General features: G+C 61.2%; 39 protein-coding genes (2 of these 39 cut by a window edge). 16 read left to right on the top strand and 23 right to left on the bottom strand.

The features are described from left to right. Positions 1-673, bottom strand: partial view of a transcriptional regulator gene (locus MUU55_RS25710; RefSeq protein WP_244763632.1) — the 5' portion only. The gene continues 116 nt to the left of window position 1, outside the view; 673 of the gene's 789 nt are visible here — the first part of the coding sequence; it begins with the start codon at positions 671-673; the stop codon falls past the left edge of the window. 119 nt (positions 674-792) lie between these two features. On the opposite strand from MUU55_RS25710, the gene MUU55_RS25705 reads away from it, so the two are divergent. Both MUU55_RS25705 and MUU55_RS25700 read left to right on the top strand, forming a co-directional pair. Further along, complete coding sequence (locus tag MUU55_RS25705) at positions 793-2,391, top strand: ABC transporter substrate-binding protein (RefSeq protein WP_244763631.1); 1,599 nt, start codon at positions 793-795, stop codon at positions 2,389-2,391. Between the two features lie 75 nt (positions 2,392-2,466). Continuing rightward, a complete protein-coding gene (locus MUU55_RS25700; protein WP_244763630.1) occupies positions 2,467-4,470 on the top strand; it encodes a CocE/NonD family hydrolase in 2,004 nt (667 codons plus the stop codon). Between the two features lie 215 nt (positions 4,471-4,685). Here the strand turns inward: MUU55_RS25700 and MUU55_RS25695 are convergent, their stop codons facing one another. Then, entirely contained in the window at positions 4,686-5,375 is a 690-nt protein-coding gene (locus MUU55_RS25695; protein ID WP_244763629.1) for a FadR/GntR family transcriptional regulator, read from the bottom strand. 182 nt (positions 5,376-5,557) lie between these two features. Between MUU55_RS25695 and MUU55_RS25690 the strand changes: the two genes are divergently transcribed. From MUU55_RS25690 to hydA, 5 genes are all read left to right on the top strand, one after another. Beyond that, the gene (locus MUU55_RS25690; protein ID WP_244763628.1) at positions 5,558-6,358 is read left to right on the top strand and encodes an ABC transporter substrate-binding protein; all 801 of its coding nucleotides are present in this window, start codon (positions 5,558-5,560) and stop codon (positions 6,356-6,358) included. A gap of 68 nt (positions 6,359-6,426) precedes the next feature. Continuing rightward, on the top strand, positions 6,427-7,101 hold the full coding sequence (locus tag MUU55_RS25685; RefSeq protein ID WP_244763627.1) for an amino acid ABC transporter permease: 675 nt from the start codon (positions 6,427-6,429) through the stop codon (positions 7,099-7,101). Beyond that, positions 7,098-7,835 (top strand): amino acid ABC transporter ATP-binding protein, encoded by a 738-nt coding sequence (locus tag MUU55_RS25680; RefSeq protein WP_280519123.1) that lies wholly within the window; start codon positions 7,098-7,100, stop codon positions 7,833-7,835. Before MUU55_RS25685 ends, MUU55_RS25680 begins: the two co-directional genes overlap by 4 nt. 26 nt (positions 7,836-7,861) lie before the next feature. Continuing rightward, positions 7,862-9,142: a cysteine desulfurase-like protein gene (locus tag MUU55_RS25675; protein WP_244763626.1), complete on the top strand. Its 1,281-nt coding sequence runs from the start codon at positions 7,862-7,864 to the stop codon at positions 9,140-9,142. An 18-nt stretch (positions 9,143-9,160) separates the two neighbouring features. After that, complete coding sequence (hydA, locus tag MUU55_RS25670; RefSeq protein ID WP_244763625.1) at positions 9,161-10,561, top strand: dihydropyrimidinase; 1,401 nt, start codon at positions 9,161-9,163, stop codon at positions 10,559-10,561. A gap of 666 nt (positions 10,562-11,227) precedes the next feature. On the opposite strand, the gene MUU55_RS25660 is transcribed toward hydA, so the two are convergent. Continuing rightward, positions 11,228-14,353 (bottom strand): efflux RND transporter permease subunit, encoded by a 3,126-nt coding sequence (locus MUU55_RS25660; RefSeq protein ID WP_244763624.1) that lies wholly within the window; start codon positions 14,351-14,353, stop codon positions 11,228-11,230. A gap of 4 nt (positions 14,354-14,357) precedes the next feature. Next, positions 14,358-15,449 carry an efflux RND transporter periplasmic adaptor subunit gene (locus MUU55_RS25655; protein ID WP_280519122.1) on the bottom strand — a complete coding sequence of 364 codons (1,092 nt, stop codon included), beginning with the start codon at positions 15,447-15,449 and terminating at the stop codon, positions 14,358-14,360. A 393-nt stretch (positions 15,450-15,842) separates the two neighbouring features. On the opposite strand from MUU55_RS25655, the gene MUU55_RS25650 reads away from it, so the two are divergent. Beyond that, entirely contained in the window at positions 15,843-16,517 is a 675-nt protein-coding gene (locus tag MUU55_RS25650) for a response regulator (protein ID WP_244763623.1), read from the top strand. Further along, entirely contained in the window at positions 16,514-17,875 is a 1,362-nt protein-coding gene (locus MUU55_RS25645) for a sensor histidine kinase (RefSeq protein ID WP_244763622.1), read from the top strand. Before MUU55_RS25650 ends, MUU55_RS25645 begins: the two co-directional genes overlap by 4 nt. Positions 17,876-18,037: 162 nt before the next feature. On the opposite strand, the gene MUU55_RS25640 is transcribed toward MUU55_RS25645, so the two are convergent. Next, positions 18,038-18,244, bottom strand: a complete 207-nt coding sequence (locus MUU55_RS25640; RefSeq protein ID WP_244763621.1) for a hypothetical protein — start codon at positions 18,242-18,244, stop codon at positions 18,038-18,040. 64 nt (positions 18,245-18,308) lie between these two features. Further along, complete coding sequence (locus MUU55_RS25635) at positions 18,309-19,385, bottom strand: helix-turn-helix transcriptional regulator (RefSeq protein ID WP_244763620.1); 1,077 nt, start codon at positions 19,383-19,385, stop codon at positions 18,309-18,311. A 132-nt stretch (positions 19,386-19,517) separates the two neighbouring features. On the opposite strand from MUU55_RS25635, the gene MUU55_RS25630 reads away from it, so the two are divergent. Then, complete coding sequence (locus tag MUU55_RS25630) at positions 19,518-23,555, top strand: Ig-like domain-containing protein (protein WP_244763619.1); 4,038 nt, start codon at positions 19,518-19,520, stop codon at positions 23,553-23,555. A 277-nt stretch (positions 23,556-23,832) separates the two neighbouring features. Here the strand turns inward: MUU55_RS25630 and MUU55_RS25625 are convergent, their stop codons facing one another. The 9 genes from MUU55_RS25625 to MUU55_RS25585 form a co-directional block, all read right to left on the bottom strand. After that, on the bottom strand, positions 23,833-24,153 hold the full coding sequence (locus MUU55_RS25625; protein ID WP_244763618.1) for a 2Fe-2S iron-sulfur cluster-binding protein: 321 nt from the start codon (positions 24,151-24,153) through the stop codon (positions 23,833-23,835). 75 nt (positions 24,154-24,228) lie between these two features. Next, positions 24,229-25,464 carry an NAD(P)/FAD-dependent oxidoreductase gene (locus tag MUU55_RS25620; RefSeq protein ID WP_244763617.1) on the bottom strand — a complete coding sequence of 412 codons (1,236 nt, stop codon included), beginning with the start codon at positions 25,462-25,464 and terminating at the stop codon, positions 24,229-24,231. Between the two features lie 17 nt (positions 25,465-25,481). Continuing rightward, positions 25,482-26,417 (bottom strand): 3-hydroxyacyl-CoA dehydrogenase NAD-binding domain-containing protein, encoded by a 936-nt coding sequence (locus tag MUU55_RS25615; protein WP_244763616.1) that lies wholly within the window; start codon positions 26,415-26,417, stop codon positions 25,482-25,484. After that, positions 26,417-27,172, bottom strand: a complete 756-nt coding sequence (locus MUU55_RS25610; RefSeq protein WP_244763615.1) for an SDR family NAD(P)-dependent oxidoreductase — start codon at positions 27,170-27,172, stop codon at positions 26,417-26,419. The genes MUU55_RS25615 and MUU55_RS25610 overlap by 1 nt, the downstream gene beginning before the upstream one ends. Before the next feature lie 9 nt (positions 27,173-27,181). Beyond that, positions 27,182-28,603, bottom strand: a complete 1,422-nt coding sequence (locus tag MUU55_RS25605) for an aminobutyraldehyde dehydrogenase (protein ID WP_244763614.1) — start codon at positions 28,601-28,603, stop codon at positions 27,182-27,184. Then, entirely contained in the window at positions 28,603-29,535 is a 933-nt protein-coding gene (kce, locus tag MUU55_RS25600; RefSeq protein WP_244763613.1) for a 3,5-dioxohexanoate:acetyl-CoA acetone transferase, read from the bottom strand. The genes MUU55_RS25605 and kce overlap by 1 nt, the downstream gene beginning before the upstream one ends. 1 nt (position 29,536) lies before the next feature. Then, positions 29,537-30,337, bottom strand: coding sequence for an SDR family NAD(P)-dependent oxidoreductase (locus MUU55_RS25595; RefSeq protein WP_244763612.1), 801 nt, complete (start codon positions 30,335-30,337; stop codon positions 29,537-29,539). A 21-nt stretch (positions 30,338-30,358) separates the two neighbouring features. Beyond that, positions 30,359-31,498 carry an aromatic ring-hydroxylating oxygenase subunit alpha gene (locus tag MUU55_RS25590; RefSeq protein WP_244763611.1) on the bottom strand — a complete coding sequence of 380 codons (1,140 nt, stop codon included), beginning with the start codon at positions 31,496-31,498 and terminating at the stop codon, positions 30,359-30,361. A gap of 119 nt (positions 31,499-31,617) precedes the next feature. After that, positions 31,618-32,628: a GlxA family transcriptional regulator gene (locus tag MUU55_RS25585; protein WP_244763610.1), complete on the bottom strand. Its 1,011-nt coding sequence runs from the start codon at positions 32,626-32,628 to the stop codon at positions 31,618-31,620. Between the two features lie 105 nt (positions 32,629-32,733). Between MUU55_RS25585 and MUU55_RS25580 the strand changes: the two genes are divergently transcribed. The 6 genes from MUU55_RS25580 to MUU55_RS25555 all read left to right on the top strand — a co-directional run bounded on the left by MUU55_RS25580 (position 32,734) and on the right by MUU55_RS25555 (position 40,645). Beyond that, on the top strand, positions 32,734-33,696 hold the full coding sequence (locus tag MUU55_RS25580) for an ABC transporter substrate-binding protein (protein ID WP_244763609.1): 963 nt from the start codon (positions 32,734-32,736) through the stop codon (positions 33,694-33,696). A gap of 11 nt (positions 33,697-33,707) precedes the next feature. After that, a complete protein-coding gene (locus MUU55_RS25575) occupies positions 33,708-34,766 on the top strand; it encodes a quaternary amine ABC transporter ATP-binding protein (RefSeq protein WP_244763608.1) in 1,059 nt (352 codons plus the stop codon). Between the two features lie 182 nt (positions 34,767-34,948). Further along, positions 34,949-36,865 carry an ABC transporter permease gene (locus tag MUU55_RS25570; protein WP_244763607.1) on the top strand — a complete coding sequence of 639 codons (1,917 nt, stop codon included), beginning with the start codon at positions 34,949-34,951 and terminating at the stop codon, positions 36,863-36,865. A gap of 42 nt (positions 36,866-36,907) precedes the next feature. Continuing rightward, a complete protein-coding gene (locus MUU55_RS25565) occupies positions 36,908-37,969 on the top strand; it encodes a GlxA family transcriptional regulator (protein WP_244763606.1) in 1,062 nt (353 codons plus the stop codon). A 250-nt stretch (positions 37,970-38,219) separates the two neighbouring features. Next, on the top strand, positions 38,220-39,806 hold the full coding sequence (locus MUU55_RS25560; RefSeq protein ID WP_244763605.1) for an ABC transporter substrate-binding protein: 1,587 nt from the start codon (positions 38,220-38,222) through the stop codon (positions 39,804-39,806). A 68-nt stretch (positions 39,807-39,874) separates the two neighbouring features. Beyond that, a complete protein-coding gene (locus tag MUU55_RS25555) occupies positions 39,875-40,645 on the top strand; it encodes an SDR family oxidoreductase (RefSeq protein ID WP_244763604.1) in 771 nt (256 codons plus the stop codon). 271 nt (positions 40,646-40,916) lie between these two features. On the opposite strand, the gene MUU55_RS25550 is transcribed toward MUU55_RS25555, so the two are convergent. The 8 genes in view from MUU55_RS25550 to MUU55_RS25515 are tightly spaced (at most 34 nt apart) and all read right to left on the bottom strand, a layout consistent with a single transcriptional unit that may run on beyond the window. Further along, positions 40,917-43,403 (bottom strand): hypothetical protein, encoded by a 2,487-nt coding sequence (locus MUU55_RS25550; RefSeq protein ID WP_244763603.1) that lies wholly within the window; start codon positions 43,401-43,403, stop codon positions 40,917-40,919. Between the two features lie 12 nt (positions 43,404-43,415). Beyond that, a complete protein-coding gene (locus MUU55_RS25545) occupies positions 43,416-45,182 on the bottom strand; it encodes a hypothetical protein (RefSeq protein ID WP_244763602.1) in 1,767 nt (588 codons plus the stop codon). Then, positions 45,170-46,084: a hypothetical protein gene (locus MUU55_RS25540; RefSeq protein WP_244763601.1), complete on the bottom strand. Its 915-nt coding sequence runs from the start codon at positions 46,082-46,084 to the stop codon at positions 45,170-45,172. Before MUU55_RS25540 ends, MUU55_RS25545 begins: the two co-directional genes overlap by 13 nt. Further along, positions 46,081-48,357 (bottom strand): hypothetical protein, encoded by a 2,277-nt coding sequence (locus MUU55_RS25535; protein ID WP_244763600.1) that lies wholly within the window; start codon positions 48,355-48,357, stop codon positions 46,081-46,083. Before MUU55_RS25535 ends, MUU55_RS25540 begins: the two co-directional genes overlap by 4 nt. Before the next feature lie 9 nt (positions 48,358-48,366). Then, positions 48,367-51,060, bottom strand: coding sequence for a hypothetical protein (locus tag MUU55_RS25530; protein WP_244763599.1), 2,694 nt, complete (start codon positions 51,058-51,060; stop codon positions 48,367-48,369). Positions 51,061-51,093: 33 nt separating this feature from the next. Next, on the bottom strand, positions 51,094-53,682 hold the full coding sequence (locus MUU55_RS25525; RefSeq protein WP_244763598.1) for a hypothetical protein: 2,589 nt from the start codon (positions 53,680-53,682) through the stop codon (positions 51,094-51,096). Between the two features lie 34 nt (positions 53,683-53,716). Then, positions 53,717-55,519: a hypothetical protein gene (locus tag MUU55_RS25520; protein WP_244763597.1), complete on the bottom strand. Its 1,803-nt coding sequence runs from the start codon at positions 55,517-55,519 to the stop codon at positions 53,717-53,719. 7 nt (positions 55,520-55,526) lie between these two features. After that, positions 55,527-57,671, bottom strand: partial view of a hypothetical protein gene (locus tag MUU55_RS25515; RefSeq protein WP_244763596.1) — the 3' portion only. Its footprint extends 279 nt past the window's final position; only the last 2,145 of its 2,424 coding nucleotides appear in the window; its start codon lies off the right edge, out of view; the stop codon is at positions 55,527-55,529.

The raw sequence follows: 57,671 nt of genomic DNA, 5'->3' as shown, positions 1-57,671 counted from the left end.
CCCGCAGATTGGGTTTGGAACCGAGGTGGCGCCAGATCATGCGTGAGGCATAGGGCAGGTTTCCCTGTCTCCATGCGACGCCGAGAGTAACGCCGCGCAGGTAGACGCGTTGATGGGCCGCCTCGAAGGGGATGAGGATGGTCTGCGACAGCATCGGGTTCACTCCGAGGCTGCGCTCGGTAATGAAGATGCGGTTGCGCCAGAAGGCGGCAAGGCCGGTATATTTCGAATCCTGGCGAATCTCACTGTCGCTGTCACGAATGCGCTCCATGGACTTCACGCGCATTTCGCCATGGTCCTCGTAGATTCGGCTCAACGAGCAGATCACAAGATCCGGCCAGGAGGGAGAGCGATGATAGGTCTGGAAATAGCCGGCGTGCCTGCGAAGCGCCTCGATATCACCCGGAAACCCCTCGAGCAGACCGGCCCGCACGGCGACTGGTGGTTCCAGCTTCTGCAGACGCTGGCGGAAAATCGCAGGCGGCAACGAGAAATCGCCGGCCGCCAAGCCGAAATAGCCGGCGATGCGGGCGAGATTGTACGCGGACGGCTGGGTGTCACCATTAATATAGCGGTTGAATTGCTGGCGGTTGATCGCGACTTGGCGGCAGATATGCGAAATCGAGCGTTGCGTGGCGCAGGCCGACTTCAGGTTTTCCAGAAAATTCTCCACGCACCCATCCAATCATCACAGCTTAAACTCGCTTAAAATAGCATCAACCTGCGAAATTGCGCAACGATCGCGCAACGCTAGGCTCAGGTCCGACAACACCATAAATGGGGACCACGAAAATGTCAGACCTCGGCAAGACTCCCAGTGCAACCATGCCTGCTGGTTCGCTCAACCGCCGCGAATTCCTAGGCACCGCCGCTGCCTTTGGCGCCGTGATGACGCTGAGCCCAGGCGGCATCCTGATGCCGAAGTCCGCCCTCGCGGCCGATGAACCGAAACGCGGTGGCAACCTCAAGCTCGGCATGAACGGCGGCGCGACCAGCGATACGCTCGATCCCGCGGGTTACAGCGCCTCCGTCCTCTTCGTTGTCGGGCGTCTGTGGGGCGACACACTGGTCGAGTCCGATCCAAAGACCGGCGCTGCCCTCCCCTCCCTCGCAACCAGCTGGGAGCCGTCGGCGGATGCCTCCGTCTGGACCCTTAAGCTTCGCGACGATGTCTCCTTCCATGATGGGACCAAGATGACGGTGGCCGATGTCGTCGCCACGCTGAAGCGCCATGCGGATGCCAATTCGAAATCTGGCGCGCTCGGCCTTCTTTCCTCCATCAAGACCATCGAGGAAAAGGCCGGCGATCTGGTATTGACGCTGACGGAAGGCAATGCCGACCTGCCGCTGCTTTTGACCGACTACCACCTGATCATCCAGCCCAAGGGTGGAGTGGAAAATCCCAACGCAGCAATCGGCACCGGGCCTTATGTACTCAAGAGTTTTGAAGCTGGCGTGCGCGCGACCTTCGAAAAGAACGCCGCCGACTGGCGTTCGGATCGCGGTTTCGTCGACAGTGTCGAAATCATCGTGATGAATGACACGACGGCCCGCATTGCCGCCCTTTCCTCCGGGCAGGTGCACTTCATCAACACCATCGACCCCAAGACCGTGCCGCTGCTGGAGCGCGCGCCAACGGTGGAGATCGTTCGCAACGCGGGCAAGGGCTTCTATGCCTTCCTGATGCATTGCGACACAGCACCATTCGACAACAACGACCTCAGGCTCGCCTTGAAATATGCCATCGACCGGCAGGCGATCCTCGACAAGGTGCTCGGCGGATACGGCACAATCGGCAACGATTATCCGGTGAACGGCAACTATGCGCTGGCGCCCGAGGATATCGAGCAGCGCGTTTACGATCCAGACAAGGCCGCGTTCCACTTCAAGAAATCCGGCCATGAGGGTTCCGTCCTGCTGCGCACCTCTAGCGCTGCCTTCCCCGGCGCCGTCGATGCTGGTGTGCTCTTCCAGGAAAGCGCCAAGAAGGCAGGCATCGACATCGAGGTGCGACGTGAGCCGGAAGACGGCTACTGGACGAATGTCTGGAACGCCCAGCCCTTCTGCGCCACCTATTGGGGCGGCCGTCCGACGCAGGATTCGCGTTACTCGACCTCCTACCTCTCGACAGCGGAATGGAACGACACCCGCTTCAAGCGCGAGGATTTCGACAAGCTGGTACTGCAGGCACGCTCCGAGCTTGATGACACCAAGCGCAAGGCTCTCTACCGTACCATGGCACTGATGGTGCGCGATGAGGGCGGCCTGATCCTGCCGGTCTTCAATGACTATGTCATGGCGCAAAGCAAGAGCGTGAAAGGCTATATCAACGATATCGGCAACGACATGTCGAATGGCTATATCGGCAGCCGCGTCTGGCTCGACGCGTAAGCTCAGCACCCCAATTCCCTATAGGACGTCGGAGCGTTTGCGCGGCAAACGCTCCCGAACGGAGTATCCAGAACCATGTCTGGCAAACGCCCCTTCACCATCATCGAGAACGAATGGATCACGCTTGCCGACGGCACGCGTCTCGCCGCCCGCATCTGGATGCCGGAGAATGCCGAAAACGATCCGGTGCCAGCCGTTTTCGAATTCCTGCCCTACCGCAAGCATGACGGAACCTGCCTGCGCGACGATTCCACCTATCCGGAATTCGCGGCCGCCGGCATTGCCGGCGTGCGTGTCGACATCAGGGGCTCAGGCGAATCCGACGGCATCATCGACGGCGAATATACCCCGCTGGAACTGGCCAACGCCTGCGAACTCATCGCCTGGATCGCTGCCCAGTCCTGGTCAAACGGTTCTGTCGGCATGATGGGGATTTCCTGGGGCGGCTTCAACTGCCTGCAGGTCGCAGCCCTGAGGCCGCCCGCATTAAAAGCCGTCATTTCCATCGCCTCGACCGTCGACCGTTACAATGACGACATCCACTACAAGAACGGCACGCATCTTTCCGCCCAGCTTTCCTGGGCCGCGACTATGCTGGCCTATCAGTCGCGCTCGCCGGACCCGGCACTTGTCGGCGACCGCTGGCGCGAGATGTGGCTCGAACGGCTGGAAAACGAGCCCTATTTCATGGAAGAGTGGCTGACGCATCAGCGCCGCGACGCCTTCTGGAAACACGGCTCCATCAGTGAGAATTTCAGCGACGTAGAGATTCCGGCCATCGTCATCGCCGGTTGGGCGGATGGCTACCGCAACACCCCTCTGAAGGCGGTTGAAGGCCTCGGCGACAAGGCCAAGGCCTTGATCGGCCCCTGGGTGCATAAATATCCGCATTTCGCCTGGCCGAAGCCGCGCGCCGATTTCCTCGGCGAAGCGATCCGCTGGTGGAACCGTTGGCTGCGCGGCGAGGAGAACGGCATCGAAACCATGCCGCAGGTGCGCGCCTATATCATGGACGATATCCGCCCTGCCCCCCGCCGCGATTTCGATAACGGCTTCTGGATCGGAAAACAGCACTGGAGCGAGCCGGAGGCAGCGAATTTCTACGTCGATCAGTTCGGCACGCTAAACCCCGGAAACCCGATCCCCGGCGCCCACAGGCATGACCGCTATATCCGCTCGCCCCTCGACACGGGCACGGCTTCAGGGGAATTCTTCACCCTCAAGCCTGACGCGGAAATGGCGCTCGACCAACGCGGCGATGATGCCGGCTCGATGGTCTTGGAAACCGCGGCGCTGGAAGAGGATGTCGATATCCTCGGCCGCCCGGTGCTGGCGGTTGAGGTCGCCTGCGATGGGGACTGGGCCAATCTCTGCGCCCGCCTCGTCGATGTGCATCCGGATGGCACCGCAACGCGTGTGTCCTTCGGCGTATTGAATCTTGCCCACCGCGATGGATATGAAGATCCGAAAGTCCTTCCCCGGAATGAGAAGACCAGGATCCGCGTCAAACTCGATGCTTGCGGCTATCGCTTCAGGAAAGGCCACCGCATCCGCCTGTCAATCTCGACCGCCTATTGGCCGATGATCTTGCCCGCGCCGACGGATCCCGGTGTAACGCTCGATCTCGCCTCGCTCGGCCTTGCGCTTCCAAAACTCGGCGCACATGAGAAGATCACGGTCAAGGAGCCTGACAATCCCAACCCGCTGCCGAAATACCTCGAGCATACACCCGGCACCACGCGGCGCTGGGTGACAAAGGATATGACAGCCAACCGCACGGACTATCACATCCATGAGGACACCGGCCTTTCAGAGCGACCTGGTACGGGTCTTTCCACTCGCCAATTGCGCGAGGAAGAATGGTCGATCAGCCCGGACGATCCACTCTCTATGAGCGGCCAGTCCACCTGGACCTGTGACATGCAGCGCGATGGTTGGTTCCTGCGCACCGTCTCCAACGCGCGCCTGACCTGCACCGCACAGGAATGGGTGACGACCGCCGAGCTCGTCGCATACGAAGGTGAGACCGAAATCTTCCGCAAGACGTTCGAAAAGCGCGTTCCCCGTGACTTTATGTAGAGGCCGTTCGGGCATCGCTTGATAGGCGATTACCCGGCGCATGGCGCCACGTAGACGCTCAAGGCTGGGCACTGAAAGCAGATCTTTGCCCAGTCGTGACGTGGGGCTTGATCGTGTGGCCAGCCGTTGTGCCAATTGAGCGCCATGAATGGAACCTTTCTTCGCGGAGCGAGGCCGGTCCTTCGAGGCCCATGCGGGCTTGTTCGTCTGAACCGTTATGGCTCCAGTCCCGCGCACCGCGCGGTGTTGCGAATGTGTGTTTCCATTTCGATCCGGGCGGCGGCCGGGTCGTTGGAGCGCAGGGCTGCGATGATGCGACGATGTTCGGCGATCGAAGCGCGCATGCGCGCAGGATCGGTAATGGGTATCGGCTGTCGCTGCGTCGCCGTCACTTGCTCGCGCACGGAATCATAGAGCGCGCGCAGCATGGCGTTGCTACAGGCGGACGCGATGATCGCGTGGAATTCCAGGTCCGCCTCGACGTTGGCCAGGAGGTCCTGCTGGGCCCAACCGTCTTCCATCTGCCGTGTCAGCCTTTCCATCTCGTCCAGTTGATTGGCCATCAGTCGCCCTGCCGCGAGACTGGCCATCTGCCCTTCCAGCATGATCCGGGTCTGGAACACGTCGAAGACCGAGTAGCTGTCGGAGTATCGCCAGGGCCCCATATGGGTGGAGGCAGACGATGGGCCGCCAGCAACGAAGGTCCCCCGCCCTGCCTCGGTCTTCAGCAAGCCCAGTGTCTCAAGCGTCAGCAAAGCCTCCCGCAAGGAGGCGCGGCTGATTCCGAATTTCTGCGAGAATTCGCGCTGCGAGGGGATTTTTTCCCCGGGCTTGAGGCTGCCACTCTGAATCATGCTCTGAATTTCGCGGGCGACGGATTGAGGGACCAGGATCTTGTTCAGCATTGCGTTCTTCCATCTGCCCTTGCGATAGGGCCCGTGCGGTGCGAGGGCCGGTCTCGCGACAAGTCTATTTTATCGACACCATCTCTTGCAATTGCCAAACAGGCATGCTTCCTTGGTCTTACTGGTCTGACCAGTTAGACCAAGGGTAATCGTTTCATCGCCAAAAAATCAAGGGGAACCTCATGAACGCGTTTACACTCATCACCACGACAGCGTTGTCCGTTTTGCTCACGACTGCCGCACTCACGTCCTCGGCCACTGCTGCCGACCTCACGGTCGGCGCGAATATCGGCAACGTTCCCTGGGAGTTCCAGAATGCGTCTGGCGAGACCGTCGGCTTCGAAATCGATCTGCTCAACGAGGTCGGCAAGCGACTGGGCAAATCGGTCGAATTCGTCAACGTTCCGTTCAACGGCCTCTTCTCCGCCGTCCAATCGGGCCGTATCAACATGGCGGTGTCGTCCATCACCATCACCGACAAGCGGCTGGAATCGGTGACCTTCGCGCAGCCCTACTACGACAGCGACCAATCCTTGACGGTGACCGCAGCCAGCGGGATTACCGGGCTTTCGGGCATGGAAGGCAAGGTCGTTGGCGTCGACACTGGCTCGACGGGCGACATGTGGGCCACCAACAACGGTGCGCAATACAAGTTCGGTGAAATCCGCAAGTTCGAAGGCCTGTCACCCGCAATGCTCGACCTCGTTGCCGGTCGCGTCGATGGCTACATCAGCGATATCCCGGCCCTGCTCTACTACGTCAAGGATAAGCCGGACCTCAAGGTCGTTGAACGTATCCCTACCGGTGAGAAGTATTCGGTCATGTTCAACAAGGGCGACCCGCTGGCCAACGAGGTCAACGAAGTGATCTCGACGCTGAAGAAGGAAGGTTTCGTCGCCAAGCTGCATGAGACCTGGTTCGGCGCCAAGGCCGAGGACACCACCTCGACGGTCATGGTCATGGACATGCCGGTCGCCAAGTAAGTCATGCCTCCTCGTGACGGCGGCACGCTGGTGTCGCCGTCAACTCCACAGCGACGGCCGGTGGTTCCATGAATCTAGTCAACACCTTCTTCAATATTCCCATCCTGATCGACACATTCCCGCTTCTGTTGTCGGGATTGCTCGTCACACTGGAGATTGGCGTCACCAGCATTATTGCCGGTCTCGCGGGCGGATTGTTCCTCGCTCTGGTCAGGCTTTATGGACCGGGTCCGGTGCCATTCCTCTCCAAGATCTACATCGACATCTTCCGCTCGATCCCGCTGCTGGTGCTGTTGATCATCGTCTACTACGCCCTGCCCTTCGTCGGCATCCGCTTCTCGCCCTTCGTCTCTGCGGTCGTTGCGCTCACACTTGTTTCAGCCGCTTACACCGCGGAAATTTTCCGCGCAGGTATTGAAGCCATCCCCCACGGGCAATTCGAAGCCTCGCAGGCGCTGGGTCTCTCAGGCCGCCACATGATGGTCGACGTGATCCTGCCCCAAGCGATCAAGATCGTCATTCCGCCATTGACCAACAATTGCATCAACGTCCTGAAGGATACGGCCCTGGCCTCCGTCGTCGCCATGCCCGACCTCCTTAAGCAAGCAACCCAGGCGCAGGCGCTGGCTGCCAACCCCACACCATTGATTGGCGCGGCGCTGATCTATGTCGCCTTACTCTGGCCGCTGGTTGCCATCGTCGCGCGGCTGGAAAAACGTTTTGGCAAGGACAAACGCCCATGACCCCCCTGATCAAGATCAGCAATCTGAAAAAGGCTTATGGCGCCTTCACGGTCCTGCATGGCATCGATCTCGATATTGCGGAGGGCGAAGTTGTCTGCGTCATTGGGCCCTCCGGCTCTGGAAAGTCGACGTTGATACGCTGCATCAACCGACTGGAGGCTTTTTCCGACGAGAGCAGTATCGTCGTGGACGGTGTTACCGTCGGTCCCGGCAAGGCGCTGGCGAAGGTGCGTGCCGAAGTCGGCATGGTGTTTCAGTCGTTCAATCTGTTTCCCCATCTGACCGTGCTGAAGAACGTCATGCTGGCACCAATGCGGGTGCGCGGTGCAAAGCCAGCGGAAGCGGAACGCAAGGCCAGAGACCTGCTGACCCGGGTCGGCATCGCGGCGCAGGCCGAAAAATATCCGGGCAAGCTTTCCGGCGGCCAACAACAGCGCGTCGCTATCGCCCGCGCATTGGCGATGGAACCCAAGGTGATGCTTTTTGATGAGCCCACCTCCGCACTCGATCCGGAAATGGTCGGCGAGGTGCTGGATGTGATGAAAACGCTTGCCGGCACCGGCGTGACCATGGTCGTCGTCACACACGAAATGGGCTTTGCCCGTCAGGTGGCCGACCGCGTCATCTTCATGGACGGCGGTCGCATCGTCGAGCAGGGCACGCCCGCCGAAATCTTCGACAATCCCAGGGAAGATCGCACGCGCAGCTTCCTGCGCTCGGTTCTCGAACACTGAAAACAATATTGGGTCTGGAGGACCACATGCCGAACCAAAATACATCCGCAAAAGGCGCGCTGGACCTCGATTTCGTCCGCAGCCAGTTTCCCGGCCTGTCCCATGGCTGGACCTTTTTCGACAATGCCGGCGGATCGCAAATCCTGAAACGGGCCGTCGAGCGGATCAATACCTTCCTCTATGACAAGAATGTCCAGATCGGCGGGAGCTACGAGGTTTCGCAGGCGGCCGCAAAGGCACTCTACGAGGCCCGCACGGCGGCCATGCATCTCGTAAACGCATCAAGGCCGGAAGAAATCGTTTTCGGCAACTCGACAACGGCGCTCTTGCAGAATCTTGCCCGCGCCATGACGAGCCAACTCGCTCCTGGCGACGAGATCATCATCACGATCGCCGACCACGAATCCAATATCGGTCCGTGGGACAGGCTGCGTGATGCCGGCATCACCATCAAGACGTGGCCCCTTAACAAGGATACCTACACGTTAGACCTGGTCGATCTCGAACCTCTTATGTCGGCGCGCACAAAGCTCGTCTGCGTCACCCATGTCTCCAATATCCTCGGTTCGATCAATCCGGTGCGTGAGATTGCCGATTTCATTCATGCGCGGGGCTCCCGCATCTGCGTCGATGCTGTCGCTTACGCGCCGCATCGCGCGGTTGACGTCCAGGCCTTCGATGTCGACTACTACGTCTTCAGCCTCTACAAGACCTATGGTCCTCACTATGCGCTGATGTACGGCAAGTATGATCATCTGCTGGAGCTGGATACGCTCTATCACTATTTCTATGGCAAGGACAAAGTGCCGGGCAAACTGGAACCCGGCAATCCGAACTATGAGCTTGCCTATGCCACCTGCGGCATCGTCGATTATCTTACCGAAGTCGGCGAAATGGCTGGCGAAACCGGTTCTACGCGCGAGAAGATCGTTGCGGCTTATGGTGCGATCACGGCGCAGGAAAACGCGCTTGTCGACCGACTGCTGACCTATCTGCGTGGCCGCAACGACTGCCGTATCATCGGCCATAGCGCCAATCGGGACGGCACCCGTATTCCGACGATCAGCTTTGTCTTCGACGGCCGGGATTCTGCGGAAATCTGCAAGGCGATGGACGCCCATCGGATCGCGATCCGGTTCGGCGACTTCCACTCGCGGCGATTGGCGGAGTATCTCGATCTCACGGAAAACAATGGCATGGTCCGGGTCTCGATGGTCCACTACAACACGATCGAGGAAATCGACCGGATGACAAAGGCGTTGGATACGATCCTTGCATCACCCGCCAACTCCGCGACCGCCGCCTGAGAACCGGAAGAGCCCGCCATGTCCTTCGACACGATCATCCGGAACGGCACCATCGTCACCGCCAGCGATGCTTTCCGATGCGATGTCGGTATTCGCAATGGCCGTATCATCGCAATGGCCGAAAACCTTGATGATGCGGACGAGATCATCGATGCCAGCGGCCTCTATGTGATGCCGGGCGGTATCGACAGCCATGTGCATCTGGCGCAACCATCCGGCGACGGAATCGTCATGGCCGACGATTTTGCCAGCGGCACGCTCTCCGCGGCCTTTGGCGGCAATACGACGGTCATGCCGTTCTGCCTGCAGGAAAAAGGATCGACGCTGCGAGAGGCGCTCAAGGCGTATCACGCCAAGGCGGAGGGGGAGTGTTATGTCGATGTGAGCTTCCACATCATCGTAACCGACCCGACGAGCCATGTGCTCGGGCAGGAACTGCCGGCCCTCGTGGCGGATGGATACACGTCGATCAAGGTTTTCATGACCTATGAAAACCTACGTCTGCGCGACGATGAAATCCTGGCGACGCTGGATAGCGCCAGGACATCCGGCGCACTGGTCATGGTCCATTGCGAAAACGAGGACGCGATCCGCTTCCTGATCGGCCGTCATGAAGCGAATGGCGAGCTTGCTGCGAAACATCATGCGACAAGCCGCCCGGTGGCCGCGGAACGGGAGGCCACGCACCGCGCTCTTTCCCTGGCGGAGATCGTTGATACGCCGATCGTCATTGTCCATGTCTCGAACCGGGAGGCAATGGAGGAAATCCAGCGAGCGAGGGCACGCGGCAGCAAGGTGGCGGGCGAAACCTGCCCGCAATACCTTATGCTCACAGCCGATGACCTCGATGCCACTGAGTTAGAGGGCGCGAAATTCGTCTGCTCTCCACCTCCACGCGACGCGGAAAGCCAGATTGCCTGCTGGGAGGGGCTGCAGAACGGTACGTTCGACCTGTTCTCGTCCGACCATTGCCCCTTTCGCTACGACGATGACGCGGGCAAACTCAACGAAAAGGGCAAACGAAACTTCCGCTGGATACCGAACGGTATTCCCGGCGTCGAAACGCGGTTGCCGATCCTGTTTTCGGAAGGCGTCGGCAAGGGGCGCATCGATCTCAACCGGTTCGTCGCCTTGTCCTCCACCAATCACGCCAAGCTGTATGGCCTTTATCCACGCAAGGGTACGATCGCCATCGGTTCTGATGCCGATATCGCACTGTGGGACCCGACGAAGTCGGTCGTAATAACGAACGATATCCTTCACCACGGTGCTGACTACACACCATATGAAGGTCTTGCGATTACCGGCTGGCCGGTGCGAGTGATGGTACGCGGAAAGACGGTAATCGACGGAGAAGAACTCATCGCCGAGAAGGGTTTGGGCACCTATTTGGCACGGGCACGTTCACCGTTGGTCTAGTCAGCGAATGTTGGTCGATCCCCTTATACGCTCCTCGCTATTGGAAGGAGCACTTTTCGTCGCAAATCAGCGCAATGTCGTTCTCGCCAGTGGCACGGAAACAGGCAACTGCCACCTAGCCATTGATTGGGATTGCGCATGCACTCATCTGCAACAGGCCGCGGCTTCTTCAACGTCATCGATCTGGTTAATCGGCTGGAAGCGGAAACGCGCCGCGGCCAACGGGGGTAGGACGGCGGATTCACTATGTAAAATGCTACCGATGCAAGGTTCACGGAATTGGACCAGGCTCACTATGTCGGCATGATACGGTTGCTGAGTCCATCAACGCGTTCTACGCCAAGAGTGCGGACAAGTGAGTGGAAAGCCGGAAGCTTTGTGTCTCCCCGTTGGAAAGGAATTGTTTGAGAAAGGCATCGAACCCCTGCGCAAACGCCAGGTCGCGAATTTCGCGATCGTGACGGTAAAGGCACCGATCACGGCAGCCCTCTCCGTCTTGGAGCAGACCGTGAGCTTCAGGATTGCCGCGGCGGCAAGAACGATTTTCACAACAGGGTTCATGTGTCGTTCGATACGCGGCTCGTATTCGCGAGCCGCGCCAAAGGTTTGCAGCGGCAAGGTTGCGACAACATTGTCCGTTTCGAACGAGCAGCCGAGATTTGACGGTCATGAAGACGCATCCGTCGCCCGGCTTTCGGGCCCCGCCGGAAAGAGCGAGGATACCCGTCTCCCGAATGCATCGAGATACGTCAGAACCACCGGCACGAACACGAGCGTCAGCAGCGTCGAGGAGATCAGCCCGCCGATCACAGCATGGGCCATCGGCGCTCGCGATTCCCCGCCTTCACCCACGCCAATCGCCATGGGCAGCATGCCGAAGATCATGGCAAGCGTCGTCATGACGATGGGTCGCAGACGGACTGCGCCGGCATTGGCGAGACTCTCGTGGAGGGATTTACCAGCACGTCGCTCCTGGTTGGAGTAATCGACGAGGAGGATGGCGTTCTTCGTGACCAGCCCCATCAGCATGATGAAGCCGATGATCGAAAACATGTTCAGCGTGGATCCCGTCACGAAGAGACCGATCAGCACCCCGATCAGCGAGAGCGGCAACGTCATCATGATCGCGACGGGTTGTATGAAGGAACCGAACTGCGAGGCGAGAATGATGTAGATGAAGATGACGGCGAGTGCCAAGGCCTGGATGGCATAGCCGAGGCTTTCGGCAAGGTTCTGCGCGTCACCGCCGTAGGATATGCGGTAGCCGGGCGGGATGTCCATCATCGCGATTGCCGCATCCAGATCCTGGCGCACATCCCCGAGGGGGCGGCCTTCCACATTGCTGGAGATCCGGATTTCCCGGGACAGGTCCTTGCGGGTGATCGCAACCGGCGCTGTACTTTCGATGACATCCGCGACCTGATCGAGTAGCACCGTGATCGGCTTGCCGTTCTCATCCGTGCGGCTGGTGGAAATCGTCAGGTTGCGCAATTGCGCCGCGTCCTGCCGGCCCGTGGCCGGCAGTCGCACCATGACGTCGTAGGTTTCACCGTCTGGCGCATTCCAAACCGACACGGCATCGCCAGCGACCAGCGGCCGCAATGTATCGCCGATCATCGCAATGGAGACGCCCAGATCGCTTGCCGCCTCGCGTCGAACCTTGACCGCCAGTGTCGGTCTTTCGTTTTCGATCGAGGATTCCACCTCTGTTGCGCCCGGGACTTTCGACAGCGCCGCAGTGATCCCGGCCGAAATCTTGCGCAACTGGTCGTCGCCATCGCCGACAATGGAGAGTTGCAGCGGCTTGGCCGTCGCTCCACCTTCCGACTGGCTGACCGACACCTTCAGCCCCGCGACCGCCGCGAGCCGCTGGCGGACAGGCTCAAGCGCGGCGGAGGTCGTGATGTCACGACGGTCGTTCGGTACAAGCTGCACGGCGATGACGGCCTGGTTGAAACCACGCGCGCCGCTGGCGTTGATCGTCGAGTAGATCGTGTCGACATAGTCGAATTCGCGAAGAGCCCTCTCGACCTGGCCAACCTTGGCCGCCATATATTCCAGCGATGCGCCCTCGTTCGCCTCGAGAGAAACCGACACTTCGCCCTCATCGGCAGCGGGCAAGAATTCAGCGCCGATCTTCGGCACCAGCATCAGACTTGCAATGAAGACGGCAACGACAACTCCAATTGTCGTCTTGCGGTGGTCGAAGGTCCAGTGGATCAGCAACCGATACCTGTCCGCAAGCCTTTCGAACCAGAGGTCGAAGCGGCGGATGAGCCTCCCGAGCGGCCCACGCTGCGCATTCTTCTCCGAATGGGGATCATACCAGACGCTTGATAGCATCGGATCGAGAGTGAACGAGACGAAAAGCGAGATGAGAACCGCGACCGCCACCGTGACGCCGAACTGCAGGAAAAAGCGGCCTATCAACCCGCCCATGAACGCGACCGGCAAGAAGACCGCGACGATGCAGAGCGTTGTCGCGAGCACCGCCAGCCCGATCTCGTTCGTGCCATCCAGCGCTGCCCTGACGTGATCCTTGCCCATGTGGAGATGTCGCGTGATATTTTCCCGCACAACGATCGCATCATCGATCAGGATACCGATCGAGAGCGAGAGAGCCATCAAGGTCATCGTGTTAAGCGTGAAACCGAGTGCATAAATGACGGCGAATGTGCCGATGACCGAGATCGGCAAGGTCAGTCCGGTGATCACAGTCGAGCGCCAGGAGTTCAGGAACAGGAAAACGATGACGACCGTCAGGACACCACCTTCTATCAGCGTCCTCTGAACTTCGGATACCTGCGTGGAGATCGCACGGGCATTGTCACGGGTTACCTTGAGCTCGATGCCCTCGGGCGCGAGCTCGGCGTTGAGGGCCGCGATCTCCTTCTGCAGGTCGCCAGCGACCGCGACAGTATTCGCTCCTTGAACCTTGACGATATCCATGCCAAGCGAGGGAGCGCCTTGATAGGTGGCACGACTCGTGACCTCCGCTCCTGTGTCCAGCACTGTCGCGACATCTGAGAGGTAGACAGGGTAACCGCCGCTCTGGGCAACGATGATGCTGTTGAAACCTGCAACGTCTTCGATCCGCCCTTCGACCGTCACGATCCGCTGGTTGATCCCGGAAATCAGCGTGCCGGCGGCCCTGTCCTGATTTTCGCGCCGTATGGCGTCTATGACCGAAGCTACGCCGACGCCATAGGCTTCCAGCCTGTCTGGATCGACAACGATGAGCATCTGCCGTTTGCTGCCCCCGACAAGCGTGATCTGGCCAACGCCGGAGATTACGCTCAAGCGGCTGGTGATGACACGGTCGGCGAGCGTCGTGATTTCGGAGAGCGAACGCGTGGACGAGGAGACCGCCAGGGACAGGATCGGCGCATCCTCCGGATTGAAGCGTGTCACCTGGGGTGTGTCCACCCCATCGGGAAAGCCGGCTTCGAGCCGTGCGACCCGATCACGAACCTCCTGTGCGGCGGCCTGCGAATCCACGTCGAGTTCGAATTGCACGACGACGACCGCGCGGCCCTCATAGGATTCGGAGGTGATCGTGTCGATGCCGCCGATCGTGTTGAGCGCGGACTCGATCGGCCGCGCGATCTCGCTTTCGATCGTCTCGGGCGATGCACCGGTGTATCCAGCGGTGACCACGACGATGGGAAGGTCTGTCTCGGGGAACTGATCCACACCAAGCCGACTGAAGGAGAAGATGCCGACGACCAGAACGGTCACCATCATCATGGTGGCAAAGACGGGATGGCCGACGCTGACGCGGGTAAGAAACATGGTGTTACTTCCCCTCGACTGTTACGGGCGTATCGGCCACGAGCTGAGGCAGGGGCGCGGAGACGACGATATCTCCCGTCGACAGCCCTTTCACTTCCACCAGGGCCTGATCGCTCCATGTCGTCCCGAGTGTCACCTTCTGGCGGCGCAGAAAACCGCCCTCGACTTTCAGGACGAAGGGACCGATGCTGTCATGCCGGATAGCCACTGTCGGCAGTGCCATCACATTTTCCTGCTGGTCGATCCTGAGCACGCCCGTGGTGAACATGCCGCCTTTGAGGAGAAGATCGTCATTGCGAATGGCGATAAAGACCCGGACGGCGCGTGAACCGGCCACGGCCGTCGGCGCGATACGGGCCACCTCTCCGGTGAAAGTGCGATCCGCAAACCCCTCAACCAGGAGATCGACCGGCTGCCCGATCCGCACACGGGGAATGCGGCTTGTAGGAACGCCGGCATCAACCTCCATTTCCTGGAGATCAACCACGGTCAGGAGCTCGCCGTTGACCGGTACCGTCTGTCCCTGCTCGGCGCTGCGCGCAGCGACAATACCGTCAAATTCGGCATGAACCTCTGCATCCTTGAGCGCCCGCTCGGCATCGGCGACCGTCGCCTGCTTCGCCCTGAGCTGTGCGCGCAAGTCGAGGACTTTCGCATTCGCCTCGAGCCGAGTGGCTTCGGAGGCAGCGCCTGTGTCGCGAAGGCTCGAATTGCGCTTCAGCACGTTCTCGGCAAGCTCGAGCTGAGCCTCGATCGCCTCGACCTCGGCGCTGCGCGCCGTAAGGGCGGTGACGAGGCCCGCCGTGTCAATCCGCACCAGCAGATCGCCCGTCTTTACGACATCACCGACGCGAACGGGCAGATCGATGATCGTACCGGCGACCCGTGCTGTCAGGCTTGTGCGCCGAACCGGGGTAAGCGAGCCCGAGATGCGCACATCACTGCCCAGATTGCGTGGGGCGACGGTGGTGACGTCGACGCGCGCAAGCTCGACCCTCTCGCCAGCCGTCGATGGCGTCTGAGCTGCAACATAATCTGCCACGCCAAGTGCCGGGATGATCAAGGCGGCGAGAATGAGAGCGCGGGTCGTTTTCATGCAGGGCTCCAATTAAACGGCACAGGCGCCGGATGCCGGATGCGGAACTGGAGAAACCCGCATCAAAGCAGAAGGCGCCCACATGGCGCGCAGCTTATCGCGCCGGCAAGGTCAGGTCTTCAATTTAACAGCGTCCGTCATGTCCGCTGATAACGCGCACCACGACCCCGCTATGACCCGAACCGCAAGGTGGTGTCGCCACATTGCGACAACATTGCAAGACGGCGCCATCACCGCTGATTTTTACATCACGCAACAGGCGCGATGGAAATGTCGCTTAAGGCCTTGTCTTTATAGTCGAGCCCTTGCTCCCAAGTCCCGGTTGCGACAGGCTTGTACACGCTGTCTGGCAGGTGAGCGCTTGCCTTGGAGATATGAGACGAAAGGCCCGACATGCGTTTGCTTCTGGTGGAGGACGAGCCAGAAATGGCTGCGGCGATCATCCGCGTTCTCACGAAACACGGAAATATTGTCGACCATGTGCCGAGCATCGAACAAGCCCGCGAGGCACTGAAAGCAGGCGTGCATGAAACGATGCTGCTCGATCGGCAACTCCCTGATGGCGATGGCATGACATTGCTCTCGGAGATGCGCCGGAACGGCAACACGACGCCAGTTATCCTGCTGACCGCGCACGACACGTCGAAAGATCGCGTCCAGGGCCTGGACGAGGGAGCAGACGATTATATCGGCAAACCCTTCGTTGCGGACGAGCTTCTGGCGCGGATCCGGGCGGCGGGCAGACGGGCTTCGAACTACGCCGCATCAGTCGTGTCCGAAGGGAACCTTTCCATGGACACGACGACGCTTCAGGTTACCGTTGCGGATGAAACGCTCGAACTGCCGAGACGCGAGGCCCTGACGCTGCAGATCCTGCTCCGGCGGGCGGGAAGAACGGTCATGCGGTCGACGCTTGAAGAGGCCGTTTACGGTTTTGACGACGAAATCCAGTCCAACGCCCTCGACAGCCATATTTCGCGGCTGAGAAAACGCTTGGCAGATTCGGGAGCCGCGGCAACGATCCACACTGTCAGAGGTGTCGGCTATATCCTCAAGGGTGCCGAATGAAATTCCCGTTCGAGCGGCGTTCGCTGAAATGGCGGCTGGTCTCCCGGTTTGCACTGGCACTCGCAGCGATGATGGTCGTCTTTTACGTCGGGCTTATTGCGTTGATCGTAGCGGAAACGTCCGATGCCACACCCGTCGATGATACGATCAAGTTCGAGATCGCCGCTTCGGTCGTGCCCGATGGCGACAGACTTCGCATCGTGCCCACCGAGGTTGTTCAAAAGGCCGTGCGCGAATACCCCAATTTCTGGCTGGTCGTAAGGGACGAGAGGGGCAAGGAGGCAAGACTTGGCCAACCTCCTGCGGGACTTGCATCGGTGCTTGCCAACCTTGATGCCGTCAGCGCCCTGGATGTCCGCGTCGCGCAGGATGCACCCATGACAGCTATGCTGTTTATGCTCGATACGAAAGCGGGGCTGGTCAAGGCGGTCTATGGGGGGAAATCCGCCCCCGGGTCTGTACTGCAATATCTGGTCCGCACGCTTCACGTCATCTACCTGCCAACGACCCTGATCCCCCTCTTGCTTGCGGTGATCATCATTCCTCTGGTCGTGAACAGTTCGCTCAAGGGTATGAAACGCATCACGGCGCTCGCTAGCCAGATCGACGTGAACAAGCCGGGCGTAAGGCTGCCTACCGATGATGTGGTCGAAGAGATCGTGCCGCTTGTCACTACCATCAACGCGGCGCTCGCCCGTGTGGACAGCGATGTCTTGACGAGAGAGCGTTTCCTCGCTGATGCAGCCCACGAACTTCGCACGCCAATCGCCATCCTCCAGACGAGGATCGAGGGCTATGACGACACGGAACAGAACCGACGCCTTTTGGTTGACGTTTCCCGGATCGGGGCTGTCGCGGAGCAACTCCTGGATATCCAGCGCTTTGCGGCAATGCCCGCTCCTGTTGACGTGGATTTGGCCGACCTCTGCCGTCAGATCGTCGCCGATCTCGCACCTTTGGCAATAAATTCCGGGTACGAGTTGGCATTCGAAAGCGAACAAACATCCGTGATTGTCGTTGCGGACCGGCAATCCCTGGAGAGGGCCGTCTCGAACCTCGTGCGCAACGCCATCCAGCACGCTGGCAATCGCGGGCAGATCCTCGTCCGTCTCCTGCCAGAAGGCACAATTGAAGTGTCCGACGAAGGAGACGGCATCGCCCTAGAGGAACGCGAGAGAATTTTCGAACCGTTTTACCGTAGTAAGCCGAAGTCTACGGGAGCTGGGCTCGGGCTCAGTCTCGTTCGCCAGATTGCGTATCTCCATGGCGGGGACGTCGTGGTGATGCCGACAGAAGAGGGGACGTTATTCCGGTTAACGCTCGGTTCTATCACTCGACACGATGAAGACGCTGGATGATATCCGAAACGCGTCGCGATTGATTTCAATTGACGGGTTTTAGGGACTAGCACGCTGTGACCGTGCCGAGCACCTCTCCGCGGGCAATGCGTATCAGCGTGCTGCCGCGCGACTGGGAGTCGGCAGGAGAGAGATCGTCTCCAGCGCCGGACACGATTCTGTCTATATGTAGCGCGCCACGCCGACAGCGATGATCTTCATTCCCTGCAAGGACGGCCCTAGCAACCCCGCTGAGAGCACGTGAAAAGACAATTGCCCCTGGGAGCCGAGATCTGCTTGAAGGCGCAATCTCTCGCTTATGCCGATGGATAGCGAACGGCCCGGATAGCTCTTGAGCGAGGTCGAACCTATGACCGGCAGTTGTTCCACGTCGATCTCTTCCGAGCTCTCAGAGACGTCAGAGACTTAGAAATCCTCGTCCTTCAAACACAGCTTAGCCGTCGGTTAGGCGAAGACCACTCATAAAACGCACCAGTTCGATGCGGCTCCTGAGCCCCGTCTTTTGTAAGATAGACTTCACGTGGCTTTTTTCAGTCTCGCCAGAAATCTTGAGAGCGGCCTGCAACGCCGATTTACTGAAACCCGAGAGGATCGCTTCGCACACGCGGCTTTCAGCCGGCGACAGGTCAAAAAGAGCGCGGAGCAGCGAGGCTTTCACAACCTCACCCGTTCCCATCTGTGTGACGATTACCAACACCGTCATCGGCCCTAGCAAATCTCTCGCCTGGCCACGGGTCGGAACGATATGAACGATCAGGGGCTTTTCGTCTTCCAACACCGCTGGAATAGGGATGGACATGGTGCCGATTTCAGCCTGGTCCCAGGCCAGCCTGAAAAGAGCCTCACGCAAGAGATTGTCGGCGTCAGGATGGGTGATGCAAAGCCGTTCGCGCGGGCCAATCGAAATCTGAGTTTCAAACAAACAGAAACGATGGTTGGCAGCGATGACATTGCCACCATACCCGACAATTGCAGCAGGAACATTCGCAAGATCGAGACTCTCAACTGCCCCGACAGCTTGTTGATGGCGTAGCTTGGCCGCGAGCAGTGCCGCCCTCGATATATGGGGGCGCAATCCTTCCAGGGTCGCCATGATGCGGTCATCGATCGGACCACGCTTCCAGAGTTGCTCAATTGAAAAAAGCAGCATCTCGCCGCCAGGCATGGGCGTCGCCATCGCCGCGCTCCACCCTAGGCCCGCTGGGCGCTTCAGATCTCTAACGATGGAGAGTTCTTCTATTTCATCAGGAGAGAAGAGATCTATGTCGCGGATAAAGCCAGTTCTACCCAGCTGTAGCAACCTCTCCAGAGGCTTGTTCTTATCGTGCCAGCCTCCATCGATGTAGGTTTGCATCTTGTCGGTAAAGCCGTTCGAGCATGTCCAGCGCGGCATGGCATCATCAACCGTGACAAGTGTGCAAGCTTCCACTCCGATCGTTGTACAAAGCCGCGTCAAGGCAGAAGGCCAGTATTCCGGAAGCATAGCGGCTTCATAGATGTCAGCAATCATCGTATCCTGAATCCAGTTGGGTCAACGGGATTTACCATCTAATCCCCCAACAGGGGGAAGACGGGCATTATGATGTTGATCTATGCCAAAAGATAGATCGACAATTCGTCCCTTTCCCCAGGAAATAGTAAGATGGCACTGGTCAACACCCATACGGCGGGCTCTCAGTCTGGAGCGCTCGTCCATACCCTGCCCGCTGGCGGCTGGGTCACGATGTGGACCTCTGAGGGGCAGGATGGTTCGGGCTCTGGTGTGTTTCAGCAGGTATTTAGCGCCTTAGGCGAGAAGGTAGGTCTTGAAACCCGGGTGAACCAGGTCACCGCAGGCAACCAGGTCCTTTTCGGACATGTCGCGACGCCTGAAGGTGGCTGGCAGACCCTGTGGCTCAATGATATCGATCTCGACGGCGTATACGGACTATGTTTTCAGTCCTTCAATGCAAGCGGTGAACCCATTGGAGACGCAAAAACGATTGATGCTTCTCTTCCTTCGTCTGCCGAACTCACACCCCTTGCCAATGGTGGCTGGATAATTTCCTGGCAGCAGTGGGGGCCTCACGGTTATGCATTGAATTCGGTGGCCTATGCCCCTGATGGCACCGTCCTTGTTGGCGAAGACATACTCGCACAGGATGCCTCTGCGTTCGAAATTACCGGGCTAAAAAATGGAGGCTGGATCACAACCTGGTCTGCCCCTGGGACGTCCGGAACCGACATTTTTTATCAGGTGTTTAAAGGCGATGGCACGGCGCAGAGTGCGCCCGCGCGGGTGAACACCACCGTGCAAAATGATCAGACGCGACCGGAAGTAACCGCGACCTCTGACGGCGGGTGGGTGGTCACCTGGATAAATGTCGACAGGCCGACCTACAATGATGGATGGGGCAACAGTTACCAACCCGTATATTCGGTACGTCACCAAGCCTACCACGCCAATGGCACAAAGAATGGTGGGGAAGTTGTATTGGCTGCAACACATGACCCCCTTTTCTCGGATGGTGGTCGTGGGTTTTTCGAAACCGTAGATGTCATCGCCGGAAAAAAGGGCAGCTGGATTACAACATGGAAGATCTCAGAGACGCTAACATACTGGGCAGGTCAATCCACGTTTGACTACAACTACAGTGCCATCGTTGTACGTCTCACCTCGGCCGATGGCGTGGACAAGGGTTTGCAGGTGGTTGCAAGCGGTTCCACCGCCCCTTGGAGCGAGGGCGGCTATTCCAGTGTGGAATCCGTCGACACAATCATGTTGGCAGGAGGCGGATGGGTCGTCGGCTTCATCGCCAGCGATAAAGATGGAGGACGGTATTTCCACCAGTGTGTCTACGACATCCGGGGCAATTTCGTGGAAGATCAAAGCGTATGGGGATGGATGGAGTTTGGAAGCGATATTAAAATGACGGCATCGCCAAATGGCGGCTGGACGACGACCTACAATATTCGAGATTTCGACACTTCGCCCGCGCGACCGACAGACATCTATCAGCAAACCTTTTATCCCACGCTCACCAACATTTACCCTGACGCGGTCAACGATAACCTCACGATCGCTGAAACTGACATCACCTATCTCGACGTTCTCGCAAACGACACGGACGATGACGGAGATGCCCTGATCGTCACGCAGGCCCAGATCTTGAGCGGAGACGGCCGCGTCACTATCGACGACACCGGCAGGCTTTTTTATCACGACGACACCCGTGGCCTTTTTGACGACGAAACCCGCACCGTGCAGATCCGATATACCGTCGAAGACGGCAAGGGTGGATATGCTGACGCCGTTGTAACCCTGACGATCGAAGGCCTGACCGAGCCGATTGAGGGTGACGACAATGACAATGTACTCATTGGCACCAGTCATGGTGAGCACATCAGTGGCAAAGGTGGAAATGACAAGGTTTACGGCAATGGCGGCGATGATTTCATCCACGGCGGTGCCGGCGCTGATGAGATTCACGGTGGCGACGGCAACGACATTCTTAGGGGTGGTGACGGCAAACTTAGGGGTGGTGACGGCAAAGACGTGCTTTATGGCGATGCCGGCGATGACGACATCGATGCAACGGAGGGAGACGTCGCGTATGGAGGAGCCGGCAACGACCTGATCCGCGTCTATGGAACCGGCGCTCGAGTATTCGGCAATGCGGGCGATGATCGCCTCGTTTCTCTTGGTGGTACGGGGGTTCTGGACGGTGGTGAAGGCACGGACATCTACTATGCGAATCAGCGGCACCCCTCGCTTGAAGGCTTAAATTTCGCAAACATAGAAATCCTTGAGGCCGATCCGGATGTTTACGGTACGATCTCCCAATTCGAGTCCTTCAGCACAATTCGGGGCTGGGGACGGCAGCCCGCGCTGCATATCGTCAATGCCGGCGTCATCGATCTTGCTGACGAACTGGATCTGAACAGAGCAATCGTCTACGCCTCGGCATTCGGAAATTCCATCAAAACCGGCAAACGTGATGACACGCTCGTCGGGGGAGCCGGAAATGATACCCTTGATGGCAACGGCGGTAGCAACATCCTGACGGGGGGGCTTGGCAAGGACACCTTCGTGTTCAGGCCGGATACCAATTATGCCATCTCGATCGTCACCGACTTTTCGGCCGGCGACAAAATCGCGCTCGACGGGCTACCCGCTGTCCGTTCCCTTGCCGATATCGCATTGCTCGTCACCGACGATGGCAAGAAAGACATCGAAGATGCAGTGCTAAACTTCACGAAAGACGGTCGCTCCGTCAGCGTAAAGCTACAAGGCGTCGATTGGCGCACACTAACCGTAAACGACTTCACACGCATTAACACGGCGCCGGATTTTTCTGCGCCGCGCCAAATTGATTTTATTGAAAACGCCAGCGTGACGTCGCCCCTTCTCAGCTTTGCCGCACGGGACGCTCAAGGAGACGTGATCACCTACTCGGTGGGCGGCGACGACGCTTTATTCTTCAGCGTGAATAGCCTCGGCCAACTGCGGTTTAAGGCCTCACCAGACTTCGAGGCCAAGGCGGATAAGAACCACGACGGTATCTTCAGCATCCAGCTGCGCGCTTCGGATGGCGATCTTACGACCGCTCAAACCCTTCTCGTGAAAATTCTCAATGCGAACGATGCGCCTGTCATCACCTCGAACGGTAGCGGTACAACCGCGAACATAACGCTGGCTGAAAACACAGCAAAGGTCACGCGAATGACCGCTTTCGACGCTGACAGCGGCAGCAAACTCACATTTTCGATCGTCGGGGGTGCTGACAAAGCGAAGTTCGGCATCGACAAAAGCACTGGCGCCCTGAGTTTTCTTTCCAATCCTGATTTCGAGAAGCCCGGCGACGCGGATAAAAACAACATCTACAGCGTCACGGTGCGCGTCTCGGATGGCAATCTCATCGATACGCAAACCCTGAATGTCAAGATCGGCAATGCCAATGAGGCACCGGTTATCACCTCAAACGCTGGTGCGGCAACCGCGACGATCAGCGTTCAAGAAAACAAGGTGGGCGTTACCAAAATCACGGCCGCAGATGTCGACAGCGGTAGCAAACTCACCTTCTCGATCATCGATGGCGCCGATAAGACAAAGTTTGCGATCGACAAAACCACGGGGCTCCTGACCTTCCTCTCCGCCCCCGACTTCGAAAAGCCGGGTGATGCAGATAAAAACAACATCTACACCGTGAAGGTACAGGTTTCAGATGGGAGATTAAATGACATGCAGACCCTGACGGTCAGGGTAACGGATGTTATCGGCTTCACCAAAACGGGCACATCAAAGAGCGAAACCCTCCGTGGTGCTTCCGAACAGGACATCCTGAACGGCAAGGCGGGGAAGGATCTGCTCGTTGGTGGTGCTGGTTCCGATAGCTTTGTTTTCGATACCAAACTCGGCCCCGCCGAGGTGGATACGATCGATGACTTCACGGTGAAAAGTGACAAGATCCTGCTGGATGACGATATCTTCACCAAGGTCGGCAAAGTTGGCCCTTTGGCGTCATCTGCATTTGCGATTGGCGCCAAAGCCGGAGATGCGTCCGATCGCATCATCTACAATAAGGCGACGGGCGCTATTTGGTACGATCCGGATGGTAATGGCGCACTTGCAGCGACGCAGTTCGCTATTGTTGACAAAGGGTTGTCCATCAGTGCTGCCGATTTCCTCATAATCGCTTGATGTGCCAGGAGTGAATTCGCCCCGTTCAAATAATCCATTTTGAATTATGCTCTGGCCAATCTGGAGCAAACTCAAAACTGGATAAACCATAGCAGCACCCTGCCAGCGTTCGCGGAAAAGGCGAAGCACAGACTGGTGCGGAAGAGACGGAAGAGTTGTATCCCAGGGTATTCCTGCAGATCGTAGCAGAAGGATTGGATCGCTCATGTCAAGCGGTCGTTGAATTGCTTTAAACAAACAGAATGCGCGTCCAGTAAGGCCCGGAAGAATCTTGTTTCTAGGACTGGCGCTCCGGTACAAGAACGACCAAGCCATCGAGACCGTCGGCAACCTTGATCTGGCAGGAAAGCCGCGAGGCGGGGCGGACATCGTAGGCGAAGTCCAGCATGTCCGCCTCGATCGGGCCGGGCAAGCCAACCTTCTCCTGCCAGGCTTCATCGACATAGACGTGGCAGGTCGCGCAGGCGCAGGCTCCTCCACATTCAGCCTCGATACCGGGCACGGAGTTGCGCACGGCGTTCTCCATGACGCTCGTTCCGGGCTCAGCCTGGATTTCGAACACCGTGCCATCCTTTGCGACAACAGATATTTTCGGCATGGAACTCTCGATACGGTTGCCGGCTGCCGCCGGGAACGAAATGGCTATATTGGGCGGCGGACTGCCCGATGAGAGCTACGAAAGCAGAGCCTTGAGCTCGGTGGCCGGGTCGCTGACAACCGCGGCGGACGGCGACCTGCCGGCTTCGATCAGCCTTTTGGCGACCATGTAGACTCGCGGCTCATTCATCGCGTCGACCGCAAGCAGTTCCTTGCCGCGATAGTACCAATAGGACATGCCGCCCGCAGACCCAACCCGCGTCGCCACATTGTCGTAGCCGGCTGAAAGCCCGGCAATCTGCAGCTTCACGTCGTACTGGTCGGACCAGAACCAGGGCTTTGCGTCATAGTGGCTGATCGTTCCCGTCAGGGACCGCGCCACCGCTTCGGCCTGCTCGATGGCGTTTCCGACGCTCTCAAGGCGAATCCGGCCGGTCCGCCACGGGAATGAAGCACAATCTCCGGCGGCATAGATGTCCGGGTCGGAAGTCCGGCAGGTCTCGTCCACAGCAATGCCGTTGTCGATTGTAAGGCCGGCGGCTTCGGCCAGCTCGACATTCGGAACGACCCCCACGCCGGCAATGACGAAATCGACAGGGACGACGGAGCCACCGACGAGCCGCGCCGAGCGGACATGCCCGTCGTCGCCCTCCAGCGCCTCGAGTGCTGCACCTTCGAGAAGCGTTACGCCTTTCTCGTCGTGCAGGGCTCGGAAATAGGCCGCGGTTTCGGGACAGGCGACACGTTGAAGGATGCGCAGCGCGGCTTCGATCACCGTCACTCTCAGGCCCAGCTTGGCCGAGACGGCCGCCGCTTCGAGCCCAATGTAGCCTCCCCCCACGATGAGCACGCGCCGCCCCTCGAGGAAGCGCTCGGCCATGGCGTTGATATCGGCGAGATTGCGAACGCAGAAGACACCGTCGAGGTTGCCGCCGATTGTCGCCGGCAACGTCCTCGGCCGCGCGCCGGTGGTCAGGATGAGGCGGTCGTAGGCGATGACATTGCCGTCGGCGAGCGCGACCACCTTGCGATCACGATCGATAGCCGATGCGATCGACGAGAGCCTGAGATCGATGGACCGCTCTTCATAGAAGCTCAGCGGACGGAAATAGAGGCGGTCCTCGGTGATCTCGCCGAGAAGGTAGCCCTTCGACAAGGGCGGCCGCTGGTAGGGCGGATGCGCCTCTTCGCCGATCAGGGTGATCGGTCCCTGATGTCCCAGATCACGCAGCTTGGTGCAGGCGGTAAAACCCGCCTGCCCCGCGCCGATCACCACGATACGGGCGTGAGGATCGATTGGCTCGTCACGCATGGACCACCTCTTTCGTTTCAGTTTGTACGCAGCGGCGCCATCGCCTTCTGGATGCTGGCGATCAAGGCATCACGATGGGCGGAGAGATCCGCCGGCGACTGTCCATTGGCTTCCTCTTTCACGCCGGCGACCAGCGTCTCGGCAAGCGCGGGGTCGAGGTGAAGGACACCGAGATCGTCCCACCAGCGATTGAAGCTGTCGGTGTAGCGTTCGCAGAAGGCGGCAAGCCCGCCCTCGCCGGCGCCGAGGTGGAAGAGCATGGTCGGCCCCATGGCCGCCCAACGCAGGCCGGGCCCGGCCCACATCGCCTTGTCGACATCCTCGACACTGGCGACACCGGATTTGACGAGATGGATGGCCTCGCGCCAGACCGCCGCCTGGAGGCGGTTCGCCACATGCCCGGGCACCTCGCGGTTGACGCGGATGGTGACCTTGCCCACGGCCTCATAGAAGCGCTCGGCCGCCTCGACGACACCATCCGCCGTCCGCTCGTTGCCCATGACCTCGACCAGCGGGATCAGGTGCGGCGGATTGAAGGGATGGCCGAGGACGAAGCGGCCGGGATCCTGCCAGCCTTCCTGCATCTCGCTGAGGGTGAGGCCGGAGGCCGAGGTCGCGACCACGGCATCCTTGCCGAGCGACGGTTCGATTTCCTTGTAGAGCGCGTGTTTGATCCCGATGCGCTCCGGCACGTTCTCCTGGACAAAGGAGGCACCTTCGACAGCTTCGGCCGCCGACGTGCAGAAGCGGATACGATCCGGATCGCCGCCTTTCACGAGGCCGAGGCTTTCGAGGGTCGGCCAGGCGCGGGCGACATAATCGCGAACCGTTTTCTCGACGGTCGGCGAATTGTCGTAGACCGCGACGTCGCGGCCGGAGGCGAGGAAAAGCGCCGTCCAGCTCGCGCCGATCACACCGGCGCCCAGTACGGCGGTTTGCTTGAATTCGGTCATCAGAATAATCCTGGTTGAAGAGGTGAGGCGGCGGTCAGCCCGCCGTCGATGGTAATGCAGTGGCCGGTGACGAAGGCGCTTTCGGTCGAAATGAGCCAGGCCACGACATTCGCGACGTCCTCCGGCTTGCCGAAACGGCGGGCGGGATGGCGGGCGATGGAATCGGCGCGCGCCTTTTCCGGGTCGTTTGCCAAGGCAAATCCGCTTTCCGCCATCTCGGTCATGATCCAGCCGGGGCTGACGGCGTTGCAGCGCACCTTCGGGCCATGATCGACGGCGACCGATCGCGTGAGGCTGTGAACGAAGCCCTTCGAGGCGTTGTAGATCGCCATGGATGGGTCCGCGACCATGCCGGAGATCGAACCGAGATTGACGATATCGCCGCCGCCTTCCGCCATCAGCGGGATGACTGCGCGGCACATGTTGAAGACACCTCGGCAATTGATGCCGACGAGCTGGTCCCACTCGGCATCGCTCGTCTCGGTCACCGTCTTCTCGATCTGGATACCGGCATTGTTCACGAGCACGGCGATATCGCCCTGTTCAGCCGCGCAGGCAGCGACTCGCTTGGCATCATCAGAGCGGGAAACGTCACCCGTCACCCAGATGACCTCGGCCGGAAGATCCGCCGGACGCTCGCCGCGCCCACAGGTTACGACGGTCGCCCCATCCCGCCGCAGCCGTTCGACGATGGCGCGGCCAATGCCCCGGCCGCCGCCCGTGACGATCGCGATCTTGCGTTTTGCTTCTGCCATCGCCTGCCCCTACCCGTGCGAGACCATGACGTGGCGGACCGAGGTGTAGGCATCCAGTGCATGGATGGACATGTCGCAGCCCGTGCCGGATCCCTTCATGGCCGACCAGGGCATTTCCGGCGTGGCGACGCCATGGGTGTTCACCCAGGTGAAGCCGTAACGCAAGCGGCTCGTCACCTCCATCGCGCGGCCGACGTCCCGTGTCCATACGGACGAGGCAAGCCCGTAACGGCCGGCATTGGCGATGGACAGCGCCTCGTCGGCATCCGAGAAACGCGAGATGGTGACGACAGGACCGAAGACCTCGTTCGTGGCGATCTCGGCATCGTTGTCGACATTGGCGATGACGGTCGGCTTGTAGAAGAAGCCCTTCCCTTCGCCGCGCTCACCGCCGACAATGATCTCGCAGCTCTTACGCGCACGCTCGACGAAGCCCGCGACGCGATCCGTCTGGATGGCCGAGACCACCGGTCCCATCTGCGTGCCTTCGGCTTTCTGAGCACCGATGCGGATTTCGCCGACCTCACGCGCAGTTGCGGCCACGAGCGCATCGTAAAGGCGATCCTGCACCATGATCCGGCACGGCTGCGCACAATCCTGCCCGGCATTGAAGAAGCTGCCGTAACGGATTGTCTGCGCGACTGCGTCCACATCCGCGTCGTCGAACACGATGACGGGCGCCTTGCCGCCAAGTTCCAGGTGGACGTGACGGATCTGCTGTGAGGCTGCCCGCATCGCGGCCATGCCCGTCGCCGGCGAGCCGGTCACGGCGATCGCCTCGATCTGCGGCGCGTTCATCAGCCTGTCGCCGATCGTTGCGCCCCGGCCATGGACGACGTTGAAGACACCCTTGGGGAGAAGGTCCGCGAAGAGTTCCGCCACCTTCAGCGTGGAAAGCGGCGTGACCTCCGAAGGCTTCAGGACGATCGTGCAGCCGGCCGCGATGGCAGCGGCGATCTTCCAGGCCGCCATCATCAGCGGATAGTTCCAGGGCGTAATCGCGGCCACGGGACCGACGGCCTCGCGACGGATCATGCTGGTATGGCCAGAGACATATTCTCCGGCAACCGGTCCGGTCATTGTCCGGGCAGCGCCCGCGAAGAAGCGGAACGTATCGATGGTCAGCGGCATCTCGTCGTCATGCGCGGATGGCCACGGCTTGCCGACGTCGAGGCTTTCCAGTTCGGCCAGTTCCCGGCTGTTCCGTTCCAGCACGTCGGCCATTTTCAGGAGAAGGGTGGCGCGCTCGGAGGGTGTCGTGCGGGAAAACCTGTCGAAAGCGGAAGACGCCGCCGCCACGGCGGCATCCACCTGCTCCGGGGTCGCCTCGTTGATGGCGACGACTTCGCTTCCCGTCGCGGGGTCGAGAACGGGAAGGGTTTCGCCGCCACCCGGCACAAAGGCACCGTTGATGAAGAGGTTCGTCTGCATCAGAAACCGACCTTGTCGCCGCCCTTGAGGCCAAGCCGCTCACGGGCTTCGGCAGGCGTTGCGACGGTCAGACCGAGCCGTTCCACGATCTCACGGATACGATGCACCTGCTGGGCATTCGAGGTCGCAAGCTCACCCTTGCCGATGAAGAGGCTGTCCTCGAGACCGACGCGCAGGTTGCCGCCGAGCAGCGCGCTCTGTGTTGCAAACGGCATCTGATGGCGGCCGGCCGCCAGCACGGACCATTCGTAGTTTTCCGGGCCGAAGAGCCTGTCGGCGATCTTGTGCATGTGGACCAGGTTTTCGAGGTCGGCGCCAACACCGCCCAGGATGCCGAACACCATCTGCACGAAGAAGGGCGGCTTGATCAGGCCCTGATCGATGAACCACTTGATGTTGTAGAGGTGGCTCAGATCATAGCATTCGAACTCGAATTTCGTGCCATGGGCCTCGCCGAGGTTCTTCAGCGCATATTCGATGGTCGCAAACGTGTTCGGGAAAATGAAGTCCCGCGTCATCTCCAGGAATTTCGGCTCCCAGTCGTGCTTCCATTCCTTGTATTTGCCAAGCAGCGGGAAGATGCCGAAGTTCATCGACCCCATGTTAAGGCTCGCCATTTCCGGGCTGGCCGACGTTGCAGCGAGCAGACGCTGGTCCATCGACATACCCAGCCCGCCGCCGGTCGAGATGTTGATGACCGCATCCGTGGACTGCTTGATGACCGGCAGGAACTGCTGGAAGATTTCGGGGCGCGGATCGGGCTTGCCCGTCTCGGGATCACGCGCATGGAGATGGATGATCGAGGCGCCGGCCTCCGCTGCCTCGATACTCGCCGTCGCGATTTCGGCCGGTGTGATCGGCAGATATTCCGACATCGTCGGCGTGTGGATGCCGCCGGTCGGCGCGCAGGTGATGATGACGGATTTTGCCATGTCAGAGCCTCATTTGCTGGACCTGAGCGGAAAGGCCGCCGTCCAGCACCCATAGTTGTCCGGTTGCGTAGCGGGCTTCATCGCTCGCCAGCCAGTTCACGAGATTGGCGATATCGTCGGGCGTGCCGTAGCTGCGGATCGGATGGACGTTGCACACCGCCTCCTTGAGGCTGTCGATCGTCCCTCCCGCGCCGCCCGAACCGGCGCCGGAGAAGAAGCTTTGCAGCATCGGCGTATCGACATAGCCGGGGCAGACCGCATTGACGCGGATGCCTTCCGGCCCGTGGTCGACGGCCATGGCGCGGGTCAGCGCATGCACCGCCCCTTTGGTGGCGCAATAGGCCGCAAGGCCGGGATCGGCAATAAAACCATCATAGCTCCCGAAATTGATGATCGAGGCGGTGGTCCCACCGCCTGCGGCTCGGCGCAGCAACGGCAGGGCATGCTTGGCGGCAAGGAAGGTTCCGGTCAAGTTGACCGCGAAGCTTCGATTCCACTCCTCCAGCGTCGTGTGTTCGATGGTCTTCTCAAGCTCTATCCCGGCGGCATTGACCAGGATATCCAGCTTGCCCGACAGTCGCTCCACCTCGGCCATCGCGGCAATGGCCTCGTCTTCGGACGTCACGTCCAGACGGACGAAACGGCCGTCGTTCGCCGGCACCGCTCCCATGCTTCCGGCGTCAGAGAGGTCGGCGGCGTAGACCGTCGCCCCCTCCCGGACGAAGCGGGCGCAGATCGCCCGGCCGATACCACCGCGCCCGCCCGTAACGAGCGCGACCTTTCCCTCAAGGCGTCCAGCCATCGCGATGCCTCCCCTTCCGGCTTACGCCGCAGTCTTCGCGTAGGCGTCGAGGACGAGGCCGTGGAAGTGGTGCACTGCATGTTCGGACTGGCCCGAACCATCGGGATCGTTGACGATGCGCCCTTGCGTAAAGGCAGGCGTGTTCATGCCCTTCTGAACGCTCTCGACGATCTTGATGTCCTCGACCTGCAGTACCTCGTCGAGATACTTGATAGTCTGAAGCTCCATCTCGTTCGGCTCGGTGTCTTCCAGGAAGAAATCGTAGGTCTCGAGCGTGCGGTCGGGGCCGGCCGGGATGATGTTGAGGATGATCATCGAGGAGCGGCCGGGATAGCGCATGATGCAGGTGTTCGGCCACAGCCACCAGACGGCATGGGTGGTGACGGTCGCGTTCGAGACGTCATAGGCGCTGTTGCTGTTCTTGCCGGCGTCCGCCATGTGGCTGGAATAGATGCCGTGCGTCGTCACCTTGTAGGTGTCCATGTCGACGAGCGTGCAGAAGTCCTTGTGCGCCGTCGGGCAGTGGTAACATTCGAGGAAGTTGTCGACGACGTTCTTCCAGTTCGACTTGATGTCGTAGGTCAGGCGGCGTGCGAAGGTGAGCTTGTCGATATCGGGCGCCCAATGGCGGATCTCGGTTTCGAGATCACCGGTCTGCGACTTCAGCGACGACGCGTTCGGATCGAGATTGACGTAGATGAAGCCACAGAACTCCTCGACCTGAACCTGGTCGAGACAGATTTCCTTGGTGTCGAACTCTTCCAGCGTTTCGGTGTGCGGCGCGCGCACGAGCTGGCCGTCGAGACGATAGACCCAGGCGTGATACGGACACATGATGCGCGTGGATTGGCCTTCGCCTTCCAGAAGCGCGTGGGCGCGGTGCTTGCACACATTGTAGAAGGCCCGCAGCACCCCTTCGCGGTCACGCACCACGGCGATCGGCTGGCCGGCGACTTCGACCGTCACATAGCGACCGGGCTCGCGGACCTTCTCGACATGACAGACCCACTGCCACGTCTTGGCGATGATCTCGTTGAGGTCGACCGAATGCCAGCGCGGGTCGGTATAGGCGGCGGCATTCAGCGACAGCGAACGAGAGGCGTTCGGCGAATAGCCCTTCTGGATGGCGGCGAACTCGTCCTTCGACGGAAGCAATGTCATGGCGGCGTCTCCCAGGTCCGGGGCAACATGTTGCTGCCCTTCACGATGACCTAGCTTCCCGCCAACCGAAGCCCCTTTCTATGCGCAGTACGCCATCGACTTAGCTTTTTTCGCCGCAATTAAGTTCCTCCGGATTTGCGATGCATCGGCCAGGCACGGAACTCGAACGGGATTCGGCCGTCGACCCGGTCGGTGCGCGGCGACAGGCCGAAACGCTCGCGATAGGCGCGGCTGAAATGCACCTGGCTTGCGAAACCGGACGCGATCGCGATCTCCGACATCGGCATGTCCGTCTGGGTGACGAGGCCGCGGGCACGGTCCAGCCGGATATCGCGATAATAGATGGCCGGCGATTTCCCGACATAGCGCATGAACAGCCGATTGAGCTGGCGGTGGGAGATTTCGACCTCGTCCGCGATCTCCGGGATCGACAGCGCGTTTTCGAGATGCTGTTCCATGACGATAATCGCCTGCCGGATCGTGTTGGGGACATGCGTGCCGAGCGGCTCCGAATTCGCCGGGTTCTGCGAGGTGCCCGCCGGACGCAGGGACGGATGGAAGATATACCGGGCCGAGGCATTGGCGAGCGCGTCACCGGATATCGCCCTTATGATATGCAGCGCGATATCCGCCGAGGCGATCCCTCCCGAACAGGTGAAGCGCTTCTCGTCGCGGACAAAAATGTCCTCGGAGACATCGACGTCGCCGTGCAGCTCCTTGAAGGCGTCGATATGCTCGTAATGCACCGTCGCCCGATGGCCGCGCAGCAGCCCGGCATCCGCCACGATGAAGGCGCCCGTATCGAGCGCGCCGATGATGCTGCCGGCGCGCGCCCATTTGCGCAGCGCGGCGAGGAGCTGTGGCGTCTTGCCGGTTTCCGGCGTCCAGCTCGCCGACATGACGACGATATCGGATGGGTCGTTCTGGATATCGGCAAGCTTGCGCGTTTCCACCGTCAGGCCGTTGCTTGCCTGACACGAACCGCCCAGCGCCGATGCCAGAACCCAGCGAAACCGGGTGACGCCTTCGAGATAATTCGCGGCGCGGAACGGGTCGATAAAAGCCGTCGTTGCGGCCAGATTGAAATTCGGCGTGACGAGGATGTGAATCTGGATCGCGGTCTGGTCCATCTGGGGCGCCGTCCAAATATGTAAAATCGATGGCGTGAATAGTTAAGTCAGCCGATCGCTTTGTGCAACACTTTCACCGGGAACTAAAACACCGGGAGAGTGACAATGCGAAATATCTACAAGCTCGGCATCTCGACCTGCCTCGCGGCGCTGTCTGTAACCTCGCTCCAGGCCGCCGAACTCGGCGCGAAGGATGAGCCCATCAAGCTCGCCATCAACGAATGGACGGGCCAGCAGATCACGACCCGCATCGCCGGCCACATGCTGGAGACCGCCGGCTACAAGGTCGAATATGTCACCGCCGGATACCAGAACATGTGGCAGGCGGTTTCCGAGGGGCAGCTCGACGCCGCGATGGAAGTCTGGGGCTCCAACGTCACCGACCAGTATCGCCAGCTCAACAAGGAAGGCAAGGTCGAGGACCTCGGTGAACTCGGCCTCGTGGCACGCGAAGGCTTCGTCTATCCGCCGCATGTCGCTGAGCTTTGTCCCGGCCTGCCCGCCTGGGAAGCGCTGAAGGCCTGCGCGGCCGCCTTCGCCACCGCCGAGACGCTGCCCAACGGACGCCTTGTCGATTATCCCGGCGAATGGGGCACGCCCGGCGCCGACCGCATCAAGGCGCTCGGCCTTCCCTTCAAGGCGCTGCCCGCCGGTTCGGAAGGCGCGCTCGTCGCCGAGTTCCGCGCCTCCGCGGAACGCAAGACGCCGCTCATCGCCGTGTTCTGGCAGCCGCACTGGGCCATCCCGGCCTTTGACCTGAAGTTCGTCGAACTGCCGAAGGGTACCCAGGAGTGCTACGACGATCCCGCCTATGGTCCGAACAAGGACGCCACCGGCGACTGCGACTTCATCCCGACGCGAGTCTTCAAGGCAGCCTGGCCGGGGCTGAAGGACAAGTGGCCCGCGGCTTACGAAATCCTCAAGACCTTCACGCTCACGACCGAGCAGCAGCAGCCTCTGATGGGCGCTGTCGATGTGGATGGCAAACCCACCGAAGCCGTCACGGCTGAATGGCTGGAAGCCAATGCCGATACATGGAAGCCCATTGTCGAAGCCGCAACGAAGTAAGGAGCGCGCCCATGTCCCAGCCCTCCTCTCCCGCGGCGATCTCCTGCAAGGGGGTCTGGCAGGTCTTTGGCGCGGATGCGCCCGATCAGCTGAAACGGGCGCTCGCGGAAACAGGTAACGATGCCCGCGCGGCAGCGAGACTACTGCGGGAGCGTGGCCTCGTTCCCGCCGTTCAGGACGTCACCTTCGACGTCCGTGAAGGAGAGGTCTTCGTCATCATGGGCTTGTCCGGGTCGGGCAAGTCCACGTTGATCCGCACCATCTCGCGCCTTGCGGAAGGGACCGCCGGTTCCATCCTCATCCACGGAGAGGACATTCTGACGGCCAGCAAGCAGCGGCTGATCGAGCTGCGGCGAAACAAGCTGGGCATGGTCTTCCAGCACTTCGGCCTTTTCCCGCATATGACGGTGGCGGACAATGTCGGCTTTCCGCTGAAGATGCAGGGCCTCAACCGGCCGGACCGGCGCAAGCGCGCGCAGGAAATGCTGGAGCTTGTGGGGCTTGCCGGCCGCGAAGATGCGTTTCCGCGCGAACTATCGGGCGGCCAGCGCCAGCGCGTCGGCATCGCCCGGGCACTGGCCGTGAATCCTGACCTGCTGTTCCTCGACGAGCCCTATTCCGCTCTCGACCCGCTCATCCGGCGGCAGTTGCAGGACGAATTTCTGAAACTCCAAGCCGGCCTCCAAAAGACCTCGGTTTTCATCACGCACGACATCACGGAAGCTCTCAAGCTCGCCGACCGTATCGCCATCATGCGCGACGGCGTCGTCGTGCAGATCGGCACACCGGACGAGATCATCGTCAACCCGGTGGACGACTATGTCCGCGAGTTCACGCGCGACGTGCCGAAGGGCCGCTACTCGCATGTCAGCGCCATGATGAACATGCCTGAGACGCTGCCCAAAATGCCCGACGATCCGAAGATCGAAGAGGACATGACGATTGATGACGCGCTCGCCTCCTGCATGGCGCTCTACCAGCCCGTCCCGGTCTGGGGGCGCGACGGCAAGATGGCCGGCATCGTTCACCCGAGCCAGTTGGCCGGCGCGCTCCAGGTGGAGCGGACATGATCGAGATCAGCGCAACTGGAGCCGTGGGTTTGGCGAGCGGCAGCAGCGGGACCGGGATGAGGCGATTGAACGGGTTGACGCCGGGCGTCCGGGTCGCGTTTCTGTGCGTGCTTGTCGGTGCGGCCTGTCTTTTGCTCGCACCCAGCCAGGCATGGATCAAGACTTGGCCTCAGGCACTGACGTTGCCGGCGACAGCATGGATCGGTAGCGGTCTTACGGCGGCCTTCGAGTTCCTGAAACCCGCCGCGCGGCTCGCCGCCAAGCTCCTCGAATATCCGATGGCCGGTGCGAACCGGCTTCTCGTCGGAGCGCCCTATGCCTTGACGATCGGCGTCCTCGCCGCGCTTGGCTGGCACATCGGCGGTAGGCGCATGCTTGCTCTCGTGCTCGCCGGTCTCGGCTTCATCCTTGCCAGCGGCTATTGGATCGCCAGCATGAACACGCTGGCGCTGGTCGTCGTCTCCGTCCCCCTCGCGCTCGCGCTCGGCGGCCTGATCGGTGTGTTCGCTTATGAATTTCTTTCCTTCCGTCGAACCGTCGAAACCGTACTCGACATCATGCAGACGGTTCCGACCTTCGCCTATCTCACGCCGCTGCTTCTCCTCTTCGGTTTCGGCCCCGTCGTCGGCCTCATCGCATCGGTGATCTACGCCGCCCCGCCGATGGCGCGAAACGTCCTGCTCGGTTTGCAGCGCGTGGAGCCCGATATCCGCGAGGCCGCCATCATGAACGGCGCGACCCGCATCCAGCAACTCGTCCTCGTCGAAATCCCCTCGGCAACCCAGCAGATCATGGTGGGCGTGAACCAGACCATCATGGCCGCACTGTCGATGGTCATCATCGCCGCGGTCATCGGCGGCTTCAACGATATCGGCTGGGAAGTGCTGCTCACGATGCGCAAGGCCGCATTCGGCCAGAGCCTGATCGCGGGCGTCGTCATCGTGATCTTCGCCGTGCTGGCCGATCGCATGAGCAGCGGGCTTGCGAAGGAAAGCAAGCGGCATTCATGGAGGATCACCGTCGCGATCCTCCTCACAGGCATCATCGTTGCCGCCCTTCAGGGCTCGCTCCTTCCCGCCGCAAACGATTTTGCGATGTTCAAGGGCGCGACATCAGTGATCGATCGCTATCTCGGTGCCTTTACCGCGGCAAACGGTGCCCTTCTCGAAGGGATCAAGAACACCACCATGTTCTTTGTGCTCCTGCCGTTGCGCATCGGCCTCGATGAAGCCGTACTGCCCTTCACCTGGGGTTTCCAGTGGACGAACGGCATCAGCATCGCCGTCTTCGGCATCACCTCCGTCGCGGCGCTCGTTCTGGGCATGCGCAATCGCGCCGTTGCCGGTCTATCCCTGTTGGTCGCGACCGGGATCCTCGTGACCGGCATTGCCAACCTACCCTGGCCGTTCGTACTCGTGGCCCTCGGCGGGCTGGGCTGGCTTGCCGGCGGACCGAAGCTCTCCGCCTTCGCCGTCCTGATGGTAAGCGTCGTCCTCCTGATGGGTCTCTGGGAGCCCGCCCTTCTCTCGCTCTATCTGTGCGCCGCCTCGGTGCTCATCTGCGTGGTCGTCGGCGGAGCAATAGGCTTGGCCTGCGCCGTCAGCGAGAACGCCTGGCGCGTCATGCGCCCGGTCTGCGATTTCCTCCAGACCATCCCGCTCTTCGTCTTCCTCATCCCCGTGCTGATGTTCTTCCAGATCGGCGAATTTTCCGCATTCCTCGCCATCTGCGCCTACGCCATCGTGCCGATGATCCGCTATACGCAGCATGGCCTCACCTCCACGCCGGAGGAACTGATCGAGGCCGCCGTCTCTTCCGGGGCAAACGAATGGCAAGTCATGCGCGAGGTCCGGATCCCCTACTCGGCCCCGACGATCCTGCTCGGCCTCAACCAGACAATCCTCTACGCCTTCTCGATGCTGGTGATCGCGGCGCTGATCGGAACCACCGACCTTGGCCAACAGATCTACCTCGCGCTCGGTCAGGGCGATGTCGGGCTCGGCGTCGCCGCCGGCGCATCGATGGCGATCCTTGCCCTGGTGGCGGACCGCCTGATCCAGGGTTTCGCAGCACGGCAGCGGCATGCTCTCGGCCTCTGAGGAGACGCGAAGAAGAAACCTCAATTGCAGAGGAAGAAACCTATGAACGCCGTTCCCGGGCCAAAGAGCGTATTCTACTTCTACATCACGCCCGAATTCACGATGCTCGCCTTCACGACGGCGCTCGAAACGCTTCGCCTTGCCAACCAGGTTCTCGGACGCGACAAATATGCATGGCGGATCGTCTCAGCCGATGGCAAGCCTGTGCGGGCAAGCAACGACCTCCAACTCAGCGCCGACCTGTCGCTCGACGAGGCCAGAAACCAGACACGCATCGCTTCTGCGCGAATGGTCGTCGTATGCGGTGGCCAGGATGTTGCGCGCTACACCAACAGGAACCTTTCAAGCTGGCTGCGCGAATGCCGGAAAGCGCGTATCTCGCTTGGCGCCGTCTGCACAGGAGCCCATCTGCTTGCCCACGCCGGCATCCTCAACAAGCGCCGCTGTACGATCCATTGGGAAAACCTCGCGTCCTTTGCCGAGCGCTTCTCCGACGTCCAGCCAAGCCCCCAGATCTTTGCGGTCGACGATGAGATTTATACCTGTGCCGGCGGCACTGCACCGCTTGAGATGATGCTGGAAATCATCGCGCGTGAGGAAGGTGCTGGAACGGCAGCCGCAATATGTCAGCTCGCGATCGTGGCCAGCCTGCGCGACGGTTCCGAGCGGCAACGGCTGCCCTACATGCTCCCCCTCGGCGTCAGCAATGCTAACCTTCGCAAGCTTGTGGAGGTCATGGAGGAAAACGTTGCCGATCCTGTTCCATTGACCGTGGTCGCTGCCACAGCCGGGATTTCCCGACGGCAAATGGAGCGCTATTTCCGTGACACATTCAATTGCAGCCCAGGCAAATATTATATGCGCCTCAGGATCGAGCGCGCGCGGTCCCTCCTGCGGCAGACGACAATGCCGGTCGTCGAGATTGCGATCGCCTGCGGCTTTGTCTCAGCCTCCCATTTCTCGAAAATGTATCGAAGCTTCGAAGGCACTTCGCCCCATGAGAGCCGGGCTCTTAGGAAGCAATGGCCTGAGCACGCGCGCAATCCTTCGAAGCCCCTCCCTCTCTCGGTAAAAACCGCACCGCACCGCCCTCTTGCCGCCTGAGGATCTATCGCCGCGATTGTGCGGTCGCCGGCGCCATTCGCCGGCCGGTCGCGCATGGCGTTTCCATTCTGGTCGCGCCCGATTCTGGAATCGACTCCAGGCGAGAATCCTCAAATTCATGTCCAGAATGGTCATGCCGCGTCCGACAGACATGCGAGCCTTCAGCGCTGGCTAGGCGCTGAAATCGCCACGGCGCTCCGGATGCGAAAAGGAGCTGCCGAAGCTGGGAGGACCGTTTGGAGGAGCCAACATGTCTGATGAATTGAAGTATCTGGCCAACCTTGTCGCTCGTGGGAAAATGGATCGGCGGTCCTTTCTGGGCCGCGCCGCGGTGCTGGGCGCCTCCGCGCTGGCCTCCGGTCTCCTGACGCAGGCCGCGCGGGCCGAAGGGCCTGTCAAAGGCGGCACGATGCGCGTCGGCCTCGGCGGCGGCCAGACCACCGATACGCTCGATCCCGCCCTGGCGGCAAGCGAAGGGCCGAACACCCTGATGGCGCAGTTCGGGGAGAAGCTGCTGGAAGTCGATGCGAAGGGTGAGATCGTTCCACGTCTGGCAACCGAGTTCGGTTCCTCTAAGGACGCCAAGACCTGGACATTCAAGATCCGCGAGGGCGTGACCTTCCACAACGGCAAGTCCGTGACTGCCGAGGACGTCGTCGAGACGATGAAGCGTCACGCCGACAGCACGAGCAATTCGGCCGCGCTCGGCCTGATGGCGGGCATCACGAAGATGACGGCCTCCGGCAACGAGTTCATAGCCGAACTCAAGGATCCGAACGCCGACTTCCCTTACATAATGGCCGATTACCACCTGCTGATCCAGCCCGAGGGCGGTCGCGCCAACCCGGCCGACGGCGTTGCCGCCGGGCCCTACAAGGTCGTGAGCCAGCAGCCCGGGGTCCGTTACGTCTTCGAGAAATTCGCCGACTATTGGGATGACACCCGTGGCCACGCCAACACGCTCGATGTGACAATCATCAACGATGACACCGCCCGCATCGCCGCCGTGCAATCCGGTCAGGTGGACATGATCAACCGTGTCGCCCCGAAGGTCGCCGAGCTTGTCGCGAGCATGAAGACCGTTGCGGTCAAGTCGGTTCCCAGCCGAGGCCACTATGTGCTCGTCATGCGCACGAACGCCAAGCCTTTCGACAACAACGATCTGCGTCTTGCCCTGAAATATGCTATTGACCGCCAGTCCCTTCTGGATCGGGTATTGCTCGGCCACGGCACTCTGGGTAACGACGTCCCGATCAACAAGTTCTACCCGTTCTTCGCCGATGATCTCGAACAACGGACCTACGATCCGGACAAGGCAAGCTTCCATTTCAAGAAGTCCGGCCACGATGGCCCCATCCTGATCGAGACCTCAGAAGTAGCCTTCCCCGGCGCCGTCGATGCCTGTCAGCTTTTCCAGCAGAGCGCGGCAGCTGCCAACATCCCTCTTGAGATCAAGCGCATTCCCGGCGACGGCTACTGGTCGGACGTCTGGAACAAGCGGCCGTTCTGCGCCTCATACTGGAACGGGCGGCCAACCCAGGACATGGTCTACTCCACGATCTACACGTCGGGTGCGGCCTGGAACGAGTCCGCCTATTCGAACCCGGAGTTCGACAAGACCGTCGTCCTCGCCCGTGGCGAGCTCGACGCCGGCAAGCGCGTTGATCTGTACCGGAAACTTGCCCTCACGATCCGCGACGAAGGCGGCACGATCGTACCGATGTTCAGCAACTTCATCGACGCCGTCGGCCAGAATGTCGCGGGATGGACCGACGATCCGAACGCACCGCTGATGAACGCGCTCGCGCCGGTCAAGTGCTGGCTGACGAACGTGTGACATCCGATTTGCACTGCGGGCGGCGTGTCATGCGCCGTTCGCTTCAACCTCATTGCGGAGATAGCAAAGTGCCGAAATCTCTCACCGTTATGATAACCGCTGCCGCCTCTGGTATAGGCCGCATCATCGCCGAGACCTTTGCTGCTGCCGGCCACCGCGTCTTCGTCTCCGATGCCGATGCGCGGGCCGTCGAGGAGATGGCTGCAGCGAATCCCGGCATTTCGGCAAGCCGGGTCGATGTCACGTCGCCAGAGGAAATAGAGGCGTGGTTTGCCACGGTGAAGGCTGCGGCGGGTGGTGTCGATGTTCTCATCAACAATGCGGGCATCGCCGGCCCGACCGAGCGGCTCGAGAACATAGCTGTCGAAAGCTGGCACCAGTGCATCGACGTCTGCCTCAACAGCCAGTTTCTGACCAGCCGATGCGCGATCCCGCTAATGAAGGAGAAGCGGAGCGGCAGCATCATCAACCTGTCCTCGACCGCAGGCCTCTTCGGTTACGGCTTGAGGACGCCCTATGCGGCGGCGAAATGGGCGGTCATCGGCCTCACCAAATCGATGGCCATCGAACTCGGCGACTGGAACATCCGGGTCAACGCGATCTGCCCGGGATCCGTCTCCGGCGATCGGATGGACCGCGTCATCGCCGCCGAAGCTGCCCTGCGCTCGACGTCTCCGGACGAGATCCGTCGCGAATATACAAAGGGCCAGTCCATCAAACGCTTCACGGAACCGAAGGAGATCGCCGATATCTGCCTCTTCCTGTCCTCACCGGCCGCCGGAATGATTAGCGGACAGGCCATAGCTATAGATGGGCATACGGAGACCTATCACATCTAGTTCGCAGCTAGATTGGTTAGAAGATCACGCTCTTGATGGGAGCCGATCCATCGACCTGCGGCTGGCCCACGTCAAGCACTTGAAACCTATGCTTGGTGCATTGTGAGGGGCCCATCGTAGCGTAAGACCCTGGAGCCAACCTCAGCAGTCGTTTGTTCCTGTCAGCATTCTATCGATCGGATCACACTCGCTCGTCCCTCCTGTGGGCACTCTGAAGCTGGAGTTACTCGGATTCGTCGTTTGACCACCTCCTCGCCCCACGTCTAAGCCATCAAGGCAGGCCGATCACGAGTTCCGAGACATCGCTCTCCAGGCGGACACCGGCTTTGGGAAGGCCGAGCGTCGTGTATCCTTCCACCTCATAGCTATAGGAGAAAGCCTCACCCTCGGGTTTCACCAGTGTCACGGTTTTCGGCGTATTGTCTCCGGGGCGGAACAGCACATCCTCCTGGTCAGGATCCTCGCCCCTGCCGCGAACCCGCACACGGACGGCCGCCAGCCCGGCCGCGTCGAGGTTCGGGTTTGCAAGCTCGATCTTGATGATGCGCGTCTCGCCAACCCCATCGCGGACAAAGATCTGCTGGTCGGGAACGACCGCCGTTGGTGGGATTTCCAGAACGGATCCATCCGTCCTGACGACGCTGACGGAGTATGTCACGCTGCCGGAGGCCACGTCCAGCATCGGGATCCGGATTTCCCGCCGCGAGGATTGGTCAGTGGCGTCAGGACCGAAGGTGACACGTTCGCGCCGTTCATAGCCGCGTGCGACGTCGGAGTATATGACATCGACACTCGCCTCAATGATCCGCGTTGTATCAAGCAAGGAGCGGACGGGGATCACCATCGTCTTCACGAAGGGGCCGGGAATGATCAGAGACAGGGCTTCCGTGGTGATATCGGAGGTCTCGATCCAGTCGGTTTGATAGCGCATATTGTCCGTCAGGAAATAGGTGTAGCGGTATTTGAAACTGTGTTTCGCCCCTTCGGGGAAACGCAGCTTCCAGCTTTTCGACCCTTCGCCGGGCCGGAATGTCATCGACCGTTCGGCCCGCATGCCGACAGCCGGATCGTCGTAGATGAGATCAATCTGGACCTGTTCAACAGGCGCGGCGACGCTGCTGCCCACGGAGACCTCCACTTCCAGCTGATCCACCGCATCGGAGGGATTGACCTGTGGGGCCTGCCCGGTCTCGACGATCCAGCCGGACGTATAATGCGGCTCGTTGCCTTCCCACTCGCTGTTGCTGGCGAAATGCACGTCCATCTTGTAGCGATAACGAAGGTCCAGATTGTCGTTGAGGAACGTGCGGAACGTCTTGGGGCCGTTATCCTGCGGTGTGAAGGTGATGCCCCCGACCTGTTCCGGCTGCACCCCGTTCGGCCGTACGCCCGGATATTCGATATTGATCGTCACCAGTTCGATCTTGTTGGCCGTGAGGTCCGCGCCGAGCTGGAACTTCGCATTGATATGTTTGAAGAAGTCGTCGTCGAGCGAGACACGCTTGATGGCGCGGGAAAGATCCATGCCGTTGACCATGGTGGAAAACAGGCCTTGGGGCGCGGCCGTGCGCGCCACCGCCGCCTGCATGGAATATTCGAAGGTCCGCGTCTTCAACTCCTCCTGCTGATACATTTTCAGTGAAAAGCCGATTTGCAGGCCGAACTGCGCGCCATTCGCCGCAGGCTTGCCGCCCCCCTCCTGAGGGGTACCGGCGGCCGTCGCCGCCTTGTTGCGGTCGGCGGTGGTCTGGGTGCCGGAGTCAAGTGATGTCGGCGGGGCGCTGGGTGTTGGCGCAAGCATTGTCGGCGCGCCCATGACGGGTCGTGTCGGACCTTGCTGCCCTTCTGTCAGGGGCCCGAGCAAGGACTGCAGCGCTCCCAGCAGATTGGAGGACTGGCCCTGTTTCATAAAGCTGGGCGGTTCGAGCGAAGACTTGAAGAAATCGCGCATCAACTCGGTCTTGAACCAGTCAAAGGCCGCGTCGGCCTGCTTGCGGAAGTTCTCGTCGTCGGTGAAATTGGTCACTTCCACCTTGATCGAGCCATCCTCGCGCAACTTTTGCCAGGCGAGGCCGATGTCTACGGCCGCGTTGATGGGCCCGACGCCACCACGGATGCCGAATTGCATTTCGAGATGGCTGTAGATTCGCTTGTAATCGGCCGTGATCTTGACGTTGAAGGCCGGGCGCATGCCGAGATATTCAAGGTCGTAGATGACGCCGATCGGGCTGATGCCGGATTTCAGGGCCGCCTCCATCAGCAGAGCGCCCTCATGGTCCATCATGACGCCGAAGGTGGCGCGGTTGCCCGAAAGCAACGAAGGCTTGCTCGTTCCGTAGACCTCCTCGAAGAAGCTGACGCCCTTTGGCGCATTGGCCGCTGCACCGGGAGCCTCGGCGGTATCCTTGGTGATCGACAGCCGCACCGTTCCGCTGCGATAGGGGAGCGGGGCCAGTTGCACCGTGCCCTGCGCGAAAGCGCCAAGCCGACGACGCACCTCCTTGAGTTGCTCGTCGTCGACCGTCAGATCGACGGTGAAAGCCAGAAAGCCGCCGCCGAGCTGTTGCCGGGCCTCTGCCGTCAGGTTGGGGTTGTCGGTGATATCGCGTTTGTAGACGAGAAAAACGAACTCCGGCACCCCGTCGTTCATCGCAAGCCGTGGCCGCTCGCAGGCGTAGTAGAAGAGATTGGGGTCGGCGTGATCGCGGAAAAGCGTCAGTCCGGCGATCGAGCCGACGGGGGAATCGAGATACAGCATGGCTTGCCTCCCTCAGATGATGGCCGTGTCCGGCGTGAAATACCAAAAGATCCATTTGCGCAGGTCGGCGTCGGTAATCGATTCGAGCGTCGAGGCCACGTTCTCGTAACGACGCGGCGGGTTGCTGGCTGTCCCGCCATCCGTGCCCGCCGGCAGCGAACCGGCATATTGCGGGTTCTTGAAGAACAGCCGCCCGCCCTCGTGCCGCAGCGCCAGAACAGCATGCGCTCCGTAGCTTTGCCCGGCAGGCGGCGGCCCCCAGGGCGGCACACCCCAATAGGTGGCGACAAGCACCTGCTGCTGCTTCGTCGGAAGGGCGGCAAACAGCCCATCGGCAATGGTCGACTGCGTGCTGGCGGTGGTAGAGGAATTGGTGGGTGCGACGGCGGAACCCGTGAACGTGACCGCGAACAGCGCTTCCAGGAGACGCTTCGTCTGGTCCGGCAAAAGGCCGTTCTTATGGACATAGGCAAACATCGCCTTCGCGCTCGTTTCGTCGCCAGTATCGGCGGGAAAACTGCCGGCATGCGCGAACTTGATCGCCGCACCCTGGAAGGCGAGTTCGGCATAGTTGCGGGCATAGAAGCCGGTGCCTCCAGGCGCTCCAGGCTGCGCATAACGCGCGATCTGGAGGATGCCGCGCGGCAGCGCGACGATCGAGCCATTGGCCAGTTCCACCTTCGCTTCAGAACTCAGCCAGCCCAGTTGAAGCCGGACGTATTCGGCCGGATTGACGGTGATCATCATGGTCTGAATGGAGGTCGGCACGCAGGTACCAGCCGCGCCCTGATTGACCCGACCGTTCGGATCGAGCACCTCATGCAGGACATCTGCTACGAGTTCCTCGCGCGTCATCACGACGAGATCGGGATGAATATGAACGGTCAGGAGATCGAGCAGCAGCGAGAGCAACGTCTTGCCGCCCTTGAGCGCCATCTTCTTGAGGACGGGCGTCTGAACCGCACTGCCGGTAATGGCCTGGCGCGAGAGCAGAACCGGAATGTCCTTGCGGATCTTGCTGCTGAACAGCCAGAGGCGCAGGACGTCACCGCGCTCGGCGACGGTGAAGCGACGGAATTCCGGATGGGCGAAGACAGCGGCGAGCGACATCCGGCTCGGATCGCTTTCCGGCAGCTTGTTCCAGATCGTCGTGAGGATCGTGCCCCACAATTTCGGAAATCCCGGAATGCCCCCCATGGCTTGCACCGCCGCCCCATCCGGAATGACCCGGGACACAGCGCTGGCCGAGAGCGCCAATATGCCGATATGGGGTGCGGCCATCGCCGACGCCTTGTCGATGACGCCGCTGTCGTCGGGCGGTGGCAGCGTCACACGCTGCGCCCCGAGTGCATGGTCCGGCGGCCAGATCTCCGCCTTGCTGCCGCCGGGCGGTGTTACGCTGACGCGGTAATAGAGATTGCGCGAAAAGGTGCTGGTCGGCGGCGAATTGAGCGTCTTCAGGCTCTCCTCGACATAGGCCTCCCACAGCGCCTTCGGCATCACCCAGGTTGCGCGGTTGGCGTTGAGCGTGATGCGCTCGCCGGGCACATTGACGGTCATGGAGCCGCCACGGTCGCGGGTCATCGTGCCGCTGATCCCATCGGCGCTGCTGTAGTAGCGCAGGAGATCGGGATACTTGGCGGGATGCAACAGCGCCTGGGGATCCCAGGCAAGCTCGACCACCGCCTCGCCGTTCTCGTTGCTGTTGATCTCGAACACCGGCGGATCGCCGCCGCCCGGCCAGTTCGGTATGAACGGATGGATTCTTACCCAGCCCATGTCAGCCTCCTTTGGTAACCCGGCAGGTCGTTGGACGAGGCAAATGTCGCCCCGAGATAGGCCGTCGCAGCCGTGACACTCCCCTCGCACACGTCCACCTCGACGGCGCGGCCGATGGACCCGGCGTGTCTTGCGTCATAGCCCGACAGAAGATCATGCAATGCGCAGGCATAGCCGCCATCGCCACCATGAGCGGTGATCCAGCGTGCAAGGCGCTCGCGTTTGGCAGCGCCATCAAGCGCCCAGGCCCACCGCGTGGAGCCGAGCCGCCAGCCCAGCGACGGCGCGGTGACGTCCATCGACAGGCTCCACGGCCCGCTGCTGCGGGCGAGGTCGAACCCATGGACCGCATCGAGCGAGCGCGCCGCCGCCAGCCAGTTCCCGCGGCCGATCAACGGCGCGATCAATCCCGCGACATCGACATGCCGGTCGATCTGCCAGGCGATCCGGACCCCGCCGCGGCTGTCTCGCCCAACCGAATACACCCTGCCGAACGGTCCGATCGACCGATGCCACCGCTCGAAACAAGCCGCCGCCACTTCGCCTGCGGTCGCGGCAGCGTGTCTGGCCTCGACGACCGCAACCTGTCCGCGCCCGCGATACATGCGCCGTTCAAAGGTGATCGCCTCGCCCTCCGGCCCGAGCCGTCGGCCCGCCCAGTCCTGGCGGTCCACATCCATCCCGGTGAGCACATGCGCCTCCCAGGACCTTCGCCCCGGCGCGGTGATGGCAAGCAGGGCACTCGCACCACCATCGATGCACATGCGCCCCGACGGCAGGCGCACACCGGCCCGGCCGAGCCCATCACAAGCGTTGCGCGCCTCGTTGCCGAGACCGGCCAGCAGGGCGCTCAACCAGAGAATATCGACGCGGCTTTCGGATTTGACGGAAATCTTCATCATGTTGGCGGCACCGTTGAAATGACGGGAAACGTATCCCGTGAACTGACCGGACCCACCCGACGGTCGAAACCGTTCGTGCGCTTGTAGATCACGCTATAGGTGTAGTCGCGCAACGCGGGGTTTTTCAGATTGAGATCGAGGGAACCCGCCTCGCCTGGCGCCGCGAAGACGAGATCCTTCGCCGCCCGATAATCGTTTCCGGCATCCTCGTAAGCGAGAGCGACGGTGATGCGTTCGAGGCCGTTCTGGGCCAGTGCCGGGCCGACAAGTTGCGGACGGATCGACCAGATGCGTGCCGTCCGGTCGCCGATCATCAGCGAGGGAGCCTCGGTCTCGACCCAATCCGTCTCCAGCAATGAACCGTCAGTCTTCAGCAGGATGAAGTTGTAGCGATAACGCGCCCGCGCGCCGGGCGCCCGGCGGAACTGCCATTCGTGATCGCCGTTGACGTCATCGGTCGTGATGACGACCGTCTCGCTTTCGAAAATGTCATGGTCCGGATCAGCGTGTTCGAGATTGACGATCGCGTGTTGGAAATTCTGCCGGTCGGCCACCATCAGCTTGATCTTCACGAGGTTTTCGCGGGGATCGTTGAGCGTCACCAGTGTTCCCGCCGGTCGGTCGGCCTGGTTGATTGTTCCGTCCTCGGAAACGAATTGCGCGTCGTAGGCCGCCGCCAGCGGTGCGCCCTTGCGAACGCGAAATTCGGCCGTCCAAGAGGGGGTCTCATCGTTGAGCAGCTTTGCCCGGTCATATTGCCAGCCGGTTTGCGGGTCAGTGTATTTCAACCGGACCAGCACCTCCGGAAAACGGCCCTTGAGCAGCGACGAACGCTGGAACTCGTAGGAGCGCTGTTCGATCAGCATGCGCGGATCGACGGTCACCTCCCTGCCCTCGGCCTCCATCCACTCTGATGTGACGAGCACATCGTCGCCGACCACCGCACCCGGCCCGAAGGCTACCGTGAACCGATAGTGAAACCGTGCGCCCACGTCTGGATCGTACCAGTTGCGGACAGTGCCCTTTCGATGCTCCTTGTCCAGCACAAGGCTGAAGGTCCGCGCGTCCTGTGCCGGCCGGCCGTCGGTGAGACCGCCATAGACGATATCGACGACGATATGGGCGACCGCATTGTCGTCGAAATTGGCAACAGCGGTGACGCCGAGTTCCGAGATCCTCCACACATCGTCCTTTTCGTCGACAACGGTGATCACCTGATCGCGGCTAAGATTGAAGTCCTCCCAGAACATGCTGAGATGGCCTTGCGGTGCAATCATGCGCTCGACAGCGCGGTAGGTGGAAACGTCGGCCTCGAAACTGCGGCGCTGCTCGACATTCAGCTCCCGCTTCGATCCTCCGAACTGCATCGGCAGGCCAGTGTCACGCACGCCCGAAAGAAGTGCGACAATGGAACCGGGCGTATCGCGGTCGAGCAGTGCCTTCGGGTTGATCTTGGGCTCGAAGAATTTTTCGTAGATGAACTGCGTCAGTTGCTTGCGCACCTCGGCATATTCACCCTCCATGCCCTCGTCGCCCACGCCCTCGATCGACGCGGTGAACTTGATGATCCGCTCTTCTTCCAGCTTCTCGACGATCTTCTCGATCTCGTCATTCCAGAAGAAGAAGCGGTCCTGTTCGTAGTCGCGGATGTATTCGTAGACGAGATTCCAGTCGGCCTCGACCTTGACATTGTAGGCGCGCTGCATCGCCACATAGTTCAATTCATAGACGACACCGGCGGGAATGAAGCCGTCGAAGGAGCCGAGGATAAAGCGCGTCCCTTTGGCCGTGAGTTCCACGCTGAAGATCGCCCGGTTGTCGGCATAGAGCGAAGGCACGCCCGAACTCTCCAGAAAGCTTACCCATTCGCTATCCGGAACGTCTTCGCCCGGCGGCGGGTCTCCCGGCAGGGGGCTCTTGCGGTCGAGAAAGGTCATGCGCACCCTGCCCGAGCGATACTGCAACGGTGCGAGCCGCGGCAGGTCGTCGAGATCCATCTCGTCCTTGATGCGCGCCGCCACGCGCTTCAACCGCTCCGGTTCCCAGTCGAGCACTGTGTCGAAGAGCAGGAACCCGGCGGCCACCTCGTCGTCGGTGGCTTCGAGATTCTCCAGGATTTCCTTGTAGACGATGAGGCGGACGGCCGGGCGGCCCTGTTCGTCCGTACCGATCCTGGGCCTGTTCGGATAGTACCAGAATTGCTTCGGATCGCTGTAGTCGCGCCCGACGACGACGCCCTCGTACTCGAAAAACGGTGGATTGAGGTACAACATGGCCGCACCTCACGCCGCATGGACGTATTTCGGGATGGTGATCTGCGTCTTGTTCGACGTCACGGCCGGCCGCGTGACGATCTGCCCATCCGCGAGATAGTAGACGATCTCCACCTGATAGGTTTTCGGCGCGGCCGCATCCACCTGGACGCGGAACGTCTGCGGCGTCGTGTCGATGAAGGTAAAGGTCTCCTGCACGTCCTGCCCGCGAGACGGATCGGAATAGCCGATATTGACTTCGACCACGGGCGTGGCTGCAAAGTCGATCATCCGTGGCACGAAAGAGGCGAAGACCTCGGGCACCAGGAGTTTCGGCACCGTCACCTTCGGATCCGGCGCCATTTCTTCCGGCCGTTCGACCACCTGCCCGTCGGCGCAATTGTATGTGTAGCGGACCGAGAAATCCGTCTTGGCGGGATTGCTGAGTGGCACCGACCAGGTCTGATTGTCCTTGGAGGTCAGCGCGAAGGTCTGGCTCTCGTGGATGCCGTTCGCCGGATCCTCGTAGCGCAACCCGACCTCGACCACCGGCGTAAAGGCGAAATCGAGCATCATCGGCAGGACATCGACCACCAGTTCCGGCGGCTCCTTCACGGCGATCTGCACCGTGCTGTCTCCATCGCCGTTCAGCCAGCCGCTTTCCTCGCTGGAGCCGTCCTGGAATGTCGTGACGACCTGGTATTCGAATTTGCGCGGACCGCCGTTTGCGACATAGACGGCAAACTGCTTGAATTCTTCCAACGACTTCAACTGGTAGAAGGCCTCGGCCATGACGCCGTTGCGGATGTCGGCATAGCGCATGGTCACCACCGACTGCACGACCTGCGCCCAGCTCCGGCCACTCGGCACCAGAAGAACGTCGAGGCGGTTTTCCGAACGCGGCTCGTTGATCAGCACGGTATCGGACGACGTTTCCTGCCATTCGCCGACGACCGTCTGGCCGTTTTTCAGGAAGAAGGTCGGGCGATAGCGCACCGGCTTGCTGCGCGGCTTGAAGATCCAGTTCGTGAAGCGCTGCTCCGCCGTTCCCGCGTCGAGCTTGACCATCGTGCCGATGCGCGGAACGCCGCGGGAGGCGTCCTCGTACTCGATCTCGACCTGCACGCTTTTGGTCACCGTGTCGAAGCTGATATCGCCGACCTTCAGCGAGAGATCGACCTTGCCCGGCGGCTGCACGCTGAGGCTGAGGCGGTTGCTCGCCTTGGTCTCCCAGGCGCTCCATTCGCTCTCCGCGTGGCCTCGATAGCCAATACGCCACCGGCAGCGGTATTCGCGCTTCGCCCCGATCAGGCTCGGATCCCAGGCGAACTCCTTCTTGTCCTTCGTGAAGATGAAGGTGGTCGCCTTGTTGACCTGCTGGCCGTTTTCGTCCGTGCCGCTATAGCCGATCTCGACTTCAACGAAATCGATGGGGTCCTTGTCCCAGTCGATGCCGAAGACCCAGGCTTTCAGGTCCAGCGTCTGGAAGAAGGGGTCGTCCAGGTCGATCTTGCGAACGAACTGGCGGATTTCCTGCGGCGAGAGGCCGTGCAGAAAGGCCTGAAGCGTGCCCTGCGGATTGATGTCCTGCTTGCGGGTGCTCGCCATCGTCTCCTGATGCGTGAACGTGGTGAAGTCCATGCTCATCTCGGTCTTCAGGTAGAAGATGTCGCTTTCGCGGTTGACGAACTCGCGCGTCGGATCGTCGGCCGCGGGCACGGGGGCTGGCTTCTTGTCGGCAAGCCGCTTGGTCAGGGCATCCTGCACGCTCTTCATTGCGTCGGAGCGCATCTGGTTGACGAGATCGTCGGGCACGTCTGGCCAGCCCACATCGATCTTCATATCGATCAGGCCGGAGGATACGGCCATCTCCATGTTCTGCTCGGAGTGGGAAACCGTGTCCTCGTCGCAGCCGCCGCCTTCGTAGTCGTGGAAAATGCCCTTCACGGCGGCGTAGACGCTGCGCGTATTGGCGGACGCGACGACGCTGACCGGGGGAACGCGGGCCACGAATTTGAGATTATAGGTGATCTGGATCGGCGTCAGATCGGTAACGCCCGTGCCGTTGGGATCGACCAGCGTCTCCACCATGAAGGCCGCGCCCGCCGGGGTAAGATCGAGATTGGCGGAGGCGACATTCGTGCCGATCAGCGAGGTCTTTCCCTCGGCAAGCCGGTTGGAAACCAGGTGCTCGCTTTGCGGCGCGGAGACCTTGAACGTGCCCTCCACCCAGGTCGGGCTCGCAAGAACCACCTTCGGCGGCTGGTCGCCGGGAGGGGCTTCGGGCAGATCCGGTCCGAGACCCAGAAGCACGTCGTCGACACCGAGCGAAACCTCGGTGCTGAGCCGCGGCAGATTGTGATGGCTGGTAATGCGGTAGCTCTGCACGTTCCGGCCGGCCTGTTCGGCAAGGCGCTTCAGCTCGTGCCACATCTGGTCGACATCACGCTGGAGCTGCTCCTTGATGACCGCTTCGTCATCGGGATCGACGCGCATCTCGACGTCGAGAACCATGTAACCGCCGCCGCGCGGCAGGTCGGGGTTCTCTTCTCGGTCCTGGTCGCCGAACGAATAGGCAATCAGCAAAAACACCGGCTTGCCGCTGTCATCCTTGCGGATCGTCACATAGTTGGGGACCAGATAGAATTTCCAGAAGAGCGTGTCGTCCTGATAGACGGTGACGCGCTGCTCCTGGAAGGTGCGCCATTCGGGAAGTTTTAGCATGCGCGTGTCCTCCGGGTGGGGCTGGGTTCAAACTCAGGCGGGGCGGTAGGCGGGCACCACGATCCGGGGGATCGTGTTGGCGACCCATTCGCCCTGCTTCTCGGTGCCATCGGCGAGAAAGTAGGTGATGCGGCTGCGGAAACCGGTGACGCGGAAATCGCGTGTCGGCGTGATCCAGGACGCCGCCTGCTCGTCGATCGTCAGGGTCAACGACTGGCTGAGGTCGAGGTCGTTATCCGGGTCCTGGTATTTAAGATCGACCGCGACGATCGGGGTCACAGTAAAATCCACGAGCGTCGCCAGGATCTGCACCTTCAACTCGCCGGCGCTGACGGCAAGATAGGGCGGGAGCACGATCATGGTGTCGCTCTCCCGTCGCTCGGCAAGCTGGACGGGATCGCGCCCGACGGGAAAATGCGTGACGCGGTAGCGGAAAGCGGCCGGGCTTCCTGTCGGCGCCTCGACATGCCACGTCTGGGGGGCCTTGTTGCGGAAGACCAGGGTCTCGCTCGCACCGCCCGGGACGTCATGCACGATGGTCACTTCCGTCAGCGGGCAATCGGAGAACTCCAAGGCGTCCGCCACGACGGTCACCGTGATGCCCGAGCGCTGGATGCGGACCGGTAGCACCGGATCACCGGGATTGTCCTGCCAACCCTGCTCGACGAGATCGCCATTGGCAAAGGACGCGGTCCAGCGATAGCGGTAGCCACGTCGCGCCCGGTCCCGCAGATAGACGCTCCACGTGACGAACGCATCCAGCGACCTCAGGGTGAAGGTGTCGCGGATCGAAACGTCGTTGGTGTGGTCTTCATAGGCCAGATCCACCAGGACCGCGACGACATCGGCCCAGCCATTGCCCGAGGGCAGAAGGCTCACTTCCAACACCGCCTCACTGGGCTGGTTGACGACGAGCTGCCGCCCCTGCACCGGCACCCATTCCGCATTTTCGATGACATCGCCGGATTGAAGGTCGAAACGCACCTTCGCCAGGACGGGGTGGGTCTGTGTTGCATCGATCTGCCGCATGTACGTCATTGAGGGCTTCTGCGCGTCTAGGATCGCAACCGTCTCCTCACGTGGCACACCGGAAGCGATATCCTCATAGGCAAGCGTGACCTGCACGCTGCGCACGAGCGTCTCGTAGTCGATGGCACCCGAAACGACCGAGACTTCCAGCATGCCGGGCGCCTCGATGGAGATCGGCACGCGGGGGGCATGGGTCACGGTCCATTCGCTGAATGCACCAACACGCCCGCCGGTCAGCACCGAGCGCTGGCGCCAGCGGTACTCCCTGATGCCGCCGACGACAGCCGTGCGCCAAACCTGCGGGGTTCCGTCGCGAAAACTCAATACGGTGCCGGTGGCATGCGGGTTTCCCCGTTCGTCGGTTGCCTCGTAGGCAAGCTCGACCTCCACATGATCGATCAGGGCAAATTCGGCGAAGACCTCGATGGCGGTCTCGATCGTCGCGAAAAAGGGGTCGTTGAGACGCAGCTTGCGCACATGCCGACGCCTCGCCGCCAGTTCGCCCGGCAGCAGGGTTTGCAAGGTCCCGCGCGGAAAGATCGTCCACGGCACGACGCTGCTCTGCTCCAGATCGAGCTTGATTGACATCGTCTGCTCGTCGATCTGCTTGCGCACCAGTTTATGACGACCGAGCATGCGATGGCGCAGCGGCATGATGATCGGCCGACCGTCCGCCCCGCGCTGCGGCGCAGGCGCGGCCTCGCCGCCGCCCTCAAGGCTGAAAAAGCTGTGCTGGACAAGCTGCTTCACCAGGTCGAAGGCGTAGGCACGCAGTTCAGCGATGACTTCTTCCGGCAGCGATCCAGACCCGGTGTCGATCTGCACCGTGACGGCGCCGGAGAGCGTTAGCGATTCCGTATCTACATCCGCGTTCGAATAGTCGTAGCCGGTGCAGACTTCGACATGGCGCCCGCGGAACTGTTCCTCAATATATTTGTACATGCGTTCGGCATTCACCTCGAGGTGAATACGGGCTGGCGGCAGGCGCGCCCAGAAGCGCAGGTCATAGGCGATCTGAATCGGCGTTTCGTCCGCCGCCTCGTCGTCGGCGAGCAGCGTCTGCTCCATGAAGGCGGCGCCCGCCGGGGTCAGGTCCATCGAGAAGCTGGCAATGTTGCCGGCGAGCAGAGACGGCGCGGATTCGGCCACGCGCGCTTCGATCAACTGGGCATCCGTCGGGGCATCCATCGACACCACGCCCTCCGTCCAGGTGGGCGATGCGAGTTCGATGGCCGGCGGCTCGCTGGTGCCGGCGACGCCCGGCTGTGCCTGCTCCTGCGGCGTTCCATTGCGCAGGCGGTTCCATTCGGCTGCAACGCGTGGAGCCAGTGCCTCGCGCACCGCCGACAGTTCCGCAGGCGTCGGCTCGAAGCTCGTGTCGAAGGACAGGTAGCCGCCACCGGATGGCAACCCCGGATTGGCGGCGCGATCCTCGTCGGATAGGGCGTAGGAGAGCAGAAGAAACACCGGATCCCCGGTATCGTCCATGCGCAGGCGCGGCGCATCGGCGACAGGATAAAAGCGGTAGAAAAGCGTGTCGTCGGCATAGACGGTAACCTTGCCAACACGGTCGATGGACGGGATCAGCAGCATGGCGTCATTCCTTCCAATGAAGCTTCGGGCAGGGTCATGGCGCGTCCTCCACCGGTGGCAGAACGATCTGCAGGACCGTCTCCCCCGCTGGCAGCCAATCGCCTGTGACAAGCGGCCGCGTGGTGCCATCCGGCATGCGCGGAATGTGTTGCAACCGATATTCGTAGGCCAGGCGATCGAAGCGCGAGGCCGCCCAGCAGCGCCACTCGACCGTCTCCGCCAGCTCCAGCGAGAACGATCTCTGTCGTCCGGTCGGGTCACGAAGCGTCACCGCGACATAGGCGGCATTGCCGGCCGTCACCGGATCGAGCGAAACCAGAACGAGATCCGGCTCCAGCACGTCCAGCATGTCCGGGCGCAGGAGCAGCGCACCCTCGACGACACCTGAATGGATGGTCACGGCCGGACCATCCACGGCGTCGCGCAGCGCCACGACGCGGAGCGTCGGCTTTACCGGCTGCGCTGGCCAGGCAAGCCCCGCCTCGGGCGCCTCGCGCATCAGGACCGCCAGGCAGAGCAGTTCGCTTTCAACGGCGACGCTCACCTCAATGCGCGAGGCGCGTTCGAAAAGGCCGGGCATCGCGGAGATGGCCAGCGTCTCGAACCCGGCATCCTCCGCCGTCCAGGCAACGGCACTCCCAACGTCAAGCGACCGCCGGCCAAGAGGCCGTGGCAGCGAGGGCACCGCGCCTTCCAGGGGCGCAAGCGTTGCTGCGACATGGGCGGAGAGGTTGAGATCGCCCGTCAACGCCGGATAGGTGACGGGAAAACGATGGAAAGCCGGCGTTGGCGGATAGAGAAAACTGCTCTGCTGCGGGACGCCGCCTGGTCCGCTCGCGAGTACATCGACCTGCACGTGCCGCACGAAGCGGGTGTCGAGCCCCACCGGAGCGATAAGCGTGACCGGGACAACGGCGAACGGTGCAATTCCCGAAAAGGCTGGGAACAGTTCCGCGCGCTCGGACGGGTCCAGACCGCTGAGGAAATTGCGCAACGACCAGCGCGCATGCCACGATCGACCACTGCGGCGATAGACGGACAGATCCCAAGCCCGGCGCCCGTCGGCGGGCACGTCATCGCGCCAGTGGTAGCGAACTTCAGCCCAGGCATCGACGTTCGACTGAGCGGTGAAAACGTCATCACGGATCGCCAGCGCCAGAAGATGGCGAAGGGCCGGTCCATCCGTGACAATCTCCCCTTCCAGCCGTTCGAGACGAAAGAGCGATCCCGCGCCGGTCGGCGCAGAAAGGACCATTGCCTCGATCTGGTCGAACGTGAGCCCCTCCGCCTGTGGTCGCAGGAGGGCGAAGAGCGCATCGAGGTCGGCGCCAGCGAGCACAGGGATTGGCTGCTCCAGTCCTTCGTAGCGCGCCTCCACCTCGACCTCGATGTCGCCGGCGTCCGAGGAAAGCAGCGCATCGAGCATCTGCACCGTGCGCACATCGAACAGGTGTTTTTCGACCGCCAAGGTTCGGCTGGAGAGGCGGGCCGGCCTCCAGGCGTCCTGGAGGTTGACATCCGGAAAGCCGGGCACATGACTGCGCAGGCGTGCCCGCGCGGCTGTAAATCCGACAAGGCGCAGTACCCAGCCATCGACGGCAGCCGCCCCGAGGAGGGCGGGGTCGAGCGTGGCGAAATCGAGCTCGAGATGCATCATGCCGCCAGCCGCCTCGATCGCCGTATCGCGGAATCGGCTCAGCGCAAAGCGTGGCGTGCCATCGGCCTCGCGAGCGGCGGTGAGGCCGCCCGGCAGGACATGCAGCACGCGCAGCTCCTCGTGATCGGGAAAGCCTTCGCCCGGACGAATCGGCGCCAGATCGGGAAGGTTGCTGAACATGATCACCTCACGCCCCCGCCGGAATGATGGCGACAGCACCGCCACCAAGGCCTTCTATCCACGCGCCGACACCGCCCCTGATATTGCCGGCCGCGCCAGTGAGGTTGACGACGCGGTAGCGGTAACGCTCGGATTGCGGGCGCTTCAGGAGCCAGTCGAGGATTGGCAGACGCAACCTCACCTCGTCAGCGGGCGCAGCAGCGTCGAGGACAAGCTTCGCGTCGCCCTCGAACTCGACCAGGACAGCGGCCAATGCCTCCGCATCGCCGGGCATGATCTGGCCGAAATAGATGGGATCGATGGAGAGAGACAGCGAAAAGGTCTGGCTGGAATAACCGCGGTTGACCATGATTGAAGGCAACAGTGCCGGCATGTCGGGCTGAACAGTCATGCGCAGTACGGGATCGACATCCGTGACAACGGTCCCCGGCGGATCGAGGCGATAGTCTATATCGGCTTGCCCATTCGAGGCGATCTGCAGTCCCGGACTGGCATCGGGAAACGCCATGCCATCGCCGGCTGGCGTCGCGAGAAACTCACCAATCGTCAGCGGGCTTTCGATGCGGTTACGCAGAGTAACGCGGACCCGATCGGTCCCCACAGGACCGCGAAACGTGCGGTCGAGCAACACGCCACTCGCATCATGCAGGGAAAGACGGACAGGAATGGATGTGTTTGCCGCGCCGGGAAGGGAGGCGGTTACGAGACCATCAAGACCGCCGGTCTGCAGTGCAGTGATGACGGCGGCCAGTGCCTCGGGTGTCAGTTGCACATCATCGATGACGCCGTCATCGAGGCTGATGGTGGCGCCCGGCCGGGCGCGTTCGGTAAAGGCCGTGCCGGCATCATCAGGCAGCCGCAGTTTTAGTGTCGCCTGCTCCGGGATCAATGCCGAGAGGAGAGCACCAGAGCCGAGGAAACGGCTCAGCCTTGCCAGCACCGCCCGGTCCAGATAGGGCACGGCGCGATAGGCCATATAGGCGTGGTAGAGAATGGAATTCTCATTCGCGTCCGAGGCCTCGACGACGTCGAAGAAGGCGATGCTGACGGCTGGGAGGTACGGTGCCTCTTCGCGGCGGGGGATACGGAATTCCTGGGGCTCGTAGTAGTATTGCTTCGGGAAGGCAGTGTCCTGGTAGTAAACGACCGGAGGGCGCCCCTCGCCCGCGTCGAATTCCGCCCGCAGGAGCACACGCGTCATGTTCGGGCGCAAATCGCCAGGCACGTCGAACATGTAGGCGTTCACGCCGACATCGAACCCGAATGGGACCGTCTGGAGCGCCTCGGCCTGTATGCGGATCAGCGCCGGTCGGCCCATCCGGTCGATGATCGCGTTGATCGGCAGGACACGCCGCTCGCCGACAAGGATATCGCTGACCTGAAACGCCTCGCCGAGATCCGGGCGAAACACTTCCGTCAGCATTTCACGCGAGACGGCGGGTGTGAGCGCGCGCGGCGCCGTTTCCATCAAAACGGGCATGGGGCCATCGAAACCACGCATCAAGACCGCAGTATTGAGGGTGCGCACCGTGCCGAGATGGAGCGCGGCAGCGTCCTGGGTAACGGTCGTGAATGGCCGCGTCTGGATACGCCGGGCGAGGTTCCGGTGGTGCCAATGCGGCAGCGGCCGGTTGCGGCTCGGCCGTTCGCGCCGCCACTCCTCCGGCTTGACCATCGTCGTCAACAGCACGCCACGATCAAGCAGATGGACCTGATCCTCGACACCGAAGTGATCCGGAATGACTTGCCGCCAGGTGCGCCGGCCGATCGTCGCAAAGCAGCGCAGTTCCAGTCGGCCCTTCGCCGCCGGCTCGGTCATCGCCGACCACAACTTGTCGAACTCGGCCTTCGTGTTGAGATCGAGGACAACTTGGGACGTGTCTCCATCGAGACGGTTGACCGCACCAAGCGGGATGGTCAACCAGCTTTCCCCGGGCGTGTCCGTCCCGTTTTCCACGGTCACTGCGTAGACGAGCCGCGCGGAGACTTCGTGCTCGATCTCCTTGATCGGGCCGACCGAGGACGGCAGGCGTCGTGACAGACCCACGGTAAGGCGCGCAACAGGACCGCCCGGGGCGGCGCTTGCCAGCCATTTGAGGCTGGTTGCATAGCGTCCGCCGGTTTCCTGCAACTCGTAGATCGGCAGAGCGAG

It is taken from the genome of Shinella curvata, assembly GCF_022899935.1.
Taxonomy (GTDB): domain Bacteria; phylum Pseudomonadota; class Alphaproteobacteria; order Rhizobiales; family Rhizobiaceae; genus Shinella; species Shinella curvata.
Note: the sequence above shows the minus strand (reverse complement) of the source record. Positions and strands in the feature narration are given on the sequence as shown.

Bases quoted from the DNA above. Each gene is read 5' to 3' on its own strand.
- MUU55_RS25705 (WP_244763631.1), top strand. From the start codon at position 793: ATGTCAGACCTCGGCAAGACTCCCAGTGCAACCATGCCTGCTGGTTCG.
- MUU55_RS25700 (WP_244763630.1), top strand. From the start codon at position 2,467: ATGTCTGGCAAACGCCCCTTCACCATCATCGAGAACGAATGGATCACG.
- MUU55_RS25695 (WP_244763629.1), bottom strand. From the start codon at position 5,375: ATGCTGAACAAGATCCTGGTCCCTCAATCCGTCGCCCGCGAAATTCAG.
- MUU55_RS25690 (WP_244763628.1), top strand. From the start codon at position 5,558: ATGAACGCGTTTACACTCATCACCACGACAGCGTTGTCCGTTTTGCTC.
- MUU55_RS25685 (WP_244763627.1), top strand. From the start codon at position 6,427: ATGAATCTAGTCAACACCTTCTTCAATATTCCCATCCTGATCGACACA.
- MUU55_RS25680 (WP_280519123.1), top strand. From the start codon at position 7,098: ATGACCCCCCTGATCAAGATCAGCAATCTGAAAAAGGCTTATGGCGCC.
- MUU55_RS25675 (WP_244763626.1), top strand. From the start codon at position 7,862: ATGCCGAACCAAAATACATCCGCAAAAGGCGCGCTGGACCTCGATTTC.
- hydA (WP_244763625.1), top strand. From the start codon at position 9,161: ATGTCCTTCGACACGATCATCCGGAACGGCACCATCGTCACCGCCAGC.
- MUU55_RS25660 (WP_244763624.1), bottom strand. From the start codon at position 14,353: ATGTTTCTTACCCGCGTCAGCGTCGGCCATCCCGTCTTTGCCACCATG.
- MUU55_RS25655 (WP_280519122.1), bottom strand. From the start codon at position 15,449: ATGAAAACGACCCGCGCTCTCATTCTCGCCGCCTTGATCATCCCGGCA.
- MUU55_RS25650 (WP_244763623.1), top strand. From the start codon at position 15,843: ATGCGTTTGCTTCTGGTGGAGGACGAGCCAGAAATGGCTGCGGCGATC.
- MUU55_RS25645 (WP_244763622.1), top strand. From the start codon at position 16,514: ATGAAATTCCCGTTCGAGCGGCGTTCGCTGAAATGGCGGCTGGTCTCC.
- MUU55_RS25635 (WP_244763620.1), bottom strand. From the start codon at position 19,385: ATGATTGCTGACATCTATGAAGCCGCTATGCTTCCGGAATACTGGCCT.
- MUU55_RS25630 (WP_244763619.1), top strand. From the start codon at position 19,518: ATGGCACTGGTCAACACCCATACGGCGGGCTCTCAGTCTGGAGCGCTC.
- MUU55_RS25625 (WP_244763618.1), bottom strand. From the start codon at position 24,153: ATGCCGAAAATATCTGTTGTCGCAAAGGATGGCACGGTGTTCGAAATC.
- MUU55_RS25620 (WP_244763617.1), bottom strand. From the start codon at position 25,464: ATGCGTGACGAGCCAATCGATCCTCACGCCCGTATCGTGGTGATCGGC.
- MUU55_RS25615 (WP_244763616.1), bottom strand. From the start codon at position 26,417: ATGACCGAATTCAAGCAAACCGCCGTACTGGGCGCCGGTGTGATCGGC.
- MUU55_RS25610 (WP_244763615.1), bottom strand. From the start codon at position 27,172: ATGGCAGAAGCAAAACGCAAGATCGCGATCGTCACGGGCGGCGGCCGG.
- MUU55_RS25605 (WP_244763614.1), bottom strand. From the start codon at position 28,603: ATGCAGACGAACCTCTTCATCAACGGTGCCTTTGTGCCGGGTGGCGGC.
- kce (WP_244763613.1), bottom strand. From the start codon at position 29,535: ATGGCAAAATCCGTCATCATCACCTGCGCGCCGACCGGCGGCATCCAC.
- MUU55_RS25595 (WP_244763612.1), bottom strand. From the start codon at position 30,337: ATGGCTGGACGCCTTGAGGGAAAGGTCGCGCTCGTTACGGGCGGGCGC.
- MUU55_RS25590 (WP_244763611.1), bottom strand. From the start codon at position 31,498: ATGACATTGCTTCCGTCGAAGGACGAGTTCGCCGCCATCCAGAAGGGC.
- MUU55_RS25585 (WP_244763610.1), bottom strand. From the start codon at position 32,628: ATGGACCAGACCGCGATCCAGATTCACATCCTCGTCACGCCGAATTTC.
- MUU55_RS25580 (WP_244763609.1), top strand. From the start codon at position 32,734: ATGCGAAATATCTACAAGCTCGGCATCTCGACCTGCCTCGCGGCGCTG.
- MUU55_RS25575 (WP_244763608.1), top strand. From the start codon at position 33,708: ATGTCCCAGCCCTCCTCTCCCGCGGCGATCTCCTGCAAGGGGGTCTGG.
- MUU55_RS25565 (WP_244763606.1), top strand. From the start codon at position 36,908: ATGAACGCCGTTCCCGGGCCAAAGAGCGTATTCTACTTCTACATCACG.
- MUU55_RS25560 (WP_244763605.1), top strand. From the start codon at position 38,220: ATGTCTGATGAATTGAAGTATCTGGCCAACCTTGTCGCTCGTGGGAAA.
- MUU55_RS25550 (WP_244763603.1), bottom strand. From the start codon at position 43,403: ATGCTGTATCTCGATTCCCCCGTCGGCTCGATCGCCGGACTGACGCTT.
- MUU55_RS25545 (WP_244763602.1), bottom strand. From the start codon at position 45,182: ATGGGCTGGGTAAGAATCCATCCGTTCATACCGAACTGGCCGGGCGGC.
- MUU55_RS25540 (WP_244763601.1), bottom strand. From the start codon at position 46,084: ATGATGAAGATTTCCGTCAAATCCGAAAGCCGCGTCGATATTCTCTGG.
- MUU55_RS25535 (WP_244763600.1), bottom strand. From the start codon at position 48,357: ATGTTGTACCTCAATCCACCGTTTTTCGAGTACGAGGGCGTCGTCGTC.
- MUU55_RS25530 (WP_244763599.1), bottom strand. From the start codon at position 51,060: ATGCTAAAACTTCCCGAATGGCGCACCTTCCAGGAGCAGCGCGTCACC.
- MUU55_RS25525 (WP_244763598.1), bottom strand. From the start codon at position 53,682: ATGCTGCTGATCCCGTCCATCGACCGTGTTGGCAAGGTTACCGTCTAT.
- MUU55_RS25520 (WP_244763597.1), bottom strand. From the start codon at position 55,519: ATGTTCAGCAACCTTCCCGATCTGGCGCCGATTCGTCCGGGCGAAGGC.